Source organism: Duganella sp. S19_KUP01_CR8 (genome assembly GCF_036688705.1).
GTDB lineage: Bacteria > Pseudomonadota > Gammaproteobacteria > Burkholderiales > Burkholderiaceae_D > Rugamonas.
The window spans coordinates 111,542-157,328 of the sequence record NZ_JAQQPR010000017.1; the positions used below are offsets into that span (position 1 = coordinate 111,542).

The following is a 45,787-nucleotide window of genomic DNA, read 5'->3' on the forward strand; positions in this document are numbered from 1 at the left end:
TGTAAAGGAGTCCGGCCGGACTGGCTTGCATGAGGTTTTATTGCTTGCCGTTACTCCGAACGAATCGCATACTTTATGACTTAGATCAAGGAGGGTGCGATGAATCAGGCCATCAAATATCTTTGTTCCTATGGTGAGTTGACCGCTCCGGGCACCACGCCGGTGGGGCCGCTGGCCGACGATTTCACGCTCAATTCGCCGGTCGGCGTGCATGCCGATAGTTTCGGCAGGCTGTGGGTGTGCGATACAGGCAACAGTCGCGTGCTGGTCTTCGATGCCGATTTATCCGAACTGCTGCACGTGATCGAGGGTCCCGGCGACGACACGCCCGATGCGCCGCGCCTGCTGATGCCCTTCCACGTTTGCCCGCATCCCACCCACCAGCTGATGTATTGCACCGACATGGGCCACGGCCGCGTGGTGGCCTTCGCCTACGACGAGCACGAGATCTGGTTCAGCTATGCCTTCGGCGAAGGCGACAGCCACTACCTGCCGCTGTCCGATCCGAACGGCATCACCGTGGTGCGCGAGCGCGACGGCGTCGACTACCTGTATGTCTGCGACGAGTTCTTCCACACGGTCGACGACCTGGCCAGCCGCTGCGTCAAGTTCACGCTGGAGGGCGAATTCATCAGCCAGTTCCGCCACGTCGGCGGGCCCGGCGTCAGGCATGAGCTGCTGTGGCCGCAAGGCCTGGCCAGCGATGCGAACGGCAATCTCTACCTCGCCAACACCGGCCACTACGAAATACTGAAGATCAGCACCGACTGGCCCATCGTCGACGAATGCGTGCAGGCGCCGCATGACACGGTGATGCTGCACCAGCACGGCAAGCCCACCGGCATCGGCAAGTTCAATGTGATGCGCTCGGTGTGCGTGATCGGCGACCGCGTGTTCGTGCCGGGGCATATCGAAAACGCCATCACGGTGTACGACCTGGAGGGCAAGGAGGTCAGCGTGGTCAACGGCCTGCTGCCGCTGTGGAACCACACGCTGGAGCCGGTGCACAGCCTGTCCGACTTCGTCTACGGCGCGCTGGAGGATGTGGTGTTCGTCGGGCCGTACCAGATCTGCGCGGCGGAAGGCGAGCCGGATGTGTATTTCATCAGCGAGCCGTTCGCCTCCAGCGTGATCAAGGTGCTGATCCCGCGCATACCGGGAATCCAGGGCGACGAGGACGCGTTGCTGATCGAATCGGTCGGCCACCGGCGCGACGACCAGAACCAGCTGCGCTCGACCTCGCAATTCAATTGCATGACTTCGGTGATCGGCTTCAATCGCGAACGCCGCACCGCGCCGCGCGAGCCCCAGGCCGGCGGCAACTGGATCGACCAGTGGGCCATGGCCACGACCAGCATCTACAAATACTGGTATGACCAGTTCCGCACCCACTTGGGCATCGACCCGCTGGCGCGCATGGAGAACGCTTCGCTGAACATCGATTCCGGCAACTGGTGCATGAAGACCTTCAACACCGAGAGCGATCCCTACCACCAGCTGCAGGACATGATGCGCGGCTTCTTCGTGCCGGGCGACCTGGCGATGGACGTCTACTATCCGCACACGCCGCCGCTGGGGCAGATCTGTCCCGGCACGCCGATCGTGTTCGTCACCAACTTCAATATGTGCACGGTGACGATGTACCAGTTCAATCCGGCCGGCTACCTGATCAACTACGGCATGCCCTTCGGCCGCGAGGGCGTGGGCGGCGACGGCACGCTGAAGGCGCCGCAGGGCATCGCCATCAACGGCCAGGGCGAGATCTACATCGCCGATTCGCTGAACAACCGCATTTCGATGTGGCAGATCCAGCCGACCGGCTTTGTCGCGTTCCGCAAGAATTTCCGCTGGCAGTCGGACGACGATTTCACGCCCTGCGACGTCGCCATCGACGCCCAGGATCGCTTGTTCGTCTGCGATCAGTTCAACAACTGCCTGCGCGTGTTCGACCGCGAGGGCAACAGCCTGTGGACTTACGGCCATCTCGGCTATTGCGATGATGTCAACGTTGACTACGGAAAATTCATGCTGCCCGCCAGCGTCTGCATCGACGGCGACCGCCTGATCGTCAACGACCTGGTCAACCGAGCGCTGAAAGTGTTTCGTATCGGCGACGATACGCTGCACTACGAGACCGGCATTTCCGTCTTCAAGAAATACCCCGACGCCGGCGGCGTCTGGATGCCGTACTTCATTTACGCCGACCGCGGCCGCCTGTACGTGCCCGACACGACTTTCAATGTGGTCAATGTTTTCCGTTATGGGGCCGCGGAGCCTGATTCTGTCGGCATTGCAGCTTGACTCGATGGGTGGTTCCCGCTTATACTTGTCGGCTTTCCGTTCGCTCAGGAAAGTAAATAAGAAGGCCGAGTCCGCTGAAGCAATGGCGGAACCACCATTTGAGCGTGTTTTATTATTTAGGAAGTCAACATGAAAACTTTTTCCGCTAAGGGCCATGAAGTCCAGCGCGATTGGTTCGTGATTGACGCGACGGACAAAGTCCTCGGACGTGTTGCCAGCGAAGTGGCACTCCGACTGCGCGGCAAACACAAGCCAGAATTTACTCCTCACGTCGATACCGGCGATTTCATCGTCATCGTCAACGCAGGCAAACTGCGCGTGACCGGCACCAAAGCAACCGAGAAGACCTACTACCGTCACTCGGGCTACCCAGGTGGCATCTATGAGACCAACTTCCTGAAAATGCAACAGCGTTTCCCAGGCCGTGCTCTGGAAAAAGCCGTCAAGGGCATGCTGCCGAAGGGCCCACTGGGCTACGCAATGATCAAGAAGCTGAAAGTGTACGCTGAAGGTTCGCACCCGCACGCTGCTCAGCAACCTAAAGCACTCGAAATCTAAGGAACTGACATGATCGGTAACTACAATTACGGCACCGGCCGTCGCAAGAGTGCAGTAGCTCGTGTGTTTATCAAAGTTGGCACTGGCCAAATCATCGTTAACGGCAAGCCAGCGGCTGAGTACTTCTCCCGCGAAACCGGCCTGATGGTTATTCGTCAACCACTGGAACTGACCGGCAACGTTGAGCGTTTTGACATCAAAGTCAACGTTCACGGCGGCGGCGAGTCCGGCCAGGCAGGTGCTGTGCGTCACGGCATCACCCGCGCTCTGATCGACTACGATGCAGCGCTGAAGGGCGATCTGGCACGCGCCGGCTTCGTTACCCGCGATGCACGTGAAGTTGAACGTAAAAAAGTTGGTCTGCGCAAAGCACGTCGCGCAAAGCAATTCTCGAAGCGTTAATTTTTACGCTGTGGTGCGCTGCTTGCGGCGCATCCTCAAAAAAGCCGCCGGCCTCGTGTCGGGCGGCTTTTTTGCCATCTGGCGGACGTAACACGTTTGTCGCATATGCCTGATAAAATGGCAGTCCCCTTTACGCAATACCTCATTCAAGGAAAGAACATGATCAAAGTTGGCATCGTCGGCGGCACCGGATACACCGGAGTGGAATTGCTGCGACTGTTGGCAGTCCACCCTGATGTGCAGCTGACGGCTATCACGTCGCGCAAGGAAGATGGCTTGCCGGTTGCCGATATGTTCCCTTCGCTGCGCGGCCGCGTGAACATCGCCTTCTCGTCGCCCGACAAGGCCGACCTGAGCAAGTGCGACGTGGTGTTCTTCGCCACCCCGCACGGCGTCGCCATGGCGCAGGCGCCGGCGCTGCTGGCGGCCGGCGTCAAGGTGATCGACCTGGCGGCGGATTTCCGCATCAAGGACAAGGCTGTCTTTGAAAAATGGTACAAGATCGACCACACCTGCCCGGAGCTGCTGGAAGAAGCCGCCTACGGCCTGGCCGAACTGAACCGCGACGCCATCAAGGGCGCGCGCCTGGTCGCCAATCCGGGCTGCTACCCGACCACCATGCAGCTGGGCTACTACCCGCTGCTGAAGGCCGGCCTGATCGATGCCGGTTCGCTGATCGCCGACTGCAAGTCCGGCGTGTCCGGCGCCGGCCGCAAGGCTGAGATCGCTACGCTGTTCTCTGAGTCCAGCGACAACTTCAAGGCCTACGGCGTGGCCGGCCACCGCCACACGCCGGAAACCTCGGCGCAGTTGCAGAAGTTCACCGCCGACAAGGTCGGCCTGGTGTTCACGCCGCACCTGGTGCCGATGATCCGCGGCATGCACTCGACCCTGTACGGCCGCCTGACCAAGGACGTCGGCAACGAAGCGCTGCAAGCGCTGTTCGAAGCCCAGTACCAGGATTCTCCGTTCGTCGACGTGATGCCGTTCGGTTCGCATCCGGAAACCCGTTCTACCCGTGGCTCCAACATGCTGCGCCTGGCGCTGCATCGCCCGGACAACGGCAACACCGTGATCGTGCTGGTGGTGCAGGACAACCTGGTCAAGGGCGCGTCCGGCCAGGCGGTGCAGTGCATGAATTTGATGTTCGGCCTGGAAGAAACCACCGGCCTGACCCAGATCGCGCTGCTGCCGTAAATCAAAGTGCGGCAGGGCGGGGATAGTAGTTTAGTAGTTCCCGTCCACTCCGCTTGCAGAAAGTCGCACATGATCGATATGGATAGCCTGATCGGCGCCGCCACCCGCGTGCAAGGTAATTTGCTGTTTCGCGGCGGTCTGCGCATTGATGGCGAGGTCATCGGCAATATTGTCGCGGAGGCAGGACATCCCAGTTATCTGGTCATTGCCGAGCATGCTCGTGTGGAAGGCGAGATACGCTGCGACCACCTGGTGGTCAATGGCGAGGTTCACGGTTGTGTTTTCAGCGCGGATTTGCTTGAAATCCAGCCGAGTGCCCGTATCATTGGGGATGTCAGTTACAAAGTCTTGGAAATGCACGGCGGCGCACAGGTGTTGGGCACATTGACCCATCGCGACAGCTCCGGCGTGGGGCCGCTTTTGGCGGTCTCTGGAGCATAAATTACGCCAACGGTCTATAATGGATCAAATGTTTTCACGTAGGAGTCTGAAATGAATGCTGTCGCCGAATCGCTAGATGTAATCCCGTCGCCTATTATCTTCACCGATAGCGCGGCTGAAAAGGTCGCCCAACTGATCGAGGAAGAGGGTAATCCAGACCTGAAACTGCGCGTATTCGTGCAGGGTGGCGGCTGCTCCGGCTTCCAGTACGGCTTCACGTTTGACGAAATCGTCAACGAAGACGACACCACCATGGTCAAGAACGGCGTCCAGCTGTTGATCGATTCGATGAGCTACCAGTACCTGGTCGGCGCGGAAATCGACTACAAGGACGACCTGGAAGGCGCGCAATTCGTCATCAAGAACCCAACCGCTACCTCGACCTGCGGCTGCGGCTCGTCGTTCTCGGTTTAAACCGGGTTGCTCCATAAACGGCGGACAACTCCGGTTGTGCCGCCGTTTTTGTTTGCCTGTCGTTCCCGCGAAAGCGGGAATCCATGCTGAGCTTGCTGACTATGGATTCCCGCCTGCGCGGGAATGACGTTAACGCGGGTAGAGTGCGCCTAAGACCCGATCTCCGTTGGCGCCCGTCACGCTCGACAGGTTGCCCGCCAGCCGCTCGGTGAAACGGTAGCCCAGCCAGGCGAAAGCCATCGCCTCGACCCGATTCGGCGCCACGCCCAGCGCCTGCGTCGACTCCACCGTCACCTGCCGGCCCAGCGCCGCGCTCAGTTCATCCATCAGCAAGCCGTTGTAGGCGCCGCCACCGCACACGTAGACCGCGTCCGTACCCGCACCATAGGCCTGGATCGCCTGCGCCAGCGTGAGGGCTGTCAGGCGCGTCAGCGTGCGTTGCACGTCTTCCGGCTTGGCGCCGGCGTACGCCGCCAGATGCCGGTCCAGCCAATCGATGTGGAACAGGTCGCGGCCGGTGCTCTTGGGTGCCGCCAGCGCGAAATACGGCTCGGCCAGCATATTCGCCAGCAGGCCGGGGATTTCCTGGCCGCTGGCCGCCCAGGCGCCGTCCTGGTCGAATTCCTTGCCCTGGTGGCGGGCGATCCACGCATCCATCAGCACATTGCCCGGCCCGGTGTCGAAGCCGATCACCTTGCCATCCGTCAGCACGCTGATATTCGAGATGCCACCGATGTTGGCCACCACTCGCGTCTGCCCGGGCTTGCCGAACAGCGCCTGGTGGAAGGCCGGCACCAGCGGCGCGCCCTGGCCGCCGGCGGCGATGTCGCGGCTGCGGAAATCGGCGATCACGTCGATGCCGCACAGCTCGGCCAGCAGGGCGGGATTATTGGTCTGGCGCGTAAAGCCCAGTTCGGGACGATGGCGGATGGTCTGGCCATGCACCGCCACCGCGCGGATGTCCTGCGCCTGCAGCGAGGCGTCGTCCAGCAGCGCCTTCACGCATTCGGCGTAGAAACGCGCCAGTTGATTGGCGGCCAGCGCCTCGCGTTCGACCTCGTTGTGGCCGGCGGCCTGCAAGGCCATCAGGTCGGCGCGCAGGGCGGGCGGGAAGGGTACGTAGGCGGCCGCCAGCGTGTCGATGGCGTCGCCGGTGAAGCGCGCCAGCGCGCCGTCCACGCCGTCCAGGCTGGTGCCGGACATCAAACCGATATACAGAGACATAGCTGCATCCAGAAATACAAAAACGTATTTTGCCTGAGTCGGCGTGCGCTGTCGCACAGAAGAAGCAGCCTGGACGGCGCATGCTGATAAAAAAAACAGGCCGCTGGCGCGACCTGTCTTGATGAAGCTAAATTGAAGTCTTACTTCGCCGCGACGCGGGTGCCGCCGGAGCCGCCCGGCTGCAGCAGCGCGAAGCGGTGCGACATGTCGGAAGCGTAGGACTTGAAGCGGGACATCTCGGCTGCCGTCAGCGGCGCCTGGGCTTGCACGTTCATCGTGCCCGGATCCTTGGCTTCGCCGCCGACGCGGAATTCGTAGTGCAAGTGCGCGCCGGTCGACCAGCCGGTGGTGCCGACGTAGCCGATCACGTCGCCTTGGCTGACCTTGCTGCCTTTTTTGATGCCAGGCGCAAAGCGGCTCATGTGGGCGTAGGCCGTGGTGTAGTTGGCCCAGTGCTTGATCATGACGAAGTTGCCGTAGCCGTTCTGGGTGCCGGCGAAATCGATCACGCCATCGCCCGATGCGCGGATAGGGGTGCCGGTCGGTGCCGGGAAGTCGATGCCTTTGTGGGCTTTCCACTGGCCGGAAATCGGATGCACGCGCATCGCGAAGCCAGAAGAGATACGGGAGAATTCAACCGGGGATTTGAGGAAGGCTTTCTTGAGGGCTTTGCCGTCGAAGCTGTAGTAACCGCCGCCCTGCTTGCTTTGTGGATCTTCGAACCAGACCGACTGATACGTCGTGCCCTTGTTGGTGAACTCGCCGGCCAGGATACGGCCCGCTCGCACAAACTCGCCATCCTGCCAGAACGTTTCGTAGACCACATTAAAATGGTCGCCGCGCTTCAGGTCGCCGCGGAAGTCGATGCTGGTCGAGAACATCTCGACGATCTGCTTGACGATGGTGTCCGGCAGCTTGGCGCCGTCTTCGCTCGAATCGGTAGCCGCATACAGCGTCGAGCTGATGGTACGCGCATGCATTTCCACGCGGCGTTCCAGCTTGGCCGCTTCTTCTTCCGCGACAAAGCCGTCGCCCTTGCGGGTGACCTTGATGTTCTTGACCGGATTGTCCTTGCCATCCACCACCACGGCGCGCAGCCATTGCAGATTGCCCTCGTCGTCGGTCTGCGCCTGTACGCGCTTGCCGGTCTTGAGCTGCATCACGCCTTTCGCGACCTTATCTTTTTTGATAAAGTTCTCGGCCGCGTCATCGTCGATGCCCAGACGGGTCAGCAGCGCGGCCAGCGTGTCGCCGGCGCGGATTTTTTCTTCGTGGACGAAGTGTTCGTTGGAGGATTGCTGTTCCAGCGCGGAGATCTGCGAGCTGAGATCCGGCAGCGCGACCGATTCCTGCACCGATTTGACCGGCAGGTCGGAGGCGTCGGGGGCGAGCGGAGCTACGCCGGCGGCGCCAAAAGCACACACTGCGAGAAACAATGCAGACGCGCTGATGATGCGCGCCTTGCGCGTAGAACCTAGCAGGCTGAACAAGCGTGAGCTCGTGAATTTATGTATTTGGTTCATGCAATCAGTTAAAATTTGCCGCTTGAACTATTCAGGAACGTTTTATTTCTTCTAATTGTTATTAAAGTTCGTTTTCGTACGGCAAGATTGATGGATCGAGGATTATAACAAACTCCTGAAGCTGCCTACCTTTTTCTGAAAAATACCGCAAAAAAACTATGACTACCTCTTCTTCGACATCGCCGGCCCCCTCTAAAGTACTGCCGTTGACCGACAGCGTTCTGGAGGCCCTCGCCATCACCAAACGCGGTGTCGACGAGTTGCTGATTGAAAGCGAGTTCGCGCAAAAGCTGGCGCGCTCCGAACAAAGCGGCGTACCGCTGCGTATCAAGCTCGGCCTGGATCCTACCGCACCTGACCTGCACCTTGGCCACACCGTTGTTTTGAACAAGATGCGCCAGCTGCAGGACCTGGGCCATCAGGTGATCTTCCTGATCGGCGATTTCACGTCGATGATCGGCGATCCGTCCGGCCGCAACGCCACCCGTCCGCCGCTGACGCGCGAGCAGGTCGAGCAAAACGCCATGACTTATTTCAAGCAGGCCTCGCTGGTGCTGGACCCGGCCAAGACCGAAATCCGCTACAACTCCGAATGGTGCGATCCGCTGGGCGCGCGCGGCCTGATCAAGCTGGCCTCGCACTACACCGTGGCCCGCATGATGGAGCGTGACGATTTCAGCAAGCGCTTCAAGAGTGGGACCCCGATCGCTGTCCATGAGTTCCTCTATCCATTGATGCAAGGCTACGATTCGGTCGCTTTGAAGGCAGACCTTGAGCTAGGTGGAACAGACCAGAAATTTAACTTGCTTGTTGGCCGCGAGCTGCAGAAGGACTACGACCAGGAACCGCAGTGCATTTTGACGATGCCGCTGTTGGAAGGCCTGGACGGCGTCGACAAGATGTCCAAGTCGAAGAACAACTACATCGGCATCACCGAACCGGCCAACACCATGTTCGCCAAGATCATGAGTATTTCCGACGTGATGATGTGGAAATATTACGAACTGCTGTCGTTCCGCTCGCTCGCCGACCTGGCCGCGCTGAAAGCCACCGTCGACGGCGGCGCCAATCCGCGCGACGCCAAAGTGGCGCTGGCGCAGGAAATCGTCGCCCGCTTCCACTCGCAGGCGGCTGCGGAAGAAGCGCTGAACGACTTCGTCAACCGCTCCAAGGGCGGCATTCCGGACGACGTGGCGGAAATCACGCTGCCGGGCGCGCCGGCCGGCATCCAGCAGTTGCTGAAATCGGCCAATCTGTGCGCCTCGGTGTCGGAAGCGGGCCGCATGATCGAGCAGGGCGGCGTGCGCATCGACGGCACCGTCGTCAGCGACAAAACGGTCAAGATCGAGGCCGGCACCTTCGTGCTGCAAGTGGGCAAGCGCAAGTTCGCGCGCGTCACGCTGACGGCATGATAGGGCTGCTGCAACGCGTCAGCGGCGCCAGCGTGGTGGTCGACGGCGCCACCGTCGGCGCCATCGACGCCGGCCTGATGGTGCTGGTGTGCGCCGAGCGCGGCGACACCGAGAAGGAAGCCGATGCGCTGCTGACCAAATTGCTGGGCTACCGGGTGTTCGCCGACGACGCCGGTAAGATGAACCGCAGCGTCACCGACGTGGCGGGCGGCCTGTTGCTGGTGCCGCAGTTCACGCTGGCGGCCGACACGAAATCCGGCACGCGGCCCTCGTTCACGCCGGCCGCGGCGCCGGCCGACGGCCTGCGCCTGTTCAATTATTTTGTCGAGCAGGCGCGCCAAAAGCATAAAGTAGTGGAAACCGGCCAGTTTGGCGCGGACATGAAGGTCACGCTGACCAATGACGGTCCGGTGACGTTCTGGCTGCAAACAAACGCAAAATAAAACAGGCGGTTGGGAGACGAGCATGAAACTTTCGAGCGACAGCTTTCGCGATGGCGGCGTCATTCCGGCAGACTGCGCGTTTGGCAAGCTGGACGCGGACGGGCAAGTCGTCCTGTCCGCCAACCGCAATCCCCACCTGGCATGGCGCGATGTGCCGGCCGGCACCGAGTCGCTGGCGCTGCTGTGCATCGACGGCGACGCGCCGCAGGACGCCAGCAACGTCAACCGCGCCGGCAGTTCGCTGCCGGACAGCCAGCCGCGCGGCGACTTCTTCCACTGGAGCCTGGTCGACATCCCGGTCAGCCTGCAAGCGATCGCGGCAGGCGCGCTGGCGCGCGGCGTGACCGCGCACGGCAAGCCCGGCCCGGACGTGGCGCTGGACGGCCTGACGCTGCGCCAGGGCATCAACGACTACAGCGGCTGGTTTTCGGCCGACCCGGCAATGGCCGGCGACTATTACGGGTATGATGGCCCCTGTCCGCCGTTTAACGATGAGCGCCTGCACCACTATATTTTCCGACTCTATGCGCTGGATACCCCGCGTCTGGAACTGGAAGGGCGCTTCAGCTGCGCCGACCTGCTCAACGCCCTGCACGGCCACATCATCGATGAAGCCCAATTGATCGGCACGTACACCCTGAACCCGGTCCTGGCCGCCCAGGCGCGCCGGTCCAGAAAAAAGATTGTATGAAGAACACCACTATTTTGCTGATCCGCCACGGCGAGACTTCCTGGAACGCCGTGCGCCGCCTGCAAGGCCACACCGACATCCCGTTGAATGACGAGGGCGCCCGCCAGGCCAACGCGCTGGCGCAGGCCTTGGCCGCCGAGCAGGTCGACGTGCTGGTCTCCAGCGACCTGCAGCGCGCGATGCAGACGGCGCAAGCCGTGGCCGACCAGTACGACGGCCTGGAGGTGCAAACCGACGACCAGTTGCGCGAACGCTGCTACGGCGTATTCGAAGGCATGCTGTACAGCGAGATCGAGCAGCAATACCCGGCCGAGTACGCGCTGTGGCAGGCGCGCGATATCGACGCCGTCATGCCGGCCGGCGAGCGGGAAGCGGAAAGCTTCCGCCAGTTCTACCAGCGCGCCACCGACGGCATCGGCGAGTGGGCGCAACGCCATCCCGGCCGCACCATCGCCATCGTCGCCCACGGCGGCGTGCTGGAGTGCGCCTACCGGGAAGCGGTCGGCATGTCGCTCGACAGCCCGCGCGATTTCCAGGTCAAGAACGCCAGCATCAACCGTTTTACTTGGACCGACGGTAAGTTGGCGCTCACCAGCTGGGGCGAAGTCGATCACCTGAGCCTGGCCGCGATGGACGATATTATCTGACGACCGTGCTTATAGTTTATGCATGGAAATGTTCGTTCATAACGGCAAGGCTGCACATTTGCCGAATACATAAAAAATAGTGCTTATTAATTGAGCAGCCCTTCGGTTAAAATAGAGGGTTCCTTCTTCCCGTTCAGGTATCGCCAGTGCAAATCGGCCCTCATTTACTGCGCAACAACGTTTTCGTCGCCCCCATGGCCGGCGTCACCGATCGCCCCTTCCGCCAGCTGTGCAAACAGCTCGGAGCCGGCTATGCGGTGTCCGAAATGGCGGCCTCGAATCCGCGCTTGTGGGCGACCGAAAAAAGCTCGCGCCGTACCGACCACACCGGCGAGATGGAGCCGAAAGCGGTGCAGATCGCCGGCGCCGATCCCAAGGACCTGGCCGATTGCGCCCGCTTCAATGTCGAGCGCGGCGCCCAGATCATCGACATCAACATGGGTTGCCCGGTCAAGAAAGTCTGCAACGCCTGGTGCGGTTCGGCGCTGTTGCAGGACGAGTTGCTGGTCAAGCAAATCCTCGACGCCGTGGTCGGCGCGGTCGACGTGCCCGTCACGCTGAAGTTCCGCACCGGCTGGAATCGCGCCAATAAGAACGCGCTGAACATCGCGCGCATCGCCGAGGACGCCGGCATCGCCATGCTGACCCTGCATGGCCGCACCCGCGCCGACGGCTATACCGGCGACGCCGAGTACGACACCATCGCGGCGGTCAAGCGCTCGGTTGCCATTCCAGTGGTGGCCAACGGCGACATCACCACGCCGGAGAAGGCCAAGTTCGTGCTCGACTACACCGGCGCCGACGCCGTCATGGTCGGCCGCGCCGCCCAGGGCCGTCCGTGGATCTTCCGCGAGATCGACCATTACCTGCGCACCGGCACCCATCTGCCGGCGCCGTATGTGGACGAAGTGCGCGCCCTGATGGATGAACACCTGCGCGCCCACTATGCCTTCTACGGCGAATTCCTGGGCGTGCGCACCGCGCGCAAACACATAGGCTGGTATGTGCGCGACCTGCAAGGCGGCGAGGAGTTCCGGCAGAAAATGAACCTGCTGGAATCCACCGAAGAACAACTGATTGCCGTTGATCAATTTTTCGAATCCCAGTGGAGTTACGGCGAGCGGTTACAATACCGCCTCCCTGAAGAATTAGCAGCAGCGTAAGACGGCGTAGAGAGCCTAAAAAAGTCGGATCAGAAGGGTAGGCGCCAGGGTCATAAGCCCCGCAGCGATTTACCAGCGTCAACAGATTAAAAGCGAACGATATAAAATGAGCAAAGAAAGTATCCAGGAAGTAGTCCAGAAAAGCCTTGAAGATTACTTCAACGACCTGGGCGAGCAGCAGGCATCGAATATCTACGACATGGTCGTGCTGACCGTGGAAAAACCGATCCTGGAAGTGGTCATGACGCGCGCCGACGGCAACCAGTCGCATGCCGCGCAGATGCTGGGCATCAACCGCAATACCTTGCGCAAAAAACTGCAAGAACACGGCCTGCTGTAACAGCGCGCGTTTTTCCGGCATGAGTGGCTGGGGACGGCCGCTGTTGCCGCACCCGCAATACCGAATACGTTTTACCTCATATTCAACCACTAGCCCCCTCTCAAGCCATGATTAAACAAGCTCTCATCTCCGTCTCCGACAAAACCGGTGTGCTGGACTTCGCCCGCGCGCTGTCCGCCATGGGCGTCAACATCCTGTCGACCGGCGGCACCGCCAAACTGCTGGCCGACAACGGCGTGGCCGTGACCGAAGTGGCCGACTACACCGGCTTCCCGGAGATGCTCGATGGCCGCGTCAAGACGCTGCACCCGAAAGTACACGGCGGCATCCTGGCCCGTCGCGACTTCCCAGAGCACATGGCCAAGCTGGCAGAGCACGACATTCCGACCATCGACATGGTGGTGGTCAACCTGTACCCGTTCCAGGCCACCGTGGCCAAGGACAGCTGCACGCTGGAAGATGCGATCGAGAACATCGACATCGGCGGCCCGGCCATGCTGCGCTCGTCCGCCAAGAACCACAAGGACGTGGTCGTCATCTGCGATCCGGCCGACTACGGCGTGGTGCTGGCTGAAATGAAGGCCAGCGACAACGCTCCCGGCTACGTCAGCTACGACACCCGCTTCACGCTGGCCACCAAGGTCTACGCGCACACCGCGCAGTACGACGGCGCCATCGCCAACTACCTGACCAGCCTGGACGCCAGCCGCGCCCACGCCAGCCGCAACACCTATCCGAAGACGCTGAACGTGGCGTTTGAAAAGGTGCAGGACATGCGCTACGGCGAAAACCCGCACCAGTCGGCCGCGTTCTACCGCGACGTCACCTCGACCGAAGGCGCGCTGGCCAACTATCGCCAGCTGCAGGGCAAGGAACTGTCGTTCAACAACATCGCCGATGCGGACGCCGCATGGGAATGCGTGAAGAGCATGGGCAGCTTCGACCAGAGCGCAGCCTGCGTGATCGTCAAGCACGCCAATCCTTGCGGCGTGGCGCTGGGCGCCAATGCTGTCGACGCCTACAAGCGCGCGCTGCAGACCGATCCGACCTCGGCGTTCGGCGGCATCATCGCCTTCAACGTCGAAGTGGACGCCGCTGCCGCCACCGAGCTGGCCAAGCTGTTCGTCGAAGTGCTGATCGCGCCGACCTTCACCGCTGAAGCCAAGCAGATCCTGTCGGCCAAGCAGAACGTGCGTCTGCTGGAAATCCCATTGGGTAACGGCGTCAACGCGATGGACTTCAAGCGCGTCGGCGGCGGCCTGCTGGTGCAGTCGGCCGATTCGAAGAACGTGCTGATCGGCGACCTGAAAGTGGTCAGCAAGCTGCAGCCTACGCCGCAGCAGTTGCAGGACCTGATGTTTGCCTGGCGCGTGGCCAAGTACGTCAAGTCCAACGCCATCGTCTTCTGCGGTAACAACATGACCTTGGGCGTGGGCGCCGGCCAGATGAGCCGTATCGACTCGGCCCGCATCGCTTCGATCAAGGCGCAGAACGCCGGCCTGTCGCTGACCGGTTCGGTCGTGGCGTCGGATGCCTTCTTCCCGTTCCGTGACGGCCTGGACGTGGTGGTTGATGCCGGCGCGACCTGCGTGATCCATCCGGGCGGCTCGATGCGCGACCAGGAAGTGATCGACGCCGCCGACGAGCGCGGCGTCGTCATGCTGTACACCGGCACCCGTCACTTCCGCCATTAAGACCTAAGTAGCTTGCACAGTGCGGCGGATCTGTGGATCCGCCGCACTGTTTTTATATACAGCATTCAATGTTCCCGGTTACAATCCGGGAATGATTATTCTCGGCATCGACCCCGGCTTGCGCACGACCGGCTTTGGCGTTATCCACAAGCAGGGCGCCAAGCTGCGCTACATCGCTTCCGGCACTATCAAGAGTGGCGAGGGGGATCTGCCCACCCGCCTCAAGGTGATCCTGGACGGCGTGGCCGAGGTGGCCCGCACCTACCAACCCGACTACGCCGCCATCGAGCAGGTGTTCGTCAACGTCAATCCGCAATCGACTTTGCTGCTGGGCCAGGCGCGCGGCGCGGCTATTTGCGCGCTGGTGTCGGCCGACCTGAGCGTGGCCGAGTATTCGCCGACGCAGGTCAAGCAGGCGGTGGTGGGGACCGGCCGCGCGGTCAAGGCGCAGGTGCAGGACATGGTGGCGCGGCTGCTGTCGCTGCCTGGCCTGCCCGGCAGCGATGCCGCCGATGCGCTCGGCGTCGCCATCTGCCACGCCCACAGCCGCGAAACGCTGACCCTGATCGCCGGCGCCGGCAAAGGCACGACCACGGCCGCGCGTGGCCCGCTGGCCGGCCTGCGCATGAAAAACGGCCGCCTGGTCGGCTAAACCTCCCTCTTTAAAGGCAATCACACGATGATCGGTCGTCTCTCCGGTATTCTGCTTGAAAAAAATCCGCCGCAACTGCTGGTTGACTGCGGCGGTGTCGGCTACGAAGTCGATGTGCCGATGAGCACCTTCTACAACCTGCCCGGCGTGGGCGAGAAAGTGGTGCTGTTCACGCACCAGGCGATCCGCGAGGATGCGCATCTGCTGTTCGGCTTCGGTAATGCCGAGGAGCGCGCGGTGTTCCGTCAGCTGATCAAGATCACCGGCGTCGGCGCGCGCACAGCGCTGTCGATTTTGTCCGGCATGTCGATCGCCGACCTGGCGCAGGCGGTGACGTTGCAGGAGTCGGGCCGCCTGATCAAGGTGCCCGGCATCGGCAAGAAGACGGCAGAGCGCTTGCTGCTGGAACTGAAGGGCAAGCTGGGCGCGGACCTCGGCGCCGGCGGCGCGCACGCCGTGCCGGACTCGCAATCCGACATCCTGAACGCGCTGCTGGCGCTGGGCTACTCCGACAAGGAAGCCTTGCTGGCACTGAAGACCGTTCCCGCCGGCAGCGGCGTCTCGGACGGCATCAAGCAGGCACTGAAGGCGCTGTCCAAAGGCTGACACGCCTCAATCGAATCGCAGGCGCCTCCGCCTAAGCTCGACCATCGAGCTTAGGCGGAGGCGCCGATCATGGACCAGCCAACACGTTTTCCGTGGGGTGATTTCCCCGACGTTTTGATCCAGGCATCAGAACAATACGTCAAACACCATGTCGGCTATCAGCAGGCCAAGGAGGGCGACGTTACCGCGTCGGTCAACCTTGTATTGGACTCGTTTTCGCACGAGACAGTAAATCGCATGGATAGGGAGTTCGGTCCGCATGCTCCGGTCCTTCTTCCCGTGCAGGCAGAAGAATCCGCAGGTATGAACTCGATTCCCAGAACGATGGCTGAAGTACTTGGCCACCTGTTGAAATGGGATGTAGAGGACCGTGTCTTTCAGGCGAACGTGGTTGGCCATACCGGTGCGAGCGGGTTTGTTCGGTTGGCGCGTCAGCCGATTTTCAAGGGCTGCGTAGAATCTGGCCTACACTATGTATTAATCGATGATTTTGTCGGTCAAGGTGGAACATTGGCCAATCTGCGAGGCCATATTCTAGGCCAGGGCAGCCAAGTCCTGGGTGCGAGTGTTCTAACCGGAAAGGCACATTCGGCAAGGTTGACGCTAACTGGTAGTCAGCTCGTTGAGTTGAGGAGGAAACATGGAACAATCGAATTCTGGTGGAGACAGCGTTTTGGCTTCGGGTTCGACTGTCTCACCGCTTCCGAAGGGCGATATCTCATCCAGACTGCAACAAGCGAAAGAGTCATTGAACGCTTGGAAGAAGTTGGTCGAGGAGGGTAAAGTTGAGCCTTTGGTTGTGCAGTTGGATAGCCTGCCTGAGTTGAGGGGGAAAGTCCGTATGCTGAGCCAATCGGAGCAGGAGCAGCTTCTTGCCGGGAACGAAATGATAGGGGACTACGTGCGCCGGATATTAAACACCGCGCCACCCTAGTTGAATGACAAGAACACTTGATTGAGTATTGATGAGCATCCAGACCGACAGCTTCACCGAACAACGCATCATCGACGCGGCGCCATCGTCGCCGAATGAGGAGGCGATCGAGCGCGCTTTGCGCCCCAAGCATCTCGATGAATACGTCGGCCAGTCCAAGATCCGCGACCAGCTGGAAATCTTCATCGCCGCCGCCCGTAACCGCAAGGAAGCGCTCGACCACACGTTGCTGTTCGGCCCGCCCGGCTTGGGCAAGACCACCTTGGCCAACATCATCGCCCGCGAGATGGGCGTCAACCTGCGCCAGACCTCCGGCCCGGTGCTGGAGCGCCCGGGCGACCTGGCCGCCATCCTGACCAACCTGGAAGCCAACGACGTCCTGTTCATCGACGAAATCCACCGCTTGTCGCCGGTGGTCGAGGAGATCCTGTACCCGGCGCTGGAAGACTACCAGATCGACATCATGATCGGCGAAGGCCCGGCCGCGCGCTCCGTCAAGCTGGACCTGCAGCCGTTCACCTTGGTCGGCGCCACCACCCGCGCCGGCATGCTGACCAATCCGCTGCGCGACCGCTTCGGCATCGTCGCCCGGCTGGAGTTCTACAACACCGAGGAACTGACCAAGATCGTCACCCGCAGCGCCGCGCTGTTGAAGGCCAACATCGCCCCGGACGGCGCGGTGGAAATCGCCCGCCGCGCGCGCGGCACGCCGCGTATCGCCAACCGCCTGCTGCGCCGCGTGCGCGACTATGCCGAAGTCAAGAGCAACGGCGACATCACCAAGGCCACCGCCGACGCCGCGCTGGTCATGCTCGACGTCGACACCGTCGGCTTCGACGTCATGGACCGCAAGCTGCTCGAAGCGGTGCTGTACAAGTTCGGCGGCGGCCCGGTCGGCATCGGCAACCTGGCGGCGGCCATCGGCGAAGCGGCCGATACCATCGAAGACGTGCTGGAACCCTACCTGATCCAGCAAGGCTTCCTGCAACGCACGCCGCGCGGCCGCGTGGCCACGCCGGCCGCCTACAAGCACTTCGGCGTCACGCCGCCGCGCACCAATCCCAACGGCGAATTGTGGGATCTGTGATGCAGATCTGGGTCGACGCCGACGCCTGTCCTGCGGTCATCAAGGACATCCTCTACCGCGTGGCCGACCGCGTGCCGCTGCAGGTCACGCTGGTGGCCAACCAGCTGCTGCGGGTGCCGCCATCGCGCCATATCCGTTCGGTGCAAGTGCCGTCCGGCGCCGACGTGGCCGACCAGGAAATCGTGCGCCTGCTGGCGCCCGGCGACCTGGTCGTCACCGGCGATATCCCGCTGGCGTCGGACGTGCTGAAGAAGGGCGGCTACGCGCTCAACCCGCGCGGCGAGTTCTACACCAACGATAACATCGCGCAGATGCTGACCATGCGCGCCTTCATGGACGAGCTGCGCGGCAGCGGTGTCGACACCGGCGGCCCGGCCGCGTTCAACCAGGGCGACCGGCAGAACTTCGCCAACAGCCTGGACCGGCACATCAGCAAGGTCCAGCGCGAGTCGCGCGGGACCTGATTATTTGGGAATGCGCATGGTGGGCACGAAGCGGATCAGGTAGACGGACACGCAGCCGCCGATGAGCAGCAGCATGATCTGCAAGCCGGGCTTGTCCACCCGCCACATCGAGTAAGCCAGCGACGACCACATGAAGATCAGCACCCAGATCTTGCCGCGCAAGGGGATGCCCTTGCCGTTCTCGTAGTCGCGCAGGTATTTGCCGAAGATGGGGTTGGTTTGCAACCAGTGGTGCAGGCGCGTCGAGCCGCGCGCGAAGCAGGCCGAGGCCAGCAGCAGGAAGGGTGTGGTCGGCAGCAGCGGCAAAAAGATGCCGAGTATGCCCAGCGCGACGGCCAGGCAGCCGACCAGGTTCAAAAATATTTTCATTCAATCAGCCTGGTGGGGGAGCGCCCCATTATCCATGCTCTGCCGCAGCGTGGATAGTAGGGGCGTCCCGCCCTGGCTTACTTCGTGACGGTACGGGTACCGACCACTTCGACCGTCACGCGGCGGTTCTTGGCGCGGCCTTCGGCCGTGCGGTTGTCGGCCAGCGGCTGGGTCTCGCCCTTGCCCTCGGTGTAGATGCGCGAGGCGTCCACGCCCTTGCTCACCAGGTAGGCCTTGACCGCTTCGGCGCGGCGCAGCGACAGCTTCTGGTTGTAGTCGCTGGCGCCCACCGAGTCGGTGTGGCCGACGGTGACCATCACCTCGGTGTCCATGCCTTGCAGCTTGAGCAGCAGGTCGTCCAGCGCGGCCTTGCCGTCCGGCTTGACGGCCGACTTGTCGAAATCAAACAGCGCTTCGGCGGCGAACGAGACTTTCTCCGAAGTCGGCTGCGGCGCTTTCGGCGGCGGTGGTGGTGGCGGTGTTACTACAGGCGTCGGCGCTGGCGTCGTTTCGGCGGCCGGCGGCGGCACATACACCGGCGCGCTCTGCGCCGGACGGCCCAGCTTGTAGACCAGGCTGACCGACAGCAGGTCGACGTTGCCGCGATTGCCGACGGCGTCGTTGAGGCGGTAGCGTTCCACTTCACCGCGCAGCGCCAACGCTTCGCTCAGCTTGTACTCCAGGCCGAGGCCGGCCTTGGGGTTGAACTTGTGTTCGCTATGATCGGGGCCGGTGACCGCCGCCAGGCGGTTGCCGCTGAAATGCGTGCTGGTCTTGGCGTAGTTGGCGCCGACCCGGCCCAGCAGCGACAGCCGCTCGGTCAGGGGCAGTTGCGCCAGCAAGTCCAGGTTGGCGCCGCGGAAGCCGGCCTGGCCGTTGAGCGTGCCGTTGCCGGAGGTGGTGGCGTTGAAGCCGAACTTACCCAGGTCGAAGTAGCCCAGCTCCACAGCCAGGTAGCGGTTCAGCTGCTTGCCGACAAACAGCTTGTAGCCGGTGTCGCGTTCGTCCGTGTTGAAGGCGGTGACGCTGGCGCCGTTCGCCTGCAGGCTGTTGGTCAGACGCTGCTGGTCGATGTTGGCGCGCGAGCGGCCGACGCCGGCGCCCAGGTACCAGGCGCTGTTGGCCCAGTCCGGGTTGACGAAGGGTTCTTCCGCTTGCGCTACCTGCATGGCGAGCATGGCGCAGGCGAGCGCGCTCAGTGTTCCGATTTTTTTTGCAATGGTCATGATGTGGTCCCTGAGAGGTGAGCGTTTATTTGGCGATCTGGTTGTTGCGCAGCGTGACGGCGGCGGCGGTCAGCACGCGGCCATTGAGCAGCGTGGTGTTGTCGCCCACCGTGATCGCAGCCGACTGGCCGAGGATGGTGCCTTTGAAGACGCTGTTGGCGCCCAGCGTGGTCGGGCCGACCGGTACCCAGCTGACATTGCCCGCGGTGGCGCCGTTGCTCAGGGCGACGATCGAATTGGCGGTCGAGTTCAGCGTCAGCGCGGTGCGGAAGATGTACACGCCGGGACCGCTCAGCGTCAGGGTGCCGGTGATGTTGATGGCGCCCGAGTAGCAGTAGACGCCTGGCGCGAAGGTTTGGCCGCCGAGGTCGATGTCGCCGGCAAAGCTGACGTCGCAAGTGCGGCCGTTGGCGTTGCTGATCGCGGTTTGCAGGTCAGCCAGGGCGCCGGCCAGGATGGCGCCGGATTTGTAGTTGGTGAACCCGGCCACCAGCGTCGGATCGGTGGTTTGCGACGGCGAACCGACGTCACCGGTGATCAGCGTGGTACCGCCGGCGTTGTTGGTCAGCGAGGTGCCGGCCAGTACCGCGAAGCTGGCGGCGCCGCCCAGCGGGACTGGCTGGGCAACCGGTGGCAGCACGATGACGGATGCAACGGTCAGCGTCGCGCTGGCCGATTTTGCGCCGACGGTGGCGGTGATGGTGGCGCTGCCGGCGGCGATGCCGGTGGCGACGCCATTGGCGGCCACGGTGGCGATCAACGGGCTGTTCGAGCTCCAGGCTGCGCTGTTGGTGACCAACGCGGTGCTGCTATCGGAGTAGGTGGCGGTGGCGACGAATTGCTGCTGTCCGCCGATCAAGACGCTGGCGGTCAGTGGCGTGACGGTGAGGCTGGTCAGCGTCACGGCAGGCACGGTCACGGTGGTGGTCGCGCTCTTGCCGTTGGTGCTGGCGGTGATGACCGAACTGCCCGATGCGGCGCCGGTAACCAGGCCGCCGCTGCTGACGGTGGCGCTGGCTGGCGTGGCCGAGGTGAAGGTCGCGCCGACGGTCAGGTCCTGGGTGGAGGAGTCCGAATAGGTGCCGATGACGGCCAGCTGGCGCGTGGCGGCAGTCTGCACGGTCGGCGCTTGCGGCGTGACGGCGATGCTGGTCAGGGTCAGGCCGGGCACGGTGACGGTGGTGGCCGCGCTCTTGCCGGCGCTGGTGGCGGTGACCACCGAGGTGCCGAGGGCGGCGCCGGTGACCAGGCCGCCGCTGTTGACGGTGGCGCTGGCAGGCGTTGCCGACACGAAGGTCGAACTGCCGGTCAGGTCTTTGGTGGTGGCGTCGGAATAGGTGCCGAGCACGGTCAGTTGGCGGCTGGCGGCAATCTGCACGGTCGGGTTTTGTGGCGTGACGGCGATCGACAGCAGCACGGCCGGGGTGACGGTCAGCGTGGCCGAGGCGGTCTTGCCGTTGAAGGCGGCGCTGATGACTGAACTGCCGACGCTGGCGCTGGTGGCCAGGCCGGTGGTGGCGGCGACGCTGGCGACGGCCGGCGTGGCGGAGCTCCAGGCGGCGGTGACGGCCTGGGTGGAACCGTCGCTATAGGTCGCGCTGGCGCTGAACTGCTGGGTCGTGCCGAGCGCGATGCTCGGCGCCTGCGGCGTCACCGCCAGCGACACCAGCGTGGCGGCCGGCAGGCCGAGGATGGGATCGCGCCCCTGGTCGCCGCCGCCGCATCCTGCCAGCAGGGCGGCGGCAAGCAGGCCGACGGAACAGATTAGGGTCTGGGTAGATCTTTGCAGGAATTTCATGATGTTTCCTTTGTGCTGAAACAGTGGACCAACTAGCAGCCTTCGCTGAATGCGAAAAGCAAGTGGTCCACGATGTCATGCCCGGCCGGGCCGGTATGTGCGCTGGCGCGCATAGCACATTGAGACTAGGAAACTTTGTGGAAATTAAACGTCGCTACGTGTCCGGCGGCGCCAGGCGAGCAATGCCAGACCGGCCAGCAGCATTGCGTAGGTTTCCGGCTCCGGGACGGCGGAGATCAGACGCAGGGACGTCAGGTCCGAGGTGATACCGATAGAACCTGTGTTAGTGCTACGCATAAAAGAAAATTGGTTGTTGTTAAAACTAGTCGCTTCGCTGCCGGGAGCATGCGCAAGATCGAGCCTGGCATGGGTATCGGAGTAGGTGATCGACATGGAGTCCATGACGCGGTTATTGTCAGTGGACGAGGAGCCGCCAATAAAGAAGTAGTCCTGTGCGTCGGTCCAGTCGTGTGGGTAGCTGACTTGCCCACCATAGGAAGCGAGGTGCTGCTCGACTGCGAAGCCAACGTTGGCGGCCTCGAATTTGCCTGACAGTTGCATGTGGTCGGCGTTGTAGTGAACGAACGTGGCTTTGTGGAATGCGTCCGTCTCAAACGATTCTGTCGCCGTTATGGTCATATCGGAATCGTAAACGAGTACACCCTTGACGACGTCTCCAAGTGAAACAACGCCACCGTCCAATGATGTTGACGCGACATCGGTAGGAACGTTCCATGGAATTGGGGTGAGGGTAATGTGATTCACAACCGCGGTGTACTCGAATGTATAAGTGGTCGCTTGGGCGCTGCCGTTGAGCGTAACAACGGCGAGCAGTGCCAGGAGGGTTCGTTTCATATGAATAACTAAAATTAACAATGGTTAATTATCTACTTTAATGTATTTTTTGTCAATTTATGTATTCCAGCGATGACCGCTGATTGCGGCCGAATTAGTCGTTTACACCCCCGAAACCTTACAGCGGATACAAAAAATATAAAAATGAAATGATTGTAATGATGGGGTGATGTCATGTGACCAACACGAGCCGCGCAACAGCGCGGCATCCTGTTCACATAACCAAGGAAGACATCAGATGAAACCTTACACTCTCGCCCGGGCCGTGCTGGCCGCTTGCATCAGCCTGTCCGCTGTCGCTCAGGCGGCGGACGTCACGTTCACCTTCACCAACACCGGGCCGGTGGGCGGCGTTGGGGTCGCGCCTTTGTGGCTGGGGCTGCACGATGGCGGCTTCGACAGCTTCAATGTCGGCGCCGCTGCCTCGGTGGCGATCGAGCGCGCCGCCGAAGACGGCAATGCCAACGTGCTGACCGCCGACTTCGCCAACCAGGCCACGGGCGGTTTGCAGGCCAGGCTGCCGCTGGGGCCGCGCTTTCCCGGCACCAGCAGCACATTCACGCTGCACAACGTCGATTTGAACGGCGCCAACCGCTATCTGAGCTACGCCGCGATGGTCGTGCTCAGCAACGATTTCTTTATCGGCAATGACAACGCCAAGGCGATCGATCTGTCGTCGCTGGCGGGTGGCGGGCAGCTGTCGCTGGCGCTGGGCGGCGCCGGCCATGTGTACGACGCCGGCACCGAGCAGAACAACTTTGCTTATTCGCTGGCCAACGGCGCCTACGGCATCGGCGGTGGCCAGAGCGGACCCAATCAGGGAGTAGACGAACATGGCGTGGTGCACGTCGTCACCGGCAATCCCTATGTGGACTTTGTCGATGGCGGCAACTACGTGCCGGCCAATTTCGACTGGACCGCGCTGAACTTCAACAGCCAGCAGTCCTTCGGCCGCCTCGATATCTCGGTAGCGGCCGTGCCTGAGCCGGAAACCTATGCGATGCTGTTCGCCGGACTCGGCTTACTTGGATTCGTTGCGCGCCGCCGCGCCAACAGCGCCAGCATCGCGAAGCCGCCCAGCAGCATGGCGTAAGTATCGGGCTCTGGTACGGCGGAAATCTGCCGCAGGGAGGTCAGCATGCCATCGGCATACAATTGAGCGAGCGGCTGTCCATCGTCGTCGTTCTTGAAGTATGCGAAGAGCATCGAACCCTGAACTGATTGGAAGCCTTGCAGCGATGTAGGGACCGCTGCGCTGGAGAGGGCGGTGCCGGTCGGGTCGGTAAGAGTCAGATTGAAGCCGCCCCTGCTGGCACCGTCATCATAAGCCGAGCTAAAGAGCAGCTGGTCCGCGCCGCCTGGGGGACGGTTAGTCACCTGCAGGCCGCTGCCGAGTTTTGTCCAGCTGGCGATGGCGCTGCCGTTATGGCTCAATTCGACTGCTGTGGTATTTGGCGTGGTTGCATCCCAGTATATGTTTTCGCCTGGGTCGGCGAAATACAGTCCGGTGGCGGTGTTGAACGAAATGTGTCCGGTGACCTGGTCTCCCACATTGACAGCGAAGCCCGGTGGGCTATAAGGGGGATGGTGTCATCGAAGAACTGGATGTTCACGGCTGTAAAGGTTGCCGTATATTCGAATTCCAGTATCGACGCCTTCGCTGCGGTGCCGTATGCCAGGCAAGCCAATAGTGCTGCGTGGATGATTTTCATGGCCACTTCGTTGTTAAGTTAGCCATGTCGTATCATATTAATTATTATTTGGCAATAATTCCAAAAAATAAAGCCGACCACTGGTCGGCTTTTGCTTGAGCGTCGAGGGCTTATTCCTGGCGCACCCACACTTGCGAACGGCCCAGCAGCGGCATGCCGACGTAGCCGCGCATGCTCAGTTTCTTGCCACCGTCGGTCAGGTGCAGCTTGCACTTGTAGGTCTCGCCGTCGTCCGGGTCGAGGATCTGGCCGCCGTTATATTCGTCGCCGTCCTTCTTCAGGTTGCTCATGATGACCATGCCGATCACCGGCTTGCCCTTGCGCGCGTCGCTGCATTTTTCGCAGTTCGGGTTCTGGTCTTCGTTCGGCTCGCGGAACAGCTTTTCGATCTGGCCTTGCAGCACGCCATTGCTTTCCGTGATGCGGATCAGCGCTTTCGGCTTGCCGGTTTTGTCGTCGATGTTTTTCCATAAGCCCACCGGCGAGCTGTCGGCGGCGAAGGCCGGGGCGATGGACAGGAAGGCCGCAACCGCCAGGCCGATGAATTTCAAAGTGCGCATGTGAGTCTCCAGGTTATTTTTTGTCCAACGAGTGTAGCAAATAAATGACCGATCGTACTATTTCCGTGGTTTTTACACAAATAATCTAAAACAAGATAATATGTGTAAATGAAAAAGACACCCGAACAGCAAAATCTGCTCGAACAGATGCGCCAGGTCGCCGACGGCCTTGGCAAGACCTTGGCGCCGTTCTGCGAAGTGGTGCTGCACGATCTGACCGATCCCGAACACGCCATCCTGGCGATCCACAACAACCTGTCCGGCCGCGCCATCGGCGCGCCGGCCACGGAGCTGGGATTGGCGCGCGCCGCCGATCCCGACGTCGCCCAGGTGATCGCCAACTACCCGAACACCTTTGCCGACGGCCGCCGCGCCAAGAGCACCTCGATCGGCATCAAGGACAGCCAGGGCCAGTACGTCGCCGCGCTGTGCATGAACGTCGACCTGACGGTGTTCCGCAGCCTGAACACCTTGCTGACCCAGTTCAGCGCGGTCGACAACGATTCCGCCGTGCGCGAGACGCTGGAGCCGGCCGGCGCCGACGCCATCCGCGCCCGCATCGACCAGTTCGCTGCGCGCCTGGCCACCACGCCGCGCGCGCTGAAAGCCGACGAGCGCAAGGCGCTGATGCGCGAGCTGAAGGAGTCCGGCCTGGGCGATGTGCGACGCGCCATGGACATCGTCGCCAACTACTTGAACGTCTCACGCGCCACGGTGTACAACGATGCCAGATAACGCCCAGCTGTTGTTATTGGACCGCGACCAAGCCACCGCGCTGTTGCAGCCGGACGAAGTACTGGCCGCCGTGCGCGAGTCCTTCCGGCTGCACGCCAGCGGCGACGGCCGCATTTTTCCGCTGGTGCGCGAGGTGCTGCCGGCCGGCGTGTTCGGCATCAAGTCCGGCGGCGTGATGACGCAGGACCTGCTGGGCATGAAGGCTGCCGGCTTCTGGCCCGGCAACCGCCAGCACGGCGCCGACGGCCACCAGGCCACCATCATGCTGTTCGACCCCGCCAGCGGGCGGCCGCAATGCCTGATCGACGGCAACGCCGTCACCACCACGCGCACCGCCGCCGCCGGCGCCCTGGGCTTGCTGGCGCTGGCGCGGCCGGACAGCGCAAGCCTGTGCGTGTTCGGCACCGGCGTGCAGGGCACGGCGCATGTCGACTACGCGCTGCGCGTGCTGCCCGGCCTGAAGCGCGTGCGTTACCTGACTTCCGACGGCCGCCGCGATCCGCAATTTGAAGCGCGCTTCGCGCAGCGCTGCGACATCGCGCCCGGCGCCAGCGCCGATGCGGCGGTGGCGGCCAGCGATATCGTCATCACCGCCACCACCGGACGCGGCCCGTTGTTCTCGGCGCACGCCGTGCGGCCCGGCACCCATTTGAACTGCGTCGGCAGCGACACGCGCGGCAAGCGCGAACTGCCGGAAGGCATGCTGGCGCTGGCCCACACCTGGGTCGACGATATGGCGCAAGCGCTCAGCATCGGCGAGTTGCAATGGACGCCGCAAACGCCGGTGCAGGAATTCGGCGCGCTGCTGGCGGCCGATGCGCCCGCGCGCCACGGCATCGCGGCGGACGCCATCACCATCTTCGACATGACGGGCATCGCCCTGCAGGATCTTTCGGTGGCGCGCATGCTGCAACGGCGCGCTTTGGCAACTGGCACGGGCACCAACATCGCCTGGCCCTGGTAAGACTAGAAAAAATACGAGGAACATAATGAGCGAACTGAAACTCCCTACTTACGCCGACGTGCTCGCCGCATCGGAACGCATCGCCGGCCACGCCCACCATACGCCTGTGGCCACCTCGCGCACCGCCAATGAAGAACTGGGCGCCGAGGTGTTCTTCAAATGCGAGAACATGCAGCGCATGGGCGCGTTCAAATTCCGTGGCGGCTACAACGCTCTGGCACGCTTCACGCCCGAGCAGCGCCGCGCCGGCGTGGTGGCGTTCTCGTCGGGGAACCATGCGCAGGCGATCGCGCTGGCGGCCAAACTGCTGGGGATTCCTGCCACCATCGTCATGCCGCTGGATGCGCCTGCCTCGAAGGTCGCCGCCACGCGCGGCTACGGCGCGCAAGTGGTGAGCTACGACCGCTACACCGAAGACCGCGAACAGATTGGCCGCGACCTGGCACAGAAGCACGGCCTGACCCTGATCCCGCCCTACGACCATCCGGACGTGATCGCCGGGCAGGGCACGGCGGCCAAGGAATTGCTGGAGACGGTGGGCCACCTGGACGCGCTGTTCGTCTGTTTGGGCGGCGGCGGTTTGCTGAGCGGCTCGGCGCTGGCGTCGCGCGCGATTTCGCCATCGACCAAAATCTACGGCGTTGAGCCGGAAGCGGGCAACGACGGCCAGCAATCGTTCCGCAGCGGCAGCATCGTGCATATCGACACGCCGAAGACCATCGCTGACGGCGCGCAGACCCAGCACCTGGGCAACCTGACTTTCCCGATCATCAAGCGCGACGTCGACGATATCCTGACCGTCAGCGACGAACAGCTGCGCCACGAAATGCGCTTCATCGCGGCGCGCATGAAGATGGTGGTGGAGCCGACCGGCTGCCTGGGCTTCGCCGCCGCGCGCGCGATGAAGGACCGGTTGCAAGGCCAGCACATCGGCGTGATCATCAGCGGCGGCAACGTCGACATCGATCGTTACGCCGCCTTGTTGGCGACGTAGTAATCAGGCATATTTTTCAGGCATATTTTTTCTGCTTGAAGTCGCGCAGTATCTCGTGCGCCGCGTTGTGACCCGGTGCGCCGGTCACGCCGCCGCCGGGGTGGGTGCCGGCGCCGCAGGTGTATAGCCCGGCGATCGGCCCCCGATAATCGGCATGGCCCAGCATCGGCCGCGCCGAGAACAGCTGGTCCAGCCCCAGCGCGCCGTGGAAGATGTCGCCGCCGACCAGGCCGAAGGTGCGCTCCAGGTCGAGTGGACTCATGATCTGCCGGCCCAGCACGGACTGCTTGAAGTTGGGCGCGTACTTGTTGACCGTATCGATCATCAAGTCGGCCACGGTGTCGCGGTGCTCATCCCAGCTGGCGCCGTCGGGCAATTGCGGCGCCACGTGCTGGCAGAACAGGCTGGCCACATGCTGGCCGGGCGGCGCCAGGGTCGGATCCAGCGTCGAGGGGATCAGCACTTCGACGATGGGCTTGCGCGCCCAGCCCAGCGCGCGGGCGTCGTGGTAGGCGCGCTCCATGTAGTCGAGGCTGGGGGCGATGATGATGCCGCTGCCATGATGCTCCGCCATCGTCTTGCCGGGCAGGCAGCTGAAGTCCGGCAGCTCCGACAGCGCCACGTTCATGCGGAAGGTGCCGGAGCCGCAGCGCCAACCTTCCATGCGGCGCAGGAAATCGGCGGGCAGGGCGGCCGAATCGACCAATGACGTGTACAGCAGGCGCGGATTCAGGTTCGACACCACCACCCGCGCAACGAGCCGCTCGCCTTGCGCGGTGACGACGCCTACCGCGCGCCCCTTATCCAACAACACTTCCCTTACGCCGCAGCCGGTGCGGATCTCGACCCCGCGCGCCTCGGCCGCTCTGGCCATCGCCTGCGTGATGGCGCCCATGCCGCCGATGGCGTGACCCCACGCGCCTTTCTTGCCGTTCACCTCGCCGAACACGTGGTGCAGCAGCACGTAGGCCGAACCGGGCGTGTACGGGCTGGCGTAGTTGCCGACGATGCTGTCGAAGCCGAAGGCGGCCTTGATCGGCGCGCTGTCGAACCAGCCGTCCAGATAGTCGCCGGCCGATTTGGTGAACAGGTCGAGCAGCTCGCGCTGGGTGGCCAGCGGAAGCTTGCGCATGCGGTTGCCCAGGCCGCCGGCCTTGATCAGTTCGGGCAGGGCGCTGAGCCAGTTGCCCTGGACCAGGTTGGGCGGCGTTTGCAGCACCGTGTCGCGCAACAGCTCGGCGGCGACTTCCAGATGTTCGCCATAGGCTTGCAGGCGGTCCGCGTCGCGTTGGGAAAACTTGGCGACTTCCTCGGCGGTCTTGCCGGGGCCGACTTTCAGATAGCGGCCGTCGTCCAGCGGCAGGAAGTTCGACAGCGGGCGTTCGACGATCTTCAGACCATGCTTGACCAGCTCCAGGTCGCGGATCACCTTGGGATTGAGCAGCGACACGGTGTACGCGGCCACGGAATTGCGGAAGCCCGGATGGAACTCCTCGGTCACCGCCGCGCCGCCGACCACGGTGCGCTGTTCCAGCACCGTGACTTTCAAGCCGCTTTTGGCCAGATAGTGGGCACACACCAGGCCGTTGTGGCCGCCGCCGATAATGATCACGTCGCGCATCGATACTCTCCTCGAATTCAGTAGCATCATTGTGCGGACGGGTTCGGCAAATTGCATTGCGCAAGCCGACGAATTGCGGGAATATACTGAGCAAAATGACGAATATCTCGGCAAAAGGAAAAAATGGACGACATCGATCAGCAACTGCTTGCCCTGCTGCGCGAAAACGCGCGCGCCACCACGAGCGATCTGGCGCGCAAGCTCGGCTTGTCGCGCACGACGGTGCAAAGCCGGATTGACCGCCTGGAGCGTTCCGGCGTGGTGATTGGCTACACGGTGCGCACCAGCGCGGACTATCGCGCCGGACTGGTGCGGGCGCTGGTGATGATCACGGCCACGCCCAAACTGACGCCCGGCATCGAAAGCGCCTTGCGCAAGCTCGCCCACGTGCGCACGCTGCATTCGGTGAACGGGATCTACGATTTCATCGCCGGCGTGGAAGCCGGCTCGGTGGAGGAACTGGACGGCGTGGTCGACCGCATCGGCGCGCTCGACGGCGTGGAGCGCACCGCCACCTCGATCCTGATGACGACCCGCATCGACCGCTAGCTCGGATAACCCCGCATGCTGAAGCAGTACGCCAGCGATACCGCTTAGGGGTCTGACCCCGTACGGGGTCAGACCCCACCTTGCAGTGCGGGGTAAAAAAAAGCCGCGCGGCTTGCACCGGGCGGCTTTTGTCAGGCAGCTGAACTTATCAGGCGGCTGGCAGCTTGGCGAACTGCTCGCGCATCTTGTCCAGCGTGGCCGAGAAGTTGGCGACGCGTTCCTTCTCCTGCGCCACCACCTCGGCCGGCGCGCGGGCGACGAAGCTTTCGTTCGACAGCTTGCCGTTGGCCTTGTTGATCTCGCCTTCAACGCGGGCGATCTCCTTGGCCAGGCGCTCGCGCTCGGCCTTGACGTCGATCTCCACCTTCAGCATCAGCTTGGTCGTGCCGACGATGGACACGGCGGCCGGCGATTCCGGCAGCGCGTCGACGATCTGCACTTCGGCCAGCTTGCCCAGCGACTGGATGTACGGCGCGAACACCTCCATCGCCGCCTTGTCGGCCGCATTGGTCGGCTCGACGATCAGCGGCACGCGCAGCGACGGCGCCAGCTGCATTTCGCCGCGCAGGTTGCGGGTCGCGTCGGTCAGCGCCTTCAGCTGCTGCATCCAGGCCTCGGCCGATTCATCGATGGCGGCGGGGTTGGCGATCGGGTAAGGCTGCATCATGACCGAGTCGCCGGTCTTGCCGGCCAGCGGCGCGACGGCCTGCCACAGCGCTTCGGTGACGAACGGAATGATCGGATGCGCCAGGCGCAGCACCACTTCCAGCACGCGCAGCAGCGTGTGGCGGGTGGCGCGTTGCTGGCCTTCGGTGCCGCTTTGCACCTGCACCTTGGCCACTTCCAGATACCAGTCGCAGTACTCGTCCCAGACGAACTTGTAGATGGTCGAGGCGATGTTGTCGAAGCGGTAGTCTTCGAAGCCCTTGGCCACGTCCAGCTCGGCTTTTTGCAGCAGCGAGATGATCCACTTGTCGGCGTTCGACAGGTCGGCCACGCTGGCGCTGCAATCCTTGTCTTCGGTGTTCATCAGCACGAAGCGGGTGGCGTTCCACAGCTTGTTGCAGAAGTTGCGATAGCCTTCGGCGCGGCCCAGGTCGAAGTTGATGTTGCGGCCCAGCGAGGCGTAGGACGCCATCGTGAAGCGCACCGCATCGGTACCGTAGGCGGCGATGCCCTCCGGGAACTCCTTGCGGGTGGCCTTTTCGATCTTGGTGGCGTCTTTCGGGTTCATCAGGCCGGTGGTGCGTTTCGCCACCAGCGCATCGATGCCGATGCCGTCGATCAGGTCGATCGGGTCCAGCGTGTTGCCCTTGGACTTGGACATTTTCTGGCCGGTCGAGTCGCGCACCAGGCCGTGCACGTACACGGTCTCGAACGGTACCTTGCCGGTGAAGTGCGCGGTCATCATGACCATGCGCGCCACCCAGAAGAAGATGATGTCGAAGCCGGTCACCAGCACCGACGACGGCAGGAAGGCCTTGATGTCAGGCGTTTCTTCCGGCCAGCCCAGCGTGGAGAACGGCACCAGCGCGGACGAGAACCACGTGTCGAGCACGTCGTTGTCGCGGCGCAGCGGGCCGGTGCTGCCCTTGGCGGCCGCCTGCGCGATCGCTTCGGCTTCGGTCTTGGCGACGAAGATGTTGCCGGCGTCGTCGTACCAGGCCGGGATCTGGTGGCCCCACCACAGCTGACGCGAGATGCACCAGTCCTGGATGTTGTTGAGCCACTGGTTGTAGGTGGTGCTCCAGTTTTCCGGCACGAACTTGATCTCGCCGTTGGCGACCTTGTCCAGCGCGGTTTCGGCGATCGATTTGCCCGGGAAGAAAGTGCCTTCCGGCGCCGGCTTGCTCATGGCGACGAACCACTGGTCGGTCAGCATCGGCTCGATGATGACGCCGGTACGGTCGCCGCGCGGCACCATCAGCTTGTGCGGTTTGACTTGTTCCAGCAGGCCTTGCGCGTCCAGGTCGGCGACGATCTGCTTGCGCGCCACGAAACGGTCCATGCCGCGATAGGCCACCGGCGCTTCGTCGTTGATCTTGGCTTCCAGCGTCATGATGGTCAGCAGCGGCAGCTTGTGGCGCTGGCCGACGGCGTAGTCGTTCAGGTCGTGCGCAGGGGTGATCTTGACGCAGCCGGTGCCGAATTCCTTGTCGACGTATTCGTCGGCGATGATCGGGATTTCGCGGTCGGTCAGCGGCAGCTTCAGCATCTTGCCGACCAGCGGCAGGTAGCGCTCGTCGGTCGGGTCCACCGCCACGGCGACGTCGCCCAGCATGGTTTCAGGACGGGTGGTGGCGACGGTCAGCGTGCCGCTGCCATCGGCCAGCGGGTACTTGATGTACCACATCGAACCGTCTTCCTCTTCCGACACCACTTCCAGGTCGGAAACGGCGGTGCCCAGCACCGGGTCCCAGTTGACCAGGCGTTTGCCGCGGTAGATCAGGCCCTGTTCGTGCAGGCGCACGAAGACGTCGGTGACGACTTTCGAGCGCGGCTCGTCCATCGTGAAGTATTCGCGCTTCCAGTCCGGCGAGGTGCCGAGGCGGCGCATCTGGCCGGTGATGGTGGAGCCGGATTTTTCTTTCCACTCCCAGACTTTCTTGACGAACTCTTCGCGGCCGAGGTCGTGGCGCGAGATTTTCTGCGCGTCCAGCTGGCGCTCCACCACGATCTGGGTGGCGATGCCGGCGTGGTCGGTGCCCGGGATCCAGGCGGTGTTATGACCCAGCATGCGATGGTAGCGGGTCAGGCCGTCCATGATGGTCTGGTTGAAGGCATGGCCCATGTGCAGGGTGCCGGTCACGTTCGGCGGCGGCAGCTGGGTGCTGAAGGACGGTTTGCCGGCGTCGATGGTGGCGGTGTAGTAACCGCGCTGTTCCCACTCGGTACGCCAGAATTGTTCAATGTCGGCAGGCTCGAAAGACTTGGCTAATTCCATGATTTGGCAGATTAAATTTGGAGAAACAACCATTATAGATGACGCGGCAAGCCATGAGCAGATCGCCGCTTGTTAAACTTTGGACATTTCCCGCCCGGATGTCGAATTACGCAAGTTTTTTGACTCGCCCCCTCGAAGAGCATACCGTTGCCCGTCCTAATAATGTTTTTTAGACATGGAGACGGAAATGACAACTCGTATCATTGCTGTGCTGATCGCAGGCTTATTCGCCGGCGCATCGGCTTCCGCGCTGGCCCAATCCAACAAGGTCTGGATCAGCGTCGGCGACGCCGCCTATGCGCAATTGCAGAAAGTCGCGCCACAGGTACAGGCGCGCGAAAGCCGCGCCAGCTTCGCGGCCTCGGCCGGCCAGGAGAAACTGCACCTGGTCGAAGTCGACGAGCAGCAGATGCTGGCGTTGTCGGCCGCCGTGCACAAGAAGTTGCGCCGCTGCGGCGGCTTCATGTTCCACGCCAGCGAGGCGGCCGGCGTCGCCGCGCTGTCGCCGGCCAAGGACCGGGGCCAGGGCCGTGCAGCGCTGCTGGCCGCCGCGCGGCCGTCCTACGTGATCGACCAGCAAAGCGTGGTCAACCCCATGCTGAGCCAAATGCAGGCCAGCAACATCGGCCAGACCATCGTCGACATGTCGTCCTACGCCAACCGCTACTACACCACCAACAACGGCGTCAACGCGTCGAACTGGCTCAAGCAGCGTTGGACCACCATGGCGGCCGGCCGCAGCGACATCGCCGTCACCCAGTACACGCACTCGGCCTACCCGCAGAAATCGGTGATCCTGACCATCACCGGCACCGACAATCCGAACGAAGTGGTGGTGCTGGGCGGCCACCTCGATTCGATCAACCAGTCCGGCACCAGCGAAACCACCAAGGCCCCGGGTGCCGACGACGACGCCTCCGGCATCGCCAGCATGACCGAGGTGCTGCGGGTGATGATCGCCAGCGGCTACAAGCCGCGCCGCACCATCAAGATGATCGGCTACGCCGCCGAGGAAGTGGGCCTGCGCGGCTCGCAGGACATCGCCCAGAACCACAAGGCCAACAACGTCAACGTGGTCGGCGTGATGCAGCTCGACATGACCAACTACAAGGGCTCGGTCAACGACATCTACCTGTACACCGACTACACCGACAGCGCGCAGAACACCTTCGTCGGCAACCTGATCACGACCTACCTGCCGACCTTGAAGATCGGCTACGACAAGTGCGGCTACGCCTGCTCCGACCACGCCTCGTGGACCTCGGCCGGCTACTGGTCGTCGATGCCGTTCGAGGCGGCGATGGGCGAGGACGATCCCTACATCCACACCGCCAACGACACCTACGCCAACACCGGCAACCAGGCCGACCACGCGCTCAAGTTCGCGCGCATGGCGCTGGCCTACGCGGTCGAGCTGGGCAGCGACGGCGCCGGCGTGACGCCGCCGACCGACCGCACCGAAACCTTCACCGGCAGCCTGACCAAGGGCCAGACCCGCGCCTACGGTCCGTATGCGGTGCGCGCCAACGGCAGCTTCAAGGCTGCGCTCAGCGGCAGCGGCGACACCGACCTGTACGTGCGCAAGGCCGGCGCGGCCAGCACCACCAGCTACGACTGCAAGTCGGACGGCCCGACCAGCACCGAGAGCTGCACCGTGTCCTACACCGCCAACGGCAACGCCTACGTGCTGTTGAACGGCTACACCGCGTCCAGCTACACGCTGACCGTGACGTATCCGCCGCAGTAATGCCGCCCAGTGGGCGGCATTACGGGGTAGCGGGGCGGCCGGCTTGTTGTGGCCGCCCCGTCTGCGGTATTCTAGGACGATACCTAACAGGAGACCTCGATGCCCAGCTTTGAAACCTTGACCCTCAGCGTTGCCGACCATATCGCCACCGTGCGGCTGAACCGTCCGGAGAAACTGAACGCGATGAACCTGGCGATGTGGAACGACATCCGCAGCGCCTTCCAGCACATCGACGCGACGCCGGAAATCCGCGTGGCGATCCTGGAAGGCGAGGGCAAGGCCTTCACCGCCGGCATCGACCTGCAGATGATGATGGGCCTGGGCCCGCAGATTCGCGACGACTGCGACGGCCGCACGCGCGAAAACCTGCGCCGCGTGATCCTTGACCTGCAAGACACGCTGACCAGCCTGGAGCGTTGCCGCAAGCCGGTGCTGGCGGCCGTGCACGGCGCCTGCGTCGGCGGCGGCATCGACCTGATCTGCTGCGCCGACATGCGCTACTGCTCGGCGGACGCCTGGTTCACCATCAAGGAGATCGACATCGGCATGACCGCCGACGTCGGCACCTTGCAGCGCCTGCCTAAACTGATCGGCGACGGTATGGCGCGCGAACTGGCCTACACGGCGCGCAAGGTGGACGCCGCCGAAGCGAAAGAAATCCGCCTGGTCAACCGCGTGTTCGACACGCCGGAAGCGCTGAGCGCCGGCGTGCGCGCGATCGCCGCCGAGATCGCGGCCAAGGCGCCGCTGGCGATCCGCGGCGTCAAGGAAATGATCACCTACGCCCGCGACCACTCGGTGGCAGACGGCCTCAACTACAACGCCACCTGGAACGCCGCCATGCTGATGTCGGCTGATTTGCAGGCGGCCATGATGGCCGGCATGAGCAAAACCACGCCGGTCTTCAAAGACTAGTTGGCACGCCTTGCCCGGCCTTTTTGTTTTGCCGGCTGTGTGGAGCAGGTACTGGCAGGCTCCAGGCTCGCAAGGCTTCAATGGTTGCGATCAGTGCATCGCGACCATTGACGATTGCTTCCTCGATGGTCTCGCCATCGGAAAAACATCCCCGGAAATCGGTATAAGTGATCAGGAATCCGCCTCCTTCGTCTGGCGTCAGTGGGCGAATTTCGTAAGGATAGTCGTCAAGGTTGTCCATGTTCACATTCCCTCGGCAAACAAAACAAACTGCCGTAAATAAAACGCTTTGATTGTGCGACCTTCGGAGTTTGCACGCAAAGTATTTTCTGTGCCGAGGAGGAATCGGTTGTTGTAATTCATATGGCAAGGTTATAATCGTCCCGCTGCCGCAAGGCGGCACACGCTAGGGGTCCTGCGCATTGCGATGCGCGGGTGAGAAATACCCTCCGAACCTGATCTGGATAATGCCAGCGAAGGGAAGCTTAGGACACCGCCGCCACACCCTGTGGACAGGCACCGTCCAATCTCCTTTGCTGGCTCCTGTAGCTAACGAAGGAGCCACATGAACGCCAACGCCAAATTCCTCTCCGCCACCGCCACGGTGGACGAGGCAGCCATCAAGCCCTTACCGAATTCCCGTAAAGTCTACGTCGAAGGCAGCCGTCCCGATATCCGCGTGCCGATGCGCCAAATCACCCAGTCCGACACGCCGGCCTCGTTCGGCTTCGAAGCCAATCCGGCTATCTACGTCTACGACACCTCCGGCCCGTACACCGACCCCGACGCCGTGATCGACATCCGCTCCGGCCTGGCCGCGACGCCGCGCCTGCCGTGGATCCTGGAGCGCAACGACACCGAGGAGCTGGACGGCCCGACCTCCGAATACGGCCAGGCCCGTCTGGCCGACCCGGCGCTGGCCGAGCTGCGCTTCAACCTGCATCGCAAGCCGCGCCGCGCCCGTGAAGGCAAGAACGTCACGCAGATGCACTACGCGCGCCTGGGCATCATCACGCCCGAGATGGAATTCGTCGCCATCCGCGAAAACCTGCGCCGCCAGGAGTACCTGGAAAACCTGAAGAACTCCGGCCCAATGGGCCAGCGCCTGGCCGACCTGATGGGCCGCCAACATCCGGGCCAATCGTTCGGCGCCAGCATCCCGGCCACCATCACGCCGGAATTCGTGCGCGAGGAAATCGCCCGCGGCCGCGCCATCATCCCGGCCAACATCAACCACCCGGAAATCGAACCGATGATCATCGGCCGTAACTTCCTCGTGAAGATCAACGCCAACATCGGCAACTCCGCCGTCACCTCGTCGATCGGCGAGGAAGTCGAGAAAATGACCTGGGCCATCCGCTGGGGCGGCGACAACGTCATGGACCTGTCGACCGGCAAGCACATCCACGAAACGCGCGAGTGGATCATCCGCAACAGCCCGGTACCCATCGGCACCGTGCCGATTTACCAGGCGCTGGAAAAGGTCAACGGCAAGGCCGAGGACCTGACCTGGGAAATCTTCCGCGACACGCTGATCGAGCAGGCCGAGCAGGGCGTCGACTACTTCACCATCCACGCCGGCGTGCTGCTGCGCTACGTGCCGATGACGGCCAAGCGCCTGACCGGCATCGTCTCGCGCGGCGGCTCGATCATGGCCAAGTGGTGCCTGGCGCACCACAAGGAATCGTTCCTGTACACGCATTTCGAAGAGATCTGCGAAATCATGAAGGCCTACGACGTCTCGTTCTCGCTGGGCGATGGCCTGCGTCCCGGCTCGATCTACGACGCCAACGACGAAGCGCAGCTGGGCGAGCTGAAAACCCTGGGCGAACTGACCCAGATCGCCTGGAAGCACGACGTGCAGGTGATGATCGAAGGCCCCGGCCACGTGCCGATGCAGCTGATCAAGGAGAACATGGACCTGCAACTGGAACAGTGCCACGAAGCGCCGTTCTACACGCTGGGCCCGTTGACCACCGACATCGCGCCCGGCTACGACCACATCACCTCCGGCATCGGCGCCGCGCAGATCGGCTGGTACGGCACCGCCATGCTGTGCTACGTCACGCCGAAGGAGCACCTGGGCTTGCCCGACAAGAACGACGTCAAGGACGGCATCATCACCTACAAGATCGCCGCCCACGCGGCCGACCTGGCCAAGGGCCATCCGGGCGCGCAGATCCGCGACAACGCGCTGTCCAAGGCGCGCTTCGAATTCCGCTGGGACGACCAGTTCAACATCGGCCTCGACCCGGACAAGGCGCGCGAATTCCACGACGAAACCCTGCCCAAGGATTCGGCCAAGGTGGCGCACTTCTGCTCGATGTGCGGCCCGCATTTCTGCTCGATGAAGATCACCCAGGAAGTGCGCGAGTACGCCAAGGCCAACGGCGTGTCCGACGGCGCGGCGCTGGAGCAGGGCATGCAGGTCAAGGCGGTGGAGTTCATCAAGAACGGCGCCGAACTGTATCGCAAGCTGTGAGGCCGGCATGATCGACATCGAATTGAACGGCGCCCCGCACCAGGTGCCGCCACGCCAGACGCTGGGTGAACTGGTCGACGCTTTGTCGTTGACCGGGCAGGCGCTGGCGCTGGCGGTCAACCGCGCGGTGGTGCCGCGCCAGCAGTGGCCGCAGCGCGAGCTGCAGCCGCAGGACAAGGTCGACATCGTGCGCGCCATCGGCGGCGGCTGATTTTTTTGACCCGCACTGCCAGGCGGGGTCAGACCCCGTACGGGGTCTGACCCCTAAGTTGGGGCGCTGGCGCCGAAGCAAAGGCGTGCGGGGTAAAGCATATCGAGGATACGAACATGAACGCATCAACCCAAGACCTGCTGACCATCGCAGGCAAGAGCTACAAATCGCGGCTGCTGGTCGGCAGCGGCAAGTACAAGGATTTGCAACAAACCCGCGAGGCGACCGACGCCGCCGAAGCGGAAATCATCACCGTGGCCATCCGCCGCGTCAACATCGGCCAGGACCCGAAGGCGCCCAGCCTGCTGGACGTGCTGCCGCCGTCGCAGTACACCATCCTGCCCAACACGGCCGGCTGCTACACCGCCAAGGACGCGGTCTACACGCTGCAGATGGCGCGTGAACTGCTGAACGGCCACAAGCTGGTCAAGCTGGAAGTGCTGGGCGACGAGCGCACGCTGTTCCCGCACATGCCGGAAACCCTGGTCGCCGCCGAGGCGCTGGTCAAGGACGGCTTCGACGTCATGGTCTACTGCAGCGACGATCCCATCCAGGCCAAGATCCTGGAGCAGATCGGCTGCGTCGCGGTGATGCCGCTGGCCTCGCTGATCGGTTCCGGCATGGGCATCCTCAATCCGTGGAACCTGTCGCTGATCATCGAGCAGGCCAAGGTGCCGGTGCTGGTCGACGCCGGCGTCGGCACGGCCTCTGACGCCGCGATCGCCATGGAGCTGGGCTGCGACGGCGTGCTGATGAACACCGCCATCGCCGGCGCGCGCGATCCGGTGCGCATGGCGCGCGCCATGAAACTGGGCGTGCAGGCCGGCCGCGAGGCTTACCTGGCCGGCCGCATCGCCCGCAAGTTCGCCGCCTCGCCGTCCTCGCCGATGGCGGGCCGGCTGGCATGAGCGAGCGCCTGTCTTCGCATATGACGGCGCAGCTGATGGCACAACTGGTGGCGCGCCCGTGCGTGCTGGTGTTCGCCGGACTCGATCCGTCCGGCGGCGCCGGCATCGCCGCCGACCTGCAAGCGGTGGCCGGGCAGGGCGCGCACGCGCTCACCGTGGCCACCGCGCTGACGGTGCAGGACAACGACCGCGTCTACGGCGTGCAGCCGGTCGACGGCGCCATGGTGCTGCGCCAGGCGCAGGCGCTGGTCGACAAGGTGACGGTGCGTGCGGTGAAGATCGGCATCCCCGGCAGCGCCGCCAACGCGCAGGCGATCGCCGAGATCATCGCCCGCCTGCGCGCCCGCCAGCCGGAGCTGCCGGTGGTGTTGGACCCGGTGCTGGCCAGCGGCCACGGCGACCTGCTGTCGCGCGACGACGCGGTACAGGCGCTGGCGCCGCTGCTGCCGCTGGTGACGGTGCTCACCCCCAACGGCCCGGAAGCGCTGGCGCTGACCGGCGAGGCCGATCCGCGCGCGCAGGCGCAGGCCTTGCGCGCGCGCGGTTGCCGCCATGTGCTGATCACCGGCGGCCACAGCGAGGGGGATGAAGTGGTCAACCGCTGGTTCGGCCCCGGCGCCACGCCGACGCAACGCCTGTCCGACAGCGAACCGCCGGAAGACGCGCGCGACTGGAGCTGGCCGCGCCTGGCCGGTGAATTCCACGGCAGCGGCTGCACGCTGGCTTCGGCCATCGCCGGCCAGCTGGCGCTGGGCATGTCGATGGAACGCGCGCTGGAACTGGCGCAACAGTATTGCTATCGCGCGCTGCGCGGCGCCTACACGGTGGCCGCCGGCCAGCGCATCCCGCAACGCCTACCCCTGATCTGAGAGCTGAGAGCACACCATGCACGGACTTTATTTGGTTACCCCCAACTGGGACGACACCGCCAGGATGCTGGACCTGAGCGAACGTGCGCTGGCCGCCGCCCAGGGCGCGCAGCCCGGCGTCGCGATGCTGCAATACCGCCACAAGGAAGCCGGCCCGCAGCAGCGGCTGGATCAAGCCGGCGCCTTGCTGGCGTTGTGCCGGCGCTACGGCGTGCCCTTCATCGTCAATGATTATGTCGAGCTGTGCGAGCAGCTTGGCGCCGACGGCGTCCACCTCGGCGGCACCGATGCCGACGTGGCGCAGGTGCGCGCCCGGCTGGGGCCGGACCTGATCATCGGCGCCTCCTGCTATGGCGACCTGCCGCGCGCGCTGGCGGCGCAGGCGGCCGGCGCCAGCTACGTCGCGTTCGGCGGCTTCTACCCATCGCGCGTGAAGAAATATGCAGTGACTACCAAGATGGAGATCCTCGACCAGGCGCGCGAAGTGATCGCCGTGCCGACCGTGGTGATCGGCGGCATGACGCCGGACAACGCCGCGCCGCTGGCCGCGCGCGGCGCTTCCATGGTGGCGGCGATCAGCAGCGTCTACCAGGCCGACGACGTCGGCGCCGCCGTGGCCGCGTTCCTGCGGCTTTATGCTGATGAAAAAACAGGCAGATAAAACGCTAGCATGACGGGCGGTTTTCCGCCTTATAATTGGTGCGTTAGCTTAAGCCTAAGGTTGCCGCCACATGAATGTCCCTTCCAGCCCGAAGCGTCTGATTCTGATCGTCGACGATGACCAACTGCTGCTCGATTTCCTGGGCGAAGTGCTCGGTCACGCCGGCTACGACATCCTCAAGGCCTCGTCGGCCGAACAGGCGCTGGAACAGATCGCCCAGCGCGAACCGGACCTGGCCCTGCTCGACATCCACATGCCCGGCATGAACGGCCTGGAGCTGGCCAAGCAATTGCACGCCACCAGCTCGGTGCCCTTCATGTTCCTGTCCGGCCGCGGCGACGCCGACGCCGGCAAGCAGGCCGCCTCGTACGGCGCGGTCGGCTTCCTGGTCAAGCCGGTCGACGAGAAGCACCTGATGCCGGCCTTTGCCGCCGGCCTGGCGCGCGCCGACGAAATCCGCCAGCTGCGCCGCACCGAACTCAATCTGAACGCCGCGCTGGCCGCCGGCCGCGAGACCAGCCTGGCCGTCGGCCTGCTGATGTGCAAGTTCCAGACCGACCGCAACACCGCCTTCGAAGTGCTGCGCGACCACGCCCGCTCCAACCGCCGCAAGGTCAACGAGGTGGCCGACCAGCTGCTGGCCGCCGAGGAAACCTTGAACAGCTTGCATGTGGCCTTCAACCAGCGTCTGAAAAAGTAAACGTCGTCGGTTTTTTTGCGGTATTTTCTTGCTTTGCGGTATTCATCATGTAGACTGTGTCTATGAGCGGCAGGCCAGGCCTGTCCGCTTCGTAGTGCGGCGGGGCCTCCAACCTGCGCCTGCCGCCACCCCGGCCGCCTGTTCCCTGCGGCCGTCCGTATCCCTTCGGCCCAACTCCGCCGACCCCTGCGTTGCCTTGCCAGCCCCGTGCTGCCGGCGCCGCAATTCCTTAGTTTTGTGTGCGGAGACACTTATGACCAACGATTATTCGCAGGACAGCTATCGGCCCTTCAGCGAGCAGGACGGCGGCGCCGCGATCGGTTTTTCCATCTTCGCGGAAGCGCCCCGCGTGCTTCATATCGACAAGGACTTCGACTCGGCGCTGGTGCTGTCCACGCTGCTGGTGCCGGAAACCCGGGTCACCCATGCGTCCACCCTGGCCGATGCGCTGGACATACTGCAACACCAGCGGTTCGCGCTGGTGGTGATGGATCCCGACCTGCCCGACGGCGACGGCGCCAGCCTGCTGCCGCTGCTGTACCAGCACCAGAGCGACGCGCGCGTGCTGGTGTATTCGGCGCGCCATCCCGAGCGTCACACCGCCGGCAGTGCCTTCCTGCCCAAGCCGTGGACCTCGCCGCGCCAGCTGTGGCGCGCGGTGTCCGACCTGCTGGGCATTGGTTCGGCGATGCCGGTCGAACCACAGTAATCGCACGCGCCACAGATCGTCCCCGGCTTGCTATCATGGCGGACCACCGGAACGGCCCCCCGTTCCGGTGCCCCGAACAACGCAGCCACAGGACGAACAATGAAAACCAAAGCAGCTATTGCATGGCAGGCGGGCAAACCGCTGACGATCGAGGAAGTGGAACTGGGCGGCCCGCGCGAAGGCGAGGTGCTGGTCGAGATCAAGGCCACCGGCATCTGCCACACCGATTACTACACCTTGTCCGGCGCCGATCCGGAAGGCATCTTCCCGGCCATCCTCGGCCATGAGGGCGCGGGCGTGGTGGTCGACGTCGGCCCCGGCGTCAAGTCGCTTAAAAAGGACGACCACGTCATTCCGCTGTACACGCCTGAATGCCGCCAGTGCAAATTCTGCCTGTCGCAGAAGACCAACCTGTGCCAGTCGATCCGGGCTACCCAGGGCCGCGGCCTGATGCCGGACGCCACCAGCCGCTTCTCCATCGATGGCAAGCCGATCTACCACTACATGGGCACGTCGACCTTCTCCAACTACATCGTGGTGCCGGAGATCGCGCTGGCCAAGATCCGCGAAGATGCGCCGTTCGACAAGGTTTGCTACATCGGTTGCGGCGTCACCACCGGCGTCGGCGCGGTGCTGTTCACGGCCAAGGTCGAGGCGGGCGCCAACGTGGTGGTGTTCGGCCTGGGCGGCATCGGCCTGAACGTGATCCAGGCGGCCAAGATGGTGGGCGCCGACAAGATCATCGGCGTCGACATCAATCCGGCCCGCCAGGAAATGGCGCGCAAGTTCGGCATGACCCACTTCATCAATCCGAAGGAAGTGGAGAACGTGGTCGACGCCATCATCCAGCTGACCGACGGCGGCGCCGATTACAGCTTCGAGTGCATCGGCAACACCACCACCATGCGCCAGTCGCTGGAGTGCTGCCACAAGGGTTGGGGCCAGTCCATCATCATCGGCGTGGCGGCGGCGGGGCAGGAGATTTCCACCCGTCCGTTCCAGCTGGTGACGGGCCGGGTGTGGAAGGGCTCCGCGTTCGGCGGCGCGCGCGGCCGCACCGACGTGCCGAAGATCGTCGACTGGTATATGGAAGGCAAGCTCAATATCGACGACCTGATCACCCATCGCCTGCCGCTGGAACGCATCAACGAAGGCTTCGATTTGATGAAAAGCGGCGAATCGATCCGCTCGGTGGTGATTTATTAGTGAACTGCAGCGCTTAAATCGGGAGCGCCTGCCGCGCAGGCAACGCACATGGCGGCGTTGCAAATGCTCGCGATAGCTCGCTATCGCTGCGCTTTGCGCTTTGCGCCTTGCCCTGCGCGCCGCCTGCACGTCCTTCGCTCCCAATTTAAGCGCCGCAGTCCACTACGTCTGTCGCGGCGGAATGCAGCTGGCTCCGGTCAACTTGCATTCCGTCGCAATCCGCGCGCGTTCGGCGGCGTGTTTGTCTACAGTGGAGTCATGGAAGTAAGGCCCACCACTGAAGGAGAAACATCATGAACGTACTGAAAAACATGGAAATCATCTTCGTCGCCAGCGCAGTCATCCTGTGCGCCACCGGCTACGCCAGCGCCCAGGTGCGCGCCACCCCGGCGATCGACGCCGGCTCGGTCAAAGTGGTCGTGGTGGACGGCGTCAAGATGCCAGTCGTCACCATCAGCGCCAAACGCGCCCACTAAACCCGGTGCGATGAATGTAGAAAAAAAGTTCTAGACATCGTCATCTAGATAATTTATTCTACATCCATCAACTGGGGAGTGCGGAATGGCAGCGATACGCAATCATAAGATTTCACGGCAGGCAGGACGCTCATGAACAGCGTCCTGGCCGCCCTGGTGCCCGCCGTCGGCTGGGCGCTGCTGCACTTTATCTGGCAAGGCCTGTTGATCGGCTGGGCTGTCGCGCTGGCGATGTTTGCGCTGCGCGGCGCCCGTCCGCAGACCCGCTACGCCGTGGCCTGCGCCGGCATGTTGCTGTGCGCGGCGCTGCCGCTGGCCGGCATCCTGGCCCAGCTGGCCGATGCCGACCGTGGCGCCGGCTCCGTCGCGCTGTTGCGCGTGCTGGCCGGGCAGGGCGCCGGCATGGCGGACGTCGCCGGCCAGGCCGCTGCCGCCGCGCCCGGCCTGCTGGGCGACGGCGCTTTCTCCTCGTTTGAAGCGGTGCTGCGGCGCCAACTGCCGTGGGTGGTCGGCCTGTGGCTGGCCGGTGCGGCGCTGATGTCGCTGCGGCTGGCGCTGGGCCTGAAGTGGGTTGCCGAGCGCACCCGCGCCGGCGAATACACCGTCAATCATTACTGGCAGCGGCGCCTGTCCGAGCTGGCGCGCCGCTTCGACATCGAACGCCATGTGCGGCTGGGCGTGGCCGACCTGCTGGACAGCCCGATCACGGCCGGCTGCTGGCGTCCCATCGTGCTGGTGCCGACCGCGCTGGTCAGCGGCATGCCGCCCGATCTGCTGGAAGCCTTGCTGGCGCACGAACTGGCCCACATCAAGCGGCACGACTACCTGGTCAACCTGATTCAAAGCGCGATCGAGATCGTGCTGTTCTATCACCCTAGTGTTTGGGCCCTGTCACGCAGGATACGGATCGAGCGGGAACAAATCGCCGACGACCTCGCGGTGGACATGCTTGGCCAGCCCCAGAGGCTGGCAAAGGCCCTGTCGGAACTGGATCGGTTCCAGTTCGACACCACACAACTAGCCCACGCGGCTCACGGAGGAAATCTCATGTCTCGTATCAAACGCCTGCTGCGTCCCGATGTTGAACCGGTCAGCTGGAAAATGGCCTTGCCCCTGATGGGTTTGTTTGCAGCCGGCGCAGTGTTCTACGCCCATGCCGCGCCGCAGCCGCCGGCCATCGCCACTGTCGCGCAGGTTGACCAGGTCAGCCAGGTGGCCGACGTTGCCCAGGTCAGCCAAGTGGCCGACGCCGCCCAGGCCGATCCGGTACAGCCGCCAGCACCACCGGAACCTGCCGCTCCGGCAGAGCCTGCCGAGCCTGCGGAGCCGGCTCCAGTCGCCGAGTTGGCTGCGCCCGCCGCGCCAGCAGCGCCAGCCAAGCCGCCGAAGCCAGCCAAGCCTCCGCGCGTGCTGGCGGCGGCTCCTGCGATGCCAGCGATGCCGGCAGTGCCCGCAGCTCCCGCAGTCGCAGCCTTGCCTGCAGTCCCAGCTGCGCCGGCAGCACCTGCAGCACCGGCAGCACCGGCAGCACCGGCAGCGCCGCCCGCACCACCTGCGCCTCCGGCTGGAGCGCAAAGCTACCGTTTTGATCGTTCCACCTTCTCCAACCGCGACGGCCAGCGTTCCGGCTATGCGCTGGTACACGCCAACAAGGACAACATCACGGTCTCGGCCACGCGCCAGGACCTGTCCAAAATCGAGAATGCGCGCCGCGCCGTCAAGGGCGACTTCATCTGGTTCCGCGACGGCGACAAGGCCTACCTGATCCAGGACCCTGCCACCATCGCCAAGGCAGACGAAGCGTGGGGCGCCGTCAACCGCATCGGCGAAAAGATGGATGCGCAAGGCAAGAAAATGGATGCGCAAGGCAAAGTCATGGACGCGCTGGGCCGGCAGATGGAGAAACTGGGCCACGATACCGAAGGCCGGGCCCAGCTGGACATGGACCGCCAGCAGCGCCAGATCGAACGGGTCGCCCGCCAGCAGGAAGCTGTAGGCCGCCGCATCGAGCAGGCCGCGCGCGACATGGGCGACGACCCGACGCCGGAAAAGCTGCGCCGCTTCCACGAGCGCCAAGCCGCGTTGCAGGGGGAAATGGCGTCATTGCAAAGCCAGATCGCCCAATCCCAGCGCGACATGGCGCCGCAACTGGAGAAGATCAGCGCCATGCAGGCGCCGATGCAAGCGTTGAGCAAGCAGATGTCGGAAGCCGGCAAGCCGATGGCTGAACTGGGCCAGGCCATGGGCGAGCTGGGCCGCGAACAAGCCAAGGCCAGCCGCGAAGCCGAGCGCACCATGAAGGAGCTGATCAAGGAGGCCATCAAGGCCGGCAAAGCCGTCCCGGCGCCGTCCGCATAAGGTTGGTGTCAAATACGGGGTCAGG

The 45,787-nt window shown here is 63.4% G+C and carries 46 protein-coding genes and 1 riboswitch; of the genes, 35 read left to right on the plus strand and 11 right to left on the minus strand.

What is annotated here, in order from left to right; translation table 11 throughout:
• Positions 1–99: 99 nt before the first annotated feature.
• The 6 genes from V6M89_RS18235 (at position 100) to erpA (ending at position 5,313) form a co-directional block, all read left to right on the plus strand.
• The gene (locus V6M89_RS18235) at positions 100–2,301 is read left to right on the plus strand and encodes an NHL repeat-containing protein (protein ID WP_332854492.1); all 2,202 of its coding nucleotides are present in this window, start codon (positions 100–102) and stop codon (positions 2,299–2,301) included.
• A 129-nt stretch (positions 2,302–2,430) separates the two neighbouring features.
• Positions 2,431–2,859: a 50S ribosomal protein L13 gene (rplM, locus tag V6M89_RS18240; protein WP_008445136.1), complete on the plus strand. Its 429-nt coding sequence runs from the start codon at positions 2,431–2,433 to the stop codon at positions 2,857–2,859.
• Between the two features lie 9 nt (positions 2,860–2,868).
• Complete coding sequence (gene rpsI / locus V6M89_RS18245) at positions 2,869–3,261, plus strand: 30S ribosomal protein S9 (protein ID WP_008445137.1); 393 nt, start codon at positions 2,869–2,871, stop codon at positions 3,259–3,261.
• A 159-nt stretch (positions 3,262–3,420) separates the two neighbouring features.
• Positions 3,421–4,458, plus strand: a complete 1,038-nt coding sequence (gene argC, locus V6M89_RS18250) for an N-acetyl-gamma-glutamyl-phosphate reductase (RefSeq protein WP_332854493.1) — start codon at positions 3,421–3,423, stop codon at positions 4,456–4,458.
• Positions 4,459–4,527: 69 nt separating this feature from the next.
• Positions 4,528–4,899 (plus strand): bactofilin family protein, encoded by a 372-nt coding sequence (locus tag V6M89_RS18255; RefSeq protein ID WP_332854494.1) that lies wholly within the window; start codon positions 4,528–4,530, stop codon positions 4,897–4,899.
• A 51-nt stretch (positions 4,900–4,950) separates the two neighbouring features.
• Positions 4,951–5,313, plus strand: coding sequence for an iron-sulfur cluster insertion protein ErpA (erpA, locus tag V6M89_RS18260; RefSeq protein WP_008445143.1), 363 nt, complete (start codon positions 4,951–4,953; stop codon positions 5,311–5,313).
• 129 nt (positions 5,314–5,442) lie between these two features.
• Here erpA and V6M89_RS18265 read toward each other — a convergent pair whose 3' ends face one another.
• Together V6M89_RS18265 and V6M89_RS18270 are read right to left on the minus strand one after the other, a co-directional pair.
• A complete protein-coding gene (locus V6M89_RS18265) occupies positions 5,443–6,537 on the minus strand; it encodes an anhydro-N-acetylmuramic acid kinase (protein ID WP_332854495.1) in 1,095 nt (364 codons plus the stop codon).
• A gap of 140 nt (positions 6,538–6,677) precedes the next feature.
• Positions 6,678–8,060: a M23 family metallopeptidase gene (locus V6M89_RS18270; RefSeq protein ID WP_332854496.1), complete on the minus strand. Its 1,383-nt coding sequence runs from the start codon at positions 8,058–8,060 to the stop codon at positions 6,678–6,680.
• A 158-nt stretch (positions 8,061–8,218) separates the two neighbouring features.
• Between V6M89_RS18270 and tyrS the strand changes: the two genes are divergently transcribed.
• The 12 genes from tyrS to V6M89_RS18330 all read left to right on the plus strand — a co-directional run bounded on the left by tyrS (position 8,219) and on the right by V6M89_RS18330 (position 18,193).
• Positions 8,219–9,472 (plus strand): tyrosine--tRNA ligase, encoded by a 1,254-nt coding sequence (tyrS, locus tag V6M89_RS18275; RefSeq protein WP_116992313.1) that lies wholly within the window; start codon positions 8,219–8,221, stop codon positions 9,470–9,472.
• On the plus strand, positions 9,469–9,915 hold the full coding sequence (gene dtd, locus V6M89_RS18280) for a D-aminoacyl-tRNA deacylase (RefSeq protein WP_332854497.1): 447 nt from the start codon (positions 9,469–9,471) through the stop codon (positions 9,913–9,915). Before tyrS ends, dtd begins: the two co-directional genes overlap by 4 nt.
• 22 nt (positions 9,916–9,937) lie before the next feature.
• Positions 9,938–10,606 (plus strand): YbhB/YbcL family Raf kinase inhibitor-like protein, encoded by a 669-nt coding sequence (locus V6M89_RS18285; protein WP_332854498.1) that lies wholly within the window; start codon positions 9,938–9,940, stop codon positions 10,604–10,606.
• Positions 10,603–11,253, plus strand: coding sequence for a histidine phosphatase family protein (locus V6M89_RS18290; protein ID WP_332854499.1), 651 nt, complete (start codon positions 10,603–10,605; stop codon positions 11,251–11,253). The genes V6M89_RS18285 and V6M89_RS18290 overlap by 4 nt, the downstream gene beginning before the upstream one ends.
• Before the next feature lie 146 nt (positions 11,254–11,399).
• The gene (dusB, locus tag V6M89_RS18295) at positions 11,400–12,416 is read left to right on the plus strand and encodes a tRNA dihydrouridine synthase DusB (RefSeq protein WP_332854500.1); all 1,017 of its coding nucleotides are present in this window, start codon (positions 11,400–11,402) and stop codon (positions 12,414–12,416) included.
• A gap of 106 nt (positions 12,417–12,522) precedes the next feature.
• The gene (locus V6M89_RS18300) at positions 12,523–12,756 is read left to right on the plus strand and encodes a helix-turn-helix domain-containing protein (RefSeq protein ID WP_008445162.1); all 234 of its coding nucleotides are present in this window, start codon (positions 12,523–12,525) and stop codon (positions 12,754–12,756) included.
• A gap of 107 nt (positions 12,757–12,863) precedes the next feature.
• Positions 12,864–14,450 (plus strand): bifunctional phosphoribosylaminoimidazolecarboxamide formyltransferase/IMP cyclohydrolase, encoded by a 1,587-nt coding sequence (purH, locus tag V6M89_RS18305; RefSeq protein ID WP_332854501.1) that lies wholly within the window; start codon positions 12,864–12,866, stop codon positions 14,448–14,450.
• 91 nt (positions 14,451–14,541) lie between these two features.
• On the plus strand, positions 14,542–15,102 hold the full coding sequence (gene ruvC, locus V6M89_RS18310; protein ID WP_332854502.1) for a crossover junction endodeoxyribonuclease RuvC: 561 nt from the start codon (positions 14,542–14,544) through the stop codon (positions 15,100–15,102).
• A gap of 27 nt (positions 15,103–15,129) precedes the next feature.
• Positions 15,130–15,708 carry a Holliday junction branch migration protein RuvA gene (ruvA, locus tag V6M89_RS18315; RefSeq protein ID WP_116992320.1) on the plus strand — a complete coding sequence of 193 codons (579 nt, stop codon included), beginning with the start codon at positions 15,130–15,132 and terminating at the stop codon, positions 15,706–15,708.
• A 69-nt stretch (positions 15,709–15,777) separates the two neighbouring features.
• Complete coding sequence (locus V6M89_RS18320) at positions 15,778–16,491, plus strand: hypothetical protein (RefSeq protein ID WP_332854503.1); 714 nt, start codon at positions 15,778–15,780, stop codon at positions 16,489–16,491.
• Positions 16,492–16,673: 182 nt separating this feature from the next.
• Positions 16,674–17,729: a Holliday junction branch migration DNA helicase RuvB gene (gene ruvB / locus V6M89_RS18325; RefSeq protein WP_116992322.1), complete on the plus strand. Its 1,056-nt coding sequence runs from the start codon at positions 16,674–16,676 to the stop codon at positions 17,727–17,729.
• Positions 17,729–18,193, plus strand: a complete 465-nt coding sequence (locus tag V6M89_RS18330) for a YaiI/YqxD family protein (RefSeq protein ID WP_332854504.1) — start codon at positions 17,729–17,731, stop codon at positions 18,191–18,193. The genes ruvB and V6M89_RS18330 overlap by 1 nt, the downstream gene beginning before the upstream one ends.
• On the opposite strand, the gene V6M89_RS18335 is transcribed toward V6M89_RS18330, so the two are convergent.
• From V6M89_RS18335 to V6M89_RS18350, 4 genes are all read right to left on the minus strand, one after another.
• A complete protein-coding gene (locus V6M89_RS18335; RefSeq protein WP_332854505.1) occupies positions 18,194–18,562 on the minus strand; it encodes a YbaN family protein in 369 nt (122 codons plus the stop codon). It abuts the gene before it with no gap.
• Between the two features lie 77 nt (positions 18,563–18,639).
• Positions 18,640–19,788 carry an OmpA family protein gene (locus V6M89_RS18340; RefSeq protein WP_332854506.1) on the minus strand — a complete coding sequence of 383 codons (1,149 nt, stop codon included), beginning with the start codon at positions 19,786–19,788 and terminating at the stop codon, positions 18,640–18,642.
• Positions 19,789–19,813: 25 nt separating this feature from the next.
• The gene (locus V6M89_RS18345; protein ID WP_332854507.1) at positions 19,814–21,586 is read right to left on the minus strand and encodes an Ig-like domain-containing protein; all 1,773 of its coding nucleotides are present in this window, start codon (positions 21,584–21,586) and stop codon (positions 19,814–19,816) included.
• A 144-nt stretch (positions 21,587–21,730) separates the two neighbouring features.
• Positions 21,731–22,441, minus strand: coding sequence for a PEP-CTERM sorting domain-containing protein (locus V6M89_RS18350; RefSeq protein ID WP_332854508.1), 711 nt, complete (start codon positions 22,439–22,441; stop codon positions 21,731–21,733).
• 238 nt (positions 22,442–22,679) lie between these two features.
• Between V6M89_RS18350 and V6M89_RS18355 the strand changes: the two genes are divergently transcribed.
• On the plus strand, positions 22,680–23,534 hold the full coding sequence (locus V6M89_RS18355; RefSeq protein ID WP_332854509.1) for an FxDxF family PEP-CTERM protein: 855 nt from the start codon (positions 22,680–22,682) through the stop codon (positions 23,532–23,534).
• Here the strand turns inward: V6M89_RS18355 and V6M89_RS18360 are convergent.
• Together V6M89_RS18360 and V6M89_RS18365 are read right to left on the minus strand one after the other, a co-directional pair.
• Positions 23,435–23,992 (minus strand): PEP-CTERM sorting domain-containing protein, encoded by a 558-nt coding sequence (locus tag V6M89_RS18360; protein ID WP_332854510.1) that lies wholly within the window; start codon positions 23,990–23,992, stop codon positions 23,435–23,437. The two genes, V6M89_RS18355 and V6M89_RS18360, sit on opposite strands and share 100 nt — an antisense overlap.
• 271 nt (positions 23,993–24,263) lie before the next feature.
• On the minus strand, positions 24,264–24,713 hold the full coding sequence (locus V6M89_RS18365) for a DUF2147 domain-containing protein (RefSeq protein ID WP_332854511.1): 450 nt from the start codon (positions 24,711–24,713) through the stop codon (positions 24,264–24,266).
• Positions 24,714–24,821: 108 nt separating this feature from the next.
• Between V6M89_RS18365 and V6M89_RS18370 the strand changes: the two genes are divergently transcribed.
• From V6M89_RS18370 to V6M89_RS18380, 3 genes are read left to right on the plus strand one after another with little or no spacing between them, the layout of a single operon-like run.
• Positions 24,822–25,448, plus strand: coding sequence for a helix-turn-helix transcriptional regulator (locus V6M89_RS18370; protein WP_332854512.1), 627 nt, complete (start codon positions 24,822–24,824; stop codon positions 25,446–25,448).
• Positions 25,438–26,412 (plus strand): ornithine cyclodeaminase family protein, encoded by a 975-nt coding sequence (locus tag V6M89_RS18375; RefSeq protein WP_332854513.1) that lies wholly within the window; start codon positions 25,438–25,440, stop codon positions 26,410–26,412. Before V6M89_RS18370 ends, V6M89_RS18375 begins: the two co-directional genes overlap by 11 nt.
• A gap of 25 nt (positions 26,413–26,437) precedes the next feature.
• Positions 26,438–27,406 (plus strand): threo-3-hydroxy-L-aspartate ammonia-lyase, encoded by a 969-nt coding sequence (locus V6M89_RS18380; RefSeq protein ID WP_332854514.1) that lies wholly within the window; start codon positions 26,438–26,440, stop codon positions 27,404–27,406.
• Positions 27,407–27,422: 16 nt separating this feature from the next.
• Here V6M89_RS18380 and V6M89_RS18385 read toward each other — a convergent pair whose 3' ends face one another.
• Positions 27,423–29,027, minus strand: coding sequence for a phytoene desaturase family protein (locus V6M89_RS18385; protein WP_332854515.1), 1,605 nt, complete (start codon positions 29,025–29,027; stop codon positions 27,423–27,425).
• Positions 29,028–29,150: 123 nt separating this feature from the next.
• On the opposite strand from V6M89_RS18385, the gene V6M89_RS18390 reads away from it, so the two are divergent.
• Positions 29,151–29,576, plus strand: a complete 426-nt coding sequence (locus V6M89_RS18390) for an Lrp/AsnC family transcriptional regulator (RefSeq protein ID WP_332854516.1) — start codon at positions 29,151–29,153, stop codon at positions 29,574–29,576.
• Positions 29,577–29,724: 148 nt separating this feature from the next.
• On the opposite strand, the gene V6M89_RS18395 is transcribed toward V6M89_RS18390, so the two are convergent.
• Complete coding sequence (locus tag V6M89_RS18395) at positions 29,725–32,520, minus strand: valine--tRNA ligase (protein WP_332854517.1); 2,796 nt, start codon at positions 32,518–32,520, stop codon at positions 29,725–29,727.
• 187 nt (positions 32,521–32,707) lie between these two features.
• Here V6M89_RS18395 and V6M89_RS18400 point away from each other — a divergent pair, with 187 nt between their 5' ends.
• A complete protein-coding gene (locus V6M89_RS18400) occupies positions 32,708–34,267 on the plus strand; it encodes a M20/M25/M40 family metallo-hydrolase (RefSeq protein ID WP_332854518.1) in 1,560 nt (519 codons plus the stop codon).
• Positions 34,268–34,366: 99 nt separating this feature from the next.
• Positions 34,367–35,182, plus strand: coding sequence for a crotonase/enoyl-CoA hydratase family protein (locus tag V6M89_RS18405; protein ID WP_332854519.1), 816 nt, complete (start codon positions 34,367–34,369; stop codon positions 35,180–35,182).
• Here V6M89_RS18405 and V6M89_RS18410 read toward each other — a convergent pair.
• Positions 35,172–35,423 carry a type II toxin-antitoxin system HicB family antitoxin gene (locus V6M89_RS18410; protein WP_332854520.1) on the minus strand — a complete coding sequence of 84 codons (252 nt, stop codon included), beginning with the start codon at positions 35,421–35,423 and terminating at the stop codon, positions 35,172–35,174. The genes V6M89_RS18405 and V6M89_RS18410 overlap by 11 nt on opposite strands.
• A gap of 157 nt (positions 35,424–35,580) precedes the next feature.
• Positions 35,581–35,681, plus strand: a riboswitch (TPP riboswitch).
• A 66-nt stretch (positions 35,682–35,747) separates the two neighbouring features.
• Here V6M89_RS18410 and thiC point away from each other — a divergent pair.
• From thiC to V6M89_RS18460, 10 genes are all read left to right on the plus strand, one after another.
• Entirely contained in the window at positions 35,748–37,664 is a 1,917-nt protein-coding gene (gene thiC, locus V6M89_RS18415) for a phosphomethylpyrimidine synthase ThiC (protein ID WP_332854521.1), read from the plus strand.
• A 7-nt stretch (positions 37,665–37,671) separates the two neighbouring features.
• Positions 37,672–37,875 (plus strand): sulfur carrier protein ThiS, encoded by a 204-nt coding sequence (thiS, locus tag V6M89_RS18420; protein ID WP_332854522.1) that lies wholly within the window; start codon positions 37,672–37,674, stop codon positions 37,873–37,875.
• Between the two features lie 116 nt (positions 37,876–37,991).
• A complete protein-coding gene (locus tag V6M89_RS18425; protein WP_332854523.1) occupies positions 37,992–38,783 on the plus strand; it encodes a thiazole synthase in 792 nt (263 codons plus the stop codon).
• Positions 38,780–39,652 (plus strand): bifunctional hydroxymethylpyrimidine kinase/phosphomethylpyrimidine kinase, encoded by an 873-nt coding sequence (gene thiD, locus V6M89_RS18430; protein ID WP_332854524.1) that lies wholly within the window; start codon positions 38,780–38,782, stop codon positions 39,650–39,652. Before V6M89_RS18425 ends, thiD begins: the two co-directional genes overlap by 4 nt.
• Before the next feature lie 16 nt (positions 39,653–39,668).
• Positions 39,669–40,313, plus strand: coding sequence for a thiamine phosphate synthase (gene thiE, locus V6M89_RS18435; RefSeq protein ID WP_332854525.1), 645 nt, complete (start codon positions 39,669–39,671; stop codon positions 40,311–40,313).
• Between the two features lie 70 nt (positions 40,314–40,383).
• On the plus strand, positions 40,384–41,013 hold the full coding sequence (locus V6M89_RS18440) for an ANTAR domain-containing response regulator (protein WP_020704940.1): 630 nt from the start codon (positions 40,384–40,386) through the stop codon (positions 41,011–41,013).
• Positions 41,014–41,266: 253 nt separating this feature from the next.
• The gene (locus V6M89_RS18445; RefSeq protein WP_332854526.1) at positions 41,267–41,722 is read left to right on the plus strand and encodes a response regulator; all 456 of its coding nucleotides are present in this window, start codon (positions 41,267–41,269) and stop codon (positions 41,720–41,722) included.
• 99 nt (positions 41,723–41,821) lie between these two features.
• The gene (locus tag V6M89_RS18450) at positions 41,822–42,928 is read left to right on the plus strand and encodes an S-(hydroxymethyl)glutathione dehydrogenase/class III alcohol dehydrogenase (RefSeq protein ID WP_332854527.1); all 1,107 of its coding nucleotides are present in this window, start codon (positions 41,822–41,824) and stop codon (positions 42,926–42,928) included.
• Between the two features lie 293 nt (positions 42,929–43,221).
• Entirely contained in the window at positions 43,222–43,404 is a 183-nt protein-coding gene (locus V6M89_RS18455; RefSeq protein WP_332854528.1) for a hypothetical protein, read from the plus strand.
• A gap of 132 nt (positions 43,405–43,536) precedes the next feature.
• Positions 43,537–45,762, plus strand: coding sequence for a M56 family metallopeptidase (locus V6M89_RS18460; RefSeq protein ID WP_332854529.1), 2,226 nt, complete (start codon positions 43,537–43,539; stop codon positions 45,760–45,762).
• Positions 45,763–45,787 lie beyond the last annotated feature (25 nt).

Bases quoted from the DNA above. Each gene is read 5' to 3' on its own strand.
- V6M89_RS18235 (WP_332854492.1), top strand. From the start codon at position 100: ATGAATCAGGCCATCAAATATCTTTGTTCCTATGGTGAGTTGACCGCT.
- rplM (WP_008445136.1), top strand. From the start codon at position 2,431: ATGAAAACTTTTTCCGCTAAGGGCCATGAAGTCCAGCGCGATTGGTTC.
- rpsI (WP_008445137.1), top strand. From the start codon at position 2,869: ATGATCGGTAACTACAATTACGGCACCGGCCGTCGCAAGAGTGCAGTA.
- argC (WP_332854493.1), top strand. From the start codon at position 3,421: ATGATCAAAGTTGGCATCGTCGGCGGCACCGGATACACCGGAGTGGAA.
- V6M89_RS18255 (WP_332854494.1), top strand. From the start codon at position 4,528: ATGATCGATATGGATAGCCTGATCGGCGCCGCCACCCGCGTGCAAGGT.
- erpA (WP_008445143.1), top strand. From the start codon at position 4,951: ATGAATGCTGTCGCCGAATCGCTAGATGTAATCCCGTCGCCTATTATC.
- V6M89_RS18265 (WP_332854495.1), bottom strand. From the start codon at position 6,537: ATGTCTCTGTATATCGGTTTGATGTCCGGCACCAGCCTGGACGGCGTG.
- V6M89_RS18270 (WP_332854496.1), bottom strand. From the start codon at position 8,060: ATGAACCAAATACATAAATTCACGAGCTCACGCTTGTTCAGCCTGCTA.
- tyrS (WP_116992313.1), top strand. From the start codon at position 8,219: ATGACTACCTCTTCTTCGACATCGCCGGCCCCCTCTAAAGTACTGCCG.
- dtd (WP_332854497.1), top strand. From the start codon at position 9,469: ATGATAGGGCTGCTGCAACGCGTCAGCGGCGCCAGCGTGGTGGTCGAC.
- V6M89_RS18285 (WP_332854498.1), top strand. From the start codon at position 9,938: ATGAAACTTTCGAGCGACAGCTTTCGCGATGGCGGCGTCATTCCGGCA.
- V6M89_RS18290 (WP_332854499.1), top strand. From the start codon at position 10,603: ATGAAGAACACCACTATTTTGCTGATCCGCCACGGCGAGACTTCCTGG.
- V6M89_RS18300 (WP_008445162.1), top strand. From the start codon at position 12,523: ATGAGCAAAGAAAGTATCCAGGAAGTAGTCCAGAAAAGCCTTGAAGAT.
- purH (WP_332854501.1), top strand. From the start codon at position 12,864: ATGATTAAACAAGCTCTCATCTCCGTCTCCGACAAAACCGGTGTGCTG.
- ruvC (WP_332854502.1), top strand. From the start codon at position 14,542: ATGATTATTCTCGGCATCGACCCCGGCTTGCGCACGACCGGCTTTGGC.
- ruvA (WP_116992320.1), top strand. From the start codon at position 15,130: ATGATCGGTCGTCTCTCCGGTATTCTGCTTGAAAAAAATCCGCCGCAA.
- V6M89_RS18320 (WP_332854503.1), top strand. From the start codon at position 15,778: ATGGACCAGCCAACACGTTTTCCGTGGGGTGATTTCCCCGACGTTTTG.
- ruvB (WP_116992322.1), top strand. From the start codon at position 16,674: ATGAGCATCCAGACCGACAGCTTCACCGAACAACGCATCATCGACGCG.
- V6M89_RS18330 (WP_332854504.1), top strand. From the start codon at position 17,729: ATGCAGATCTGGGTCGACGCCGACGCCTGTCCTGCGGTCATCAAGGAC.
- V6M89_RS18335 (WP_332854505.1), bottom strand. From the start codon at position 18,562: ATGAAAATATTTTTGAACCTGGTCGGCTGCCTGGCCGTCGCGCTGGGC.
- V6M89_RS18340 (WP_332854506.1), bottom strand. From the start codon at position 19,788: ATGACCATTGCAAAAAAAATCGGAACACTGAGCGCGCTCGCCTGCGCC.
- V6M89_RS18345 (WP_332854507.1), bottom strand. From the start codon at position 21,586: ATGAAATTCCTGCAAAGATCTACCCAGACCCTAATCTGTTCCGTCGGC.
- V6M89_RS18350 (WP_332854508.1), bottom strand. From the start codon at position 22,441: ATGAAACGAACCCTCCTGGCACTGCTCGCCGTTGTTACGCTCAACGGC.
- V6M89_RS18355 (WP_332854509.1), top strand. From the start codon at position 22,680: ATGAAACCTTACACTCTCGCCCGGGCCGTGCTGGCCGCTTGCATCAGC.
- V6M89_RS18365 (WP_332854511.1), bottom strand. From the start codon at position 24,713: ATGCGCACTTTGAAATTCATCGGCCTGGCGGTTGCGGCCTTCCTGTCC.
- V6M89_RS18370 (WP_332854512.1), top strand. From the start codon at position 24,822: ATGAAAAAGACACCCGAACAGCAAAATCTGCTCGAACAGATGCGCCAG.
- V6M89_RS18375 (WP_332854513.1), top strand. From the start codon at position 25,438: ATGCCAGATAACGCCCAGCTGTTGTTATTGGACCGCGACCAAGCCACC.
- V6M89_RS18380 (WP_332854514.1), top strand. From the start codon at position 26,438: ATGAGCGAACTGAAACTCCCTACTTACGCCGACGTGCTCGCCGCATCG.
- V6M89_RS18385 (WP_332854515.1), bottom strand. From the start codon at position 29,027: ATGCGCGACGTGATCATTATCGGCGGCGGCCACAACGGCCTGGTGTGT.
- V6M89_RS18390 (WP_332854516.1), top strand. From the start codon at position 29,151: ATGGACGACATCGATCAGCAACTGCTTGCCCTGCTGCGCGAAAACGCG.
- V6M89_RS18395 (WP_332854517.1), bottom strand. From the start codon at position 32,520: ATGGAATTAGCCAAGTCTTTCGAGCCTGCCGACATTGAACAATTCTGG.
- V6M89_RS18400 (WP_332854518.1), top strand. From the start codon at position 32,708: ATGACAACTCGTATCATTGCTGTGCTGATCGCAGGCTTATTCGCCGGC.
- V6M89_RS18405 (WP_332854519.1), top strand. From the start codon at position 34,367: ATGCCCAGCTTTGAAACCTTGACCCTCAGCGTTGCCGACCATATCGCC.
- V6M89_RS18410 (WP_332854520.1), bottom strand. From the start codon at position 35,423: ATGGACAACCTTGACGACTATCCTTACGAAATTCGCCCACTGACGCCA.
- thiC (WP_332854521.1), top strand. From the start codon at position 35,748: ATGAACGCCAACGCCAAATTCCTCTCCGCCACCGCCACGGTGGACGAG.
- thiS (WP_332854522.1), top strand. From the start codon at position 37,672: ATGATCGACATCGAATTGAACGGCGCCCCGCACCAGGTGCCGCCACGC.
- V6M89_RS18425 (WP_332854523.1), top strand. From the start codon at position 37,992: ATGAACGCATCAACCCAAGACCTGCTGACCATCGCAGGCAAGAGCTAC.
- thiD (WP_332854524.1), top strand. From the start codon at position 38,780: ATGAGCGAGCGCCTGTCTTCGCATATGACGGCGCAGCTGATGGCACAA.
- thiE (WP_332854525.1), top strand. From the start codon at position 39,669: ATGCACGGACTTTATTTGGTTACCCCCAACTGGGACGACACCGCCAGG.
- V6M89_RS18440 (WP_020704940.1), top strand. From the start codon at position 40,384: ATGAATGTCCCTTCCAGCCCGAAGCGTCTGATTCTGATCGTCGACGAT.
- V6M89_RS18445 (WP_332854526.1), top strand. From the start codon at position 41,267: ATGACCAACGATTATTCGCAGGACAGCTATCGGCCCTTCAGCGAGCAG.
- V6M89_RS18450 (WP_332854527.1), top strand. From the start codon at position 41,822: ATGAAAACCAAAGCAGCTATTGCATGGCAGGCGGGCAAACCGCTGACG.
- V6M89_RS18455 (WP_332854528.1), top strand. From the start codon at position 43,222: ATGAACGTACTGAAAAACATGGAAATCATCTTCGTCGCCAGCGCAGTC.
- V6M89_RS18460 (WP_332854529.1), top strand. From the start codon at position 43,537: ATGAACAGCGTCCTGGCCGCCCTGGTGCCCGCCGTCGGCTGGGCGCTG.